General features: G+C 62.7%; 50 protein-coding genes and 1 other RNA gene (2 of these 51 cut by a window edge). 25 read left to right on the top strand and 26 right to left on the bottom strand.

Annotated features, from left to right (window positions below):
* From C8K61_RS19555 to elbB, 6 genes are all read right to left on the bottom strand, one after another.
* Positions 1-569 carry the 5' portion of a pilus assembly protein gene (locus tag C8K61_RS19555; protein WP_108097960.1) on the bottom strand. The gene continues 1,450 nt to the left of window position 1, outside the view, so the window shows 569 of its 2,019 coding nt (coding positions 1-569); the start codon lies at positions 567-569; its stop codon lies off the left edge, out of view.
* A complete protein-coding gene (locus C8K61_RS19550; RefSeq protein ID WP_108097959.1) occupies positions 566-1,108 on the bottom strand; it encodes a PilX N-terminal domain-containing pilus assembly protein in 543 nt (180 codons plus the stop codon). Before C8K61_RS19550 ends, C8K61_RS19555 begins: the two co-directional genes overlap by 4 nt.
* The gene (locus tag C8K61_RS19545) at positions 1,105-1,878 is read right to left on the bottom strand and encodes a prepilin-type N-terminal cleavage/methylation domain-containing protein (protein WP_108098038.1); all 774 of its coding nucleotides are present in this window, start codon (positions 1,876-1,878) and stop codon (positions 1,105-1,107) included. Before C8K61_RS19545 ends, C8K61_RS19550 begins: the two co-directional genes overlap by 4 nt.
* A 269-nt stretch (positions 1,879-2,147) precedes the next feature.
* The gene (locus C8K61_RS19540; protein ID WP_158272524.1) at positions 2,148-2,396 is read right to left on the bottom strand and encodes a prepilin-type N-terminal cleavage/methylation domain-containing protein; all 249 of its coding nucleotides are present in this window, start codon (positions 2,394-2,396) and stop codon (positions 2,148-2,150) included.
* Positions 2,397-2,528: 132 nt separating this feature from the next.
* Positions 2,529-3,041 (bottom strand): GspH/FimT family pseudopilin, encoded by a 513-nt coding sequence (locus tag C8K61_RS19535; RefSeq protein WP_108098037.1) that lies wholly within the window; start codon positions 3,039-3,041, stop codon positions 2,529-2,531.
* A 59-nt stretch (positions 3,042-3,100) separates the two neighbouring features.
* Positions 3,101-3,766 (bottom strand): isoprenoid biosynthesis glyoxalase ElbB, encoded by a 666-nt coding sequence (gene elbB / locus C8K61_RS19530; protein WP_108097957.1) that lies wholly within the window; start codon positions 3,764-3,766, stop codon positions 3,101-3,103.
* A 309-nt stretch (positions 3,767-4,075) separates the two neighbouring features.
* Here elbB and C8K61_RS19525 point away from each other — a divergent pair, with 309 nt between their 5' ends.
* The gene (locus C8K61_RS19525) at positions 4,076-5,314 is read left to right on the top strand and encodes a sterol desaturase family protein (RefSeq protein WP_108097956.1); all 1,239 of its coding nucleotides are present in this window, start codon (positions 4,076-4,078) and stop codon (positions 5,312-5,314) included.
* Here C8K61_RS19525 and C8K61_RS19520 read toward each other — a convergent pair whose 3' ends face one another.
* Positions 5,315-5,869: a DedA family protein gene (locus C8K61_RS19520; protein ID WP_108097955.1), complete on the bottom strand. Its 555-nt coding sequence runs from the start codon at positions 5,867-5,869 to the stop codon at positions 5,315-5,317.
* Between the two features lie 198 nt (positions 5,870-6,067).
* Here C8K61_RS19520 and hemB point away from each other — a divergent pair, with 198 nt between their 5' ends.
* Positions 6,068-7,081: a porphobilinogen synthase gene (hemB, locus tag C8K61_RS19515; RefSeq protein WP_108097954.1), complete on the top strand. Its 1,014-nt coding sequence runs from the start codon at positions 6,068-6,070 to the stop codon at positions 7,079-7,081.
* Positions 7,082-7,100: 19 nt separating this feature from the next.
* Positions 7,101-9,359 (top strand): polyphosphate kinase 1, encoded by a 2,259-nt coding sequence (ppk1, locus tag C8K61_RS19510; RefSeq protein WP_108097953.1) that lies wholly within the window; start codon positions 7,101-7,103, stop codon positions 9,357-9,359.
* A 72-nt stretch (positions 9,360-9,431) separates the two neighbouring features.
* Here the strand turns inward: ppk1 and ppx are convergent, their stop codons facing one another.
* On the bottom strand, positions 9,432-10,934 hold the full coding sequence (gene ppx, locus C8K61_RS19505) for an exopolyphosphatase (protein WP_108097952.1): 1,503 nt from the start codon (positions 10,932-10,934) through the stop codon (positions 9,432-9,434).
* A 347-nt stretch (positions 10,935-11,281) separates the two neighbouring features.
* Between ppx and trxA the strand changes: the two genes are divergently transcribed.
* The 4 genes from trxA (at position 11,282) to C8K61_RS19485 (ending at position 15,705) form a co-directional block, all read left to right on the top strand.
* Positions 11,282-11,608 (top strand): thioredoxin TrxA, encoded by a 327-nt coding sequence (gene trxA / locus C8K61_RS19500; RefSeq protein ID WP_108097951.1) that lies wholly within the window; start codon positions 11,282-11,284, stop codon positions 11,606-11,608.
* Positions 11,609-11,869: 261 nt separating this feature from the next.
* Positions 11,870-13,129, top strand: coding sequence for a transcription termination factor Rho (gene rho / locus C8K61_RS19495; RefSeq protein WP_108097950.1), 1,260 nt, complete (start codon positions 11,870-11,872; stop codon positions 13,127-13,129).
* Between the two features lie 144 nt (positions 13,130-13,273).
* Positions 13,274-14,740 carry a 4-hydroxy-3-polyprenylbenzoate decarboxylase gene (gene ubiD, locus C8K61_RS19490; RefSeq protein WP_108097949.1) on the top strand — a complete coding sequence of 489 codons (1,467 nt, stop codon included), beginning with the start codon at positions 13,274-13,276 and terminating at the stop codon, positions 14,738-14,740.
* Entirely contained in the window at positions 14,740-15,705 is a 966-nt protein-coding gene (locus tag C8K61_RS19485) for a CDP-6-deoxy-delta-3,4-glucoseen reductase (protein ID WP_108097948.1), read from the top strand. The genes ubiD and C8K61_RS19485 overlap by 1 nt, the downstream gene beginning before the upstream one ends.
* Before the next feature lie 97 nt (positions 15,706-15,802).
* Here the strand turns inward: C8K61_RS19485 and C8K61_RS19480 are convergent, their stop codons facing one another.
* The gene (locus C8K61_RS19480) at positions 15,803-16,780 is read right to left on the bottom strand and encodes an NADPH:quinone oxidoreductase family protein (protein ID WP_108097947.1); all 978 of its coding nucleotides are present in this window, start codon (positions 16,778-16,780) and stop codon (positions 15,803-15,805) included.
* 133 nt (positions 16,781-16,913) lie between these two features.
* Here C8K61_RS19480 and C8K61_RS19475 point away from each other — a divergent pair, with 133 nt between their 5' ends.
* Complete coding sequence (locus C8K61_RS19475) at positions 16,914-17,339, top strand: flagellar basal body-associated protein FliL (protein WP_178086478.1); 426 nt, start codon at positions 16,914-16,916, stop codon at positions 17,337-17,339.
* An 11-nt stretch (positions 17,340-17,350) separates the two neighbouring features.
* Here C8K61_RS19475 and C8K61_RS19470 read toward each other — a convergent pair whose 3' ends face one another.
* From C8K61_RS19470 to C8K61_RS19440, 6 genes are all read right to left on the bottom strand, one after another.
* Positions 17,351-19,222 carry a diguanylate cyclase domain-containing protein gene (locus tag C8K61_RS19470; RefSeq protein WP_108097945.1) on the bottom strand — a complete coding sequence of 624 codons (1,872 nt, stop codon included), beginning with the start codon at positions 19,220-19,222 and terminating at the stop codon, positions 17,351-17,353.
* A 36-nt stretch (positions 19,223-19,258) separates the two neighbouring features.
* Positions 19,259-19,705 (bottom strand): EVE domain-containing protein, encoded by a 447-nt coding sequence (locus tag C8K61_RS19465; RefSeq protein WP_108097944.1) that lies wholly within the window; start codon positions 19,703-19,705, stop codon positions 19,259-19,261.
* A 334-nt stretch (positions 19,706-20,039) separates the two neighbouring features.
* The gene (locus C8K61_RS19455; protein WP_108097942.1) at positions 20,040-20,708 is read right to left on the bottom strand and encodes a 5-formyltetrahydrofolate cyclo-ligase; all 669 of its coding nucleotides are present in this window, start codon (positions 20,706-20,708) and stop codon (positions 20,040-20,042) included.
* 79 nt (positions 20,709-20,787) lie between these two features.
* Positions 20,788-20,966: non-coding RNA, 6S RNA (gene ssrS, locus C8K61_RS19450), on the bottom strand.
* 33 nt (positions 20,967-20,999) lie between these two features.
* The gene (locus C8K61_RS19445) at positions 21,000-21,311 is read right to left on the bottom strand and encodes a cell division protein ZapA (RefSeq protein ID WP_108097941.1); all 312 of its coding nucleotides are present in this window, start codon (positions 21,309-21,311) and stop codon (positions 21,000-21,002) included.
* Positions 21,311-21,517 (bottom strand): TIGR02449 family protein, encoded by a 207-nt coding sequence (locus tag C8K61_RS19440; protein ID WP_108097940.1) that lies wholly within the window; start codon positions 21,515-21,517, stop codon positions 21,311-21,313. Before C8K61_RS19440 ends, C8K61_RS19445 begins: the two co-directional genes overlap by 1 nt.
* Positions 21,518-21,687: 170 nt before the next feature.
* On the opposite strand from C8K61_RS19440, the gene C8K61_RS19435 reads away from it, so the two are divergent.
* From C8K61_RS19435 to gcvP, 9 genes are all read left to right on the top strand, one after another.
* Complete coding sequence (locus C8K61_RS19435) at positions 21,688-22,245, top strand: YecA family protein (RefSeq protein ID WP_108097939.1); 558 nt, start codon at positions 21,688-21,690, stop codon at positions 22,243-22,245.
* Positions 22,246-22,268: 23 nt separating this feature from the next.
* Positions 22,269-23,603 carry a Xaa-Pro aminopeptidase gene (gene pepP, locus C8K61_RS19430; RefSeq protein ID WP_108097938.1) on the top strand — a complete coding sequence of 445 codons (1,335 nt, stop codon included), beginning with the start codon at positions 22,269-22,271 and terminating at the stop codon, positions 23,601-23,603.
* Between the two features lie 2 nt (positions 23,604-23,605).
* Positions 23,606-24,793, top strand: a complete 1,188-nt coding sequence (gene ubiH / locus C8K61_RS19425; RefSeq protein WP_108097937.1) for a 2-octaprenyl-6-methoxyphenyl hydroxylase — start codon at positions 23,606-23,608, stop codon at positions 24,791-24,793.
* Positions 24,794-24,846: 53 nt separating this feature from the next.
* Positions 24,847-26,067, top strand: coding sequence for a 2-octaprenyl-3-methyl-6-methoxy-1,4-benzoquinol hydroxylase (locus tag C8K61_RS19420; protein ID WP_178086481.1), 1,221 nt, complete (start codon positions 24,847-24,849; stop codon positions 26,065-26,067).
* Positions 26,068-26,285: 218 nt separating this feature from the next.
* Positions 26,286-27,245 carry an extracellular solute-binding protein gene (locus tag C8K61_RS19415; RefSeq protein WP_178086480.1) on the top strand — a complete coding sequence of 320 codons (960 nt, stop codon included), beginning with the start codon at positions 26,286-26,288 and terminating at the stop codon, positions 27,243-27,245.
* Between the two features lie 120 nt (positions 27,246-27,365).
* On the top strand, positions 27,366-28,979 hold the full coding sequence (locus tag C8K61_RS19410; protein ID WP_108097934.1) for an iron ABC transporter permease: 1,614 nt from the start codon (positions 27,366-27,368) through the stop codon (positions 28,977-28,979).
* A 180-nt stretch (positions 28,980-29,159) separates the two neighbouring features.
* Complete coding sequence (gene gcvT / locus C8K61_RS19405; protein WP_108097933.1) at positions 29,160-30,242, top strand: glycine cleavage system aminomethyltransferase GcvT; 1,083 nt, start codon at positions 29,160-29,162, stop codon at positions 30,240-30,242.
* A gap of 97 nt (positions 30,243-30,339) precedes the next feature.
* Entirely contained in the window at positions 30,340-30,729 is a 390-nt protein-coding gene (gcvH, locus tag C8K61_RS19400) for a glycine cleavage system protein GcvH (protein WP_108097932.1), read from the top strand.
* Positions 30,730-30,849: 120 nt separating this feature from the next.
* On the top strand, positions 30,850-33,723 hold the full coding sequence (gcvP, locus tag C8K61_RS19395; protein ID WP_108097931.1) for an aminomethyl-transferring glycine dehydrogenase: 2,874 nt from the start codon (positions 30,850-30,852) through the stop codon (positions 33,721-33,723).
* A 98-nt stretch (positions 33,724-33,821) separates the two neighbouring features.
* Here gcvP and C8K61_RS19390 read toward each other — a convergent pair whose 3' ends face one another.
* From C8K61_RS19390 to C8K61_RS19365, 6 genes are all read right to left on the bottom strand, one after another.
* A complete protein-coding gene (locus C8K61_RS19390; protein WP_108097930.1) occupies positions 33,822-34,046 on the bottom strand; it encodes a hypothetical protein in 225 nt (74 codons plus the stop codon).
* A 93-nt stretch (positions 34,047-34,139) separates the two neighbouring features.
* Positions 34,140-34,457 (bottom strand): DUF2388 domain-containing protein, encoded by a 318-nt coding sequence (locus C8K61_RS19385; RefSeq protein WP_108097929.1) that lies wholly within the window; start codon positions 34,455-34,457, stop codon positions 34,140-34,142.
* A gap of 87 nt (positions 34,458-34,544) precedes the next feature.
* Positions 34,545-34,994 carry an NfeD family protein gene (locus C8K61_RS19380; RefSeq protein ID WP_108097928.1) on the bottom strand — a complete coding sequence of 150 codons (450 nt, stop codon included), beginning with the start codon at positions 34,992-34,994 and terminating at the stop codon, positions 34,545-34,547.
* Between the two features lie 13 nt (positions 34,995-35,007).
* Positions 35,008-35,931 (bottom strand): SPFH domain-containing protein, encoded by a 924-nt coding sequence (locus tag C8K61_RS19375; protein ID WP_108097927.1) that lies wholly within the window; start codon positions 35,929-35,931, stop codon positions 35,008-35,010.
* Positions 35,932-36,065: 134 nt separating this feature from the next.
* Positions 36,066-37,850: a GspE/PulE family protein gene (locus C8K61_RS19370; protein ID WP_108097926.1), complete on the bottom strand. Its 1,785-nt coding sequence runs from the start codon at positions 37,848-37,850 to the stop codon at positions 36,066-36,068.
* A gap of 244 nt (positions 37,851-38,094) precedes the next feature.
* Entirely contained in the window at positions 38,095-39,465 is a 1,371-nt protein-coding gene (locus C8K61_RS19365) for an inorganic triphosphatase (protein WP_108097925.1), read from the bottom strand.
* Between the two features lie 252 nt (positions 39,466-39,717).
* On the opposite strand from C8K61_RS19365, the gene argE reads away from it, so the two are divergent.
* A complete protein-coding gene (argE, locus tag C8K61_RS19360; RefSeq protein WP_108097924.1) occupies positions 39,718-40,875 on the top strand; it encodes an acetylornithine deacetylase in 1,158 nt (385 codons plus the stop codon).
* A gap of 110 nt (positions 40,876-40,985) precedes the next feature.
* Positions 40,986-42,284, top strand: a complete 1,299-nt coding sequence (argA, locus tag C8K61_RS19355) for an amino-acid N-acetyltransferase (protein WP_108097923.1) — start codon at positions 40,986-40,988, stop codon at positions 42,282-42,284.
* 99 nt (positions 42,285-42,383) lie between these two features.
* On the opposite strand, the gene rmf is transcribed toward argA, so the two are convergent.
* The 4 genes from rmf to C8K61_RS19335 all read right to left on the bottom strand — a co-directional run bounded on the left by rmf (position 42,384) and on the right by C8K61_RS19335 (position 47,173).
* A complete protein-coding gene (gene rmf / locus C8K61_RS19350; protein WP_108097922.1) occupies positions 42,384-42,596 on the bottom strand; it encodes a ribosome modulation factor in 213 nt (70 codons plus the stop codon).
* Positions 42,597-42,705: 109 nt separating this feature from the next.
* Complete coding sequence (gshA, locus tag C8K61_RS19345; RefSeq protein ID WP_108097921.1) at positions 42,706-44,289, bottom strand: glutamate--cysteine ligase; 1,584 nt, start codon at positions 44,287-44,289, stop codon at positions 42,706-42,708.
* A 169-nt stretch (positions 44,290-44,458) separates the two neighbouring features.
* Positions 44,459-44,845 (bottom strand): PaaI family thioesterase, encoded by a 387-nt coding sequence (locus C8K61_RS19340; RefSeq protein WP_108097920.1) that lies wholly within the window; start codon positions 44,843-44,845, stop codon positions 44,459-44,461.
* Between the two features lie 3 nt (positions 44,846-44,848).
* Entirely contained in the window at positions 44,849-47,173 is a 2,325-nt protein-coding gene (locus tag C8K61_RS19335) for a Tex family protein (protein ID WP_108097919.1), read from the bottom strand.
* Between the two features lie 163 nt (positions 47,174-47,336).
* On the opposite strand from C8K61_RS19335, the gene ompR reads away from it, so the two are divergent.
* From ompR to C8K61_RS19315, 4 genes are all read left to right on the top strand, one after another.
* Positions 47,337-48,068, top strand: a complete 732-nt coding sequence (gene ompR, locus C8K61_RS19330) for a two-component system response regulator OmpR (RefSeq protein ID WP_108097918.1) — start codon at positions 47,337-47,339, stop codon at positions 48,066-48,068.
* 132 nt (positions 48,069-48,200) lie between these two features.
* Complete coding sequence (locus tag C8K61_RS19325; protein ID WP_108097917.1) at positions 48,201-49,514, top strand: ATP-binding protein; 1,314 nt, start codon at positions 48,201-48,203, stop codon at positions 49,512-49,514.
* 185 nt (positions 49,515-49,699) lie between these two features.
* Positions 49,700-53,458 (top strand): EAL domain-containing protein, encoded by a 3,759-nt coding sequence (locus tag C8K61_RS19320; protein ID WP_108097916.1) that lies wholly within the window; start codon positions 49,700-49,702, stop codon positions 53,456-53,458.
* Positions 53,459-53,731: 273 nt separating this feature from the next.
* Positions 53,732-54,472 carry a SapC family protein gene (locus C8K61_RS19315; RefSeq protein ID WP_108097915.1) on the top strand — a complete coding sequence of 247 codons (741 nt, stop codon included), beginning with the start codon at positions 53,732-53,734 and terminating at the stop codon, positions 54,470-54,472.
* Between the two features lie 150 nt (positions 54,473-54,622).
* Here the strand turns inward: C8K61_RS19315 and gpmI are convergent, their stop codons facing one another.
* Positions 54,623-56,158 carry a 2,3-bisphosphoglycerate-independent phosphoglycerate mutase gene (gene gpmI / locus C8K61_RS19310; RefSeq protein WP_108097914.1) on the bottom strand — a complete coding sequence of 512 codons (1,536 nt, stop codon included), beginning with the start codon at positions 56,156-56,158 and terminating at the stop codon, positions 54,623-54,625.
* A gap of 287 nt (positions 56,159-56,445) precedes the next feature.
* Between gpmI and C8K61_RS19305 the strand changes: the two genes are divergently transcribed.
* Together C8K61_RS19305 and grxC are read left to right on the top strand one after the other, a co-directional pair.
* The gene (locus tag C8K61_RS19305; protein ID WP_108097913.1) at positions 56,446-56,859 is read left to right on the top strand and encodes a rhodanese-like domain-containing protein; all 414 of its coding nucleotides are present in this window, start codon (positions 56,446-56,448) and stop codon (positions 56,857-56,859) included.
* Between the two features lies 1 nt (position 56,860).
* Positions 56,861-56,906 carry the 5' portion of a glutaredoxin 3 gene (gene grxC / locus C8K61_RS19300; RefSeq protein WP_108097912.1) on the top strand. 209 nt of this gene lie beyond the right edge of the window, so the window shows 46 of its 255 coding nt (coding positions 1-46); it begins with the start codon at positions 56,861-56,863; its stop codon lies beyond the right edge, outside the window.

Raw genomic sequence — 56,906 nt, 5'->3', positions numbered from 1 at the left:
GAGTAGGCGCCTGGCGGACCGTCGTACCGTTCCATAAGCGCGGCCCGGCGGTTGGGCGCGCTGACAACGAGCGGCAGGCTGTTGACGATATCGCCGAGCGGCGGCAGCGATGGGCGTAGCGTCGCGCAACCATCCAATTGGCTGCAGCCGTCGCCCCGTAGCAGGCTCACCCGCGCCGGTCCGTAGCCATCTTCGGCGCCGGCGGCGTTGCGGTTGAGCGCGGCCTGTTGCTGTGGGTTCAGGTTAGCCCAAGTGAATGGCTTGAGGCTGCCGTCGGTGCCGGGGAGCAGAGTCTGGCGCTGGGTAGCCAATTGCCCGCGGGTAGTCCACAACACCCGCGTTTTGCCCTCGCTCGACCAGCGCTCTTTGCTCAGCTCGCCCGTCCAGCCATCGGCGGAAAAACGCGTACGGTAGCGGGTGTCGGGATGCTCACCGGCGACGGTTGGCGCGGGGGAGTTTTCGCTACTGGGAGTGCATAAAGTGGCCGGGAAGGAAGCGTTGTCCGCAGCGGCCAGTTCAGGCATAGCCAGGCTCAGCGCGATCAGGAACATCCACGGGCAGACGTTCATGGCTGCCGATCCAGAAAAGTGCGCGCTACCACCGAGCGCAAGCACACCACAGCAGCGGAACAGTTGCCGTTAAGGTTGGAGGGCGCCAGCGTGGCGATAAAGGCCTGGCTGCTGACCTCGTAGTAATAGGTGCCAGCGAGCTTGGCGGCGTCGCCGTAGCGAGGGTTGGCAGCTTGTGCCGGTGCGGTCGGCACCAGGCGGATGTACCAGCGCACGCTGGGTAGCAGGGCGCTGCCCTCGCGCAGGTCCGGGTAGGGCGTGGCCTTGGAAAAATCCAGGACAGTGTTGCTGGCCACACCTTGCACGCAGGGCGGCGAACCGCAACTGGGCAGGGGGTCGAGGGCCAGGGCGATGCGCCGCTCCGCATCGCGCAGGCCCGCTTCGGCGGCGTTGAACAGGCGCTGCTGTTGCAGGTCCCTGGCCATCACCTGGGTTTCCAGTGCGCTATCGCGCACGCTGGAAACCGCCAGGCTGGTAATCACCAGCAGCAGGATCAGGGTGACGAGCAGTACGCTGCCGCGTTGGCTGTGGCGGCTCATGGCATGAGGTTTCGCAGGGTGACGGTGCTTCTGATCATCTGATACAGCCGGTCGGGCGCCGGGCGTCGCGCATCATCATGCCAGCGGCTCCAGGCGCGCGAGCTTGCAGCCACCGCGCGTGGTGGTAGTGGCGTACTCAGTAGCGCGGCATAACGCACGCTGCGGATGTAATCGCCACTGGCTGGAGCATCGGTGTAGGCGATCACCTGGGGTGATCCGGCCAGGCCCACGCCGAAGTCAAAGCGCAGCTCGGCAACCCCCTCGACGAGCGTGGCGGCACCGTCTTTGCTGGTGCATAACAGTTGCTGGTTGGTCGTCAGCGAGAGCTTCTCGACGAAGGCTTCCGGTGGCTCGCTATAGGGGCGTGCGAGGGCTGCGGTGTTCGCGGGCCGGCGATTGCCGAGGCAGTCCACATCCAGGCGGTCGCTAGGTTGGTAGCGCAGGCACAGAGCTTTGCCTTGCAGGGATTTGATTACCTGGCCGGCGGCAAAGGCGCAGCCGTTCACGCCGCTTTGCGCTTCGCTGAGTGCTGGGAACGCGGCCTCCAGGGTTTGATCCGGACGGCGTTTGAAACCGGTTTTGAGCAGTTGCTGGTCTAGCCAGGTGAGGGTGAAACGGGCATTGCTCTGGTTGTCGGCCTGGGCCCGCTGGAACAGATAGCTCAGCTGGTTATCGAGGACGATCCGGATCACCACCAGAATCAGAAAGGCGCCAATGACCAAGGCCACCATCAGTTCAACCAACGACACCCCACGTTGTGGTTTTTGCATGGCGAGCGCTCCCTAGATTTCGCTGCGAACGCGCACGTGGCAAGGCGCGTTACCGCGCGAGCATTCGCCCTGCCGAGCGTGCCAGGCCACGTGAATTTCGATGCCACTGCCGTTACTGGCGCACACGCCTGGGCTGGGAGAGCGGCATACATAGCTCGCACCACTGGGCAGCGCCTGGCTGCCAGGCAGCAGCAGGGCGAGCTCGGCATACCAGCAAGCGAGTTGGGCGGCAGGTTGGCTGGGCGGACGTGGACAGGGAGAAGCGGTTGCTACCGGCGGAGGAGCGGCCTGCAGGTAGGTGGACCATTCGGCGGGGGTGGCGCGAGCAGGTCATTGACAAGCATGGCCGCCGTACTGCGCTGCAGGTGGTCGTCGCCGTTGGCGATGGCACGGCTCTGTAATGCAGCCATACCGAGCATGCCGACACCAATCAGCCAGGTGGTGACCAGCACCTCTATCAGGCTGAAACCAGCGCTTGGAAATTCGAGGGTAGTCGATGGGTTCCTTGGGGTGTTCATCATGGCGCTCCCTGCCATAGTCAAACATGGAAATCAGACGCCTTGATTGTTTGCCCGGGGAGCACACGGGTGAAGCAGGCGCTGGCACTTTCGCCGTAGGAGTACTCACACGACCGCTTCAGTCATGGTGAATCAGCGACACAGTTCGGCGGCGCTTTGCCCGTTTTCCAGGCCCTGCTGATGGCGTACGCGCCCCTGCCGGTTGATCACCAATTGCCAAGCCACTTGGCCACCGGCATCGCAGAGGATGAAGCGCCCGTTGCTGGCGACAGTGCTGCCATTGGCTTGGTAGATCACGCTCTGGCTGGCGGCGCCGGCGCCTGCCCAGCGCAGGCGTTCGAGGCCGCGCTGGCGGGAATAGCGCAAGATGCGCTGGCTAACCGGAACGCGCAGCAGCCAACCCTGCGCCCAGGCCTGGTCACACTGCTGACCGGAACTGGAACCACAGAGTTCGACCCGCTGCATCAGCGCGATGGCTTCACCACGTGCGGCTTTGAGATGGCTTTGCAGGCTGTGGCGCAGGTCTTCCTGGCGCTGGTTGTGTAGGTAGTGGTTGAGGTTGGGCAAGGCGACGCTGGCGGCTACCCCCAGCAAGCACAGGGTCACCAGCAGTTCAGTAAGGGTAAAAGCGGAGCTTGAGCGCATGGCAAAACATCCTTGTCAGTAGCGGCCTTCCTGGCCTGTAGCGAGTGATGCGGTGGTGCTTAACTCGGGTGGCTGCTCAATTCGAGCACGCGGTCCACCAGCTTGTTGATGCCGGAGGCGGCCTGGCTGATGGATTGCGCCAGCATGTAGGCGGGGGTGGTAATCAGTTTGTGCTGCGGGTCTTCGACGATGTCGTCGACCGTGCACTCTTGGTGCTCAGCGCCCATGGCTGTGAGGGCGGCGGCGGTGTCGGCATCGTTGCCAATGGTGCAGATCACGCCGGGGCCGAATATTTTCGCCGCCATCGCCGGGGCGATGCAGATCAGCCCCACCGGTTTTTTCGCTGCGGCAAAGGCCTGGGCCAGGGCCAGCACGTCAGGTTGCACCGTAAGTTGCGCACCGTTAACGGCGAAGTCGCTAAGGTTCTTCGCCGCGCCGAAACCGCCGGGCACGATCAGCGCATCGAAGTCCTCGGCATTGGCTTCTCGTACATCCTTGATTGCGCCGCGGGCGATGCGTGCAGCTTCCACCAGCACGTTGCGACTTTCCGGCATTTCCTCGCCGGTGAGGTGGTTGATTACGTGGTGTTGGGTGACGTTGGGTGCGAAGCACTGCACCTCGACCCCGCGTTGGTCCAGGCGCAGCAGGGTGATCACGCTTTCGTAGATTTCCGCGCCGTCATAGACGCCACAACCAGAGAGAATTACAGCGACTTTCTTGTGCATGGCGATTCCCCGTTACTCGATGGGTTGGCCGAGCGTTCGGCCATCTGACTAAACCCGACGCTGAGTCAGCCGCCAAGTACCCTCGACCAACCCGTGCTGCCTGGCTGGTACAAGTTTGGACCGCAGTTTGGGGCAAAGCGCGTTATGAAAATGTCATTTAGTGTTTTTTCCGCCGTCGTCCCGGAGGTGTCTGTCGCTAAATGCCGCTCAGGTTGTCACCCCATGTCGCGGAGTCCGACGTGGCTCGGGGCTAGCATCGTTGCCTATAGTCCCAGCTTGTGGCCGGACAATAACAACGACGGGTGTGCCATGAATTACGTCCTTTACGCCGTACCTTTTTTCTTCCTGCTGATTGGGCTTGAACTGCTCGCCGACCGCTGGCGCAAGGTCAGTACCTATCGCCTGGCGGATGCCATCAACAGCCTCAGCGCCGGGGTGCTGTCAACCACCGTGGGGCTGCTGACCAAGGTGGTCGGCTTGCTCACTTATACCTTCGCCTGGCAGCACTGGGGCGTGTTCGAACTGTCAGCGCAGAACCTCTGGGTGTGGCTGTTTGCCTTTGTCTTTTATGATTTTTGCTACTACTGGAATCACCGCCTGGGCCACGAGCGCAACGTGCTGTGGGCAGCGCACTCGGTGCATCACCAGAGCGAGGAATACAACCTCTCCACCGCCCTGCGCCAGACCAGCACCGGGTGGATTTTCGGTTGGGTTTTTTACCTGCCGATGGCGCTGGTGGGGGTGCCGCCGCTGGTGTTCCTGACCGTCGCGGCGCTAAACCTGCTGTACCAGTTCTGGGTGCACACCCGCCACATTCCCAAGCTCGGTTGGTTCGAGTGGGTGTTTATCTCGCCGTCCAACCATCGCGTGCACCACGCGCAGAACGCGGTGTACATGGACCGCAACTACGGTGGCGTTTTCATTGTCTGGGACCGCCTGTTCGGCACCTTTCAGGAGGAACTGGACGAGGAACCCGTGGTGTTTGGCGTAACCACGCCGCTGGCCAGCTGGAACCCGTTGTGGGCCAACCTGCAGTTCTACGTGGTGCTCTGGCGTGACGCGGTGCTGGCCGAATCCTGGTGGGACAAGCTGCGCATCTGGTTCATGCGCACCGGCTGGCGCCCGGCAGATGTCGCGGCGAAATACCCGCAGAGCAAGGCTGATCTGAGCCAGTTCGTGAAATTCCACGTGCCGCTGCGCCCGGCGCAACAGCTGTATGCCGGCCTGCAGTTCGTGCTGTACGTGGCGGCAGGTAGTTTCCTGCTGGCCACCGGCGCGAACCAGAGCGTGGCGGTGCTGCTCGGCAGTTGTGCATGGATGGCGTTCGGGTTGTATGTGCTGGGGTTATGGCTGGAGAACCGCCCGCAAGCGCTGGGGCTGGAAGTCTTGCGTTTACTGCTGAATGCGCCGGCGCTGTGGCTGGCTGAGCAGGCGGGGTTGCTGCCGATCAGTACGTTGGGCTGGAGCCTGTTGGGCCTCTACAGCCTGGCCAGCGCGCTGGCGTTGGTGTTGGTAGCGCGCCGTGGCAGCGCCGCTTTGCCGGCCTGATCAGTCTTTCTGCGACTTCAGGTAACGGCGCAGCCACAGGGCGGCGCCGAGCAGAATCAGAGCGCCAAGCACCCACAGTTCATACTTCTTGATATTGCCCAGGATGCTTTCCATCACCGAGCCGAAGTGGAACGAGGCATAGCCCAGGGCGGCGGCCCAAACGATGGCGCCAATGCCATTGAGGATCAGGTAACGCAGCGGCGGGTAGCCCGACAGGCCGATGGCAACCGGCATCACCGTGCGCATGCCGTAGACGAAGCGAAAGCTCAGCACCCATAAATCGGGATGGCGTTGGATATAGACCAGCGCCTTGTCGCCCATCTTCTGCAATCGAGGTTTGCGTGCCAGCAGGCGGCGTCCGTGTTTGCGTCCCAGGTAGTACCAGAGTTGGTCGCCGGCATAGCTGCCGCAGAAGGCCACCAGCACCACCACGTTGATGTCCATGTAGCCACGGAACGCGAGGAAGCCGGCCAATACCAGAATGGTCTCGCCTTCGAAAAAGGTGCCAAGAAATAAGGCGAGGTAACCGAAGTCCTGCAGGAATTGTTGGAGCATCGTCAGCGTGCACGGCGAAATGAACGCGCAGCCTAACCCGCCAGCGCGTCAGGGGAAAGCACGATGGCGTATCTCAAAGGTAGAATGGCGGCCTGCTGCGGCGCGCCGTCGCATGGGCGGCAGGTTTGTCATTCTTTGGTCATAATGGCCGCCTATAACTGTCACACTCGCCCGTCTGTGCGGGCCCAGGAGTCTGCCGTGAGCTTTACCCCCGCCAATCGTCTGTTCCCCGCCACCCGCCTGCGTCGCAACCGCCGCGACGATTTCTCCCGCCGCCTGGTGCGCGAGAATGTGCTGACGGTAGACGATCTGATCCTGCCGGTATTTGTTCTCGACGGTGAAAACACCCGCGAAGAAGTAGCGTCCATGCCGGGCGTGGCACGCCTGTCGATTGACCTGCTGCTTAAAGAAGCCGAAGCCTGGGTCGCCTTGGGTATTCCGGCGCTGGCGCTGTTTCCGGTGACCCCGGCCGAGAAGAAGACCCTCGACGGTTGCGAAGCCTGGAACCCGGACGGTATTGCCCAGCGCGCCATTCGTGCGCTGCGCGCGAAGTTTCCTGAGTTGGGCGTGATCAGCGACGTGGCCCTGGACCCCTTCACCACCCACGGTCAGGACGGCATCCTTGACGAACACGGCTATGTGCAGAACGACATTACCGTCGACGCCCTGGTGCGCCAGGCCTTGTCTCACGCCGAAGCCGGTGCCCAGGTCGTGGCGCCGTCCGACATGATGGACGGCCGTATCCAGGCCATCCGTGAGGCATTGGAACTGGCCGACCACACCAACGCACGGATAATGGCCTACTCGGCCAAGTACGCCAGCGCCTACTATGGCCCGTTCCGCGATGCGGTCGGCTCGTCGCTGAACCTGGGCAAGGCCAATAAGGCCTCGTACCAGATGGACCCGGCCAACAGTGATGAAGCCCTGCACGAAGTGGCCGCAGACCTGGCTGAAGGCGCGGACATGGTGATGGTCAAGCCAGGTATGCCGTACTTGGATATTCTTTACCGGGTGAAAGAGGAATTCCGCGTGCCGACCTTTGTCTATCAGGTCAGCGGCGAGTACGCCATGCACATGGCGGCCATCCAGAATGGCTGGCTCAGCGAGGCAGTGATCGTCGAGTCGCTGACTGCATTCAAGCGCGCGGGTGCCGATGGCATCCTGACCTATTTCGCCGTGCGTGCGGCACAACTATTGAAGCAAGGGCAGTAAGCCCTCTTGGGAAACCCCGATGAATACCGAAGGACTCAGCAAGGCGGACGTGGTTAAGGCGTCAGCCGTAGCGGAACAGGCAGTGGAAGAGCTGGCAGCACCGGAGCCGGTGGTCGCGGAAACCGTCAGCGAGGCGGTGGTCGAAGAGCCAGTGGTCGCTGCCGTGGAGCAAGTACCCGCGCCTGCGCCGTTGCCGGTTCCAGGCCTGGACGACAGCAGCCTGTATATCCACCGCGAGCTGTCCCAGCTGCAGTTCAATATCCGCGTGCTGGAGCAGGCGCTGGATGAGTCCTATCCCTTGCTGGAGCGGCTGAAGTTTCTGCTGATCTTCTCCAGCAACCTGGATGAGTTCTTCGAGATTCGTGTTGCCGGGCTGAAGAAGCAGATTACCTTCGCCCGTGAACAGGCCGGCGCCGATGGCCTGCAGCCGCACCAGGTGCTAGCGCGCATCAGCGAGCTGGCCCACGAGCAGGTCGGCCGCCAGTACGCCATCCTCAACGACGTGCTGTTTCCCGAGCTGGCCAAACACAACATCACCTTTATTCGCCGGCGCTTCTGGACCACCAAGATCAAGGCCTGGGTGCGTCGTTATTTCCGCGCCGAAATCGCCCCGATCATCACCCCCATCGGCCTCGACCCGACGCACCCGTTTCCGTTGCTGGTGAACAAGAGCCTGAACTTCATCGTCGAACTCGAAGGTATCGACGCCTTTGGTCGCGACTCCGGTCTGGCGATCATTCCGGCGCCGCGTCTGTTGCCGCGGGTAATCAAGGTGCCGGAAGACGTCGGTGGTCCAGGCGACAACCATGTGTTCCTGTCGTCGATGATCCACGCCCATGCCGATGACCTGTTCCAAGGCATGAAAGTGAAGGGCTGCTACCAGTTCCGTCTGACCCGTAACGCGGACCTGTCGCTGGACTCCGAAGACGTGGAAGACCTGGCGCGCGCCCTGCGCGGCGAGCTGTTCTCCCGTCGTTACGGCGATGCCGTGCGCCTGGAGGTGGCCGACACCTGCCCAGCCCACCTGGCCGACTACCTGCTCAAGCAGTTCAACCTCAGTGAGAGCGAGTTGTACCGCGTAAATGGCCCGGTCAACCTGACCCGTCTGTTCAGCATCACCGGCCTGGATAGCCACCCGGAGCTGCAATACACGCCGTTCACCCCGGTTATCCCCAAGCTGCTGCAGAACAGCGACAACCTGTTCAACGTGGTGAGCAAGCAGGACATCCTGCTGCTGCACCCCTTCGAATCGTTCACCCCGGTGGTCGACCTGCTGCGCCAGGCAGCGAAAGACCCGCACGTGCTGGCGATCAAGCAGACCCTGTACCGCAGCGGCGCCAACTCCGAGATCGTCGACGCGCTGGTGGACGCCGCGCGTAACGGCAAGGAAGTCACCGCAGTAATCGAATTGCGCGCGCGCTTTGACGAAGAGTCCAACCTGCAACTGGCCAGCCGTCTGCAGGCGGCCGGTGCGGTGGTGATCTATGGCGTGGTCGGCTTCAAGACCCACGCCAAGATGATGCTGATCCTGCGCCGCGAGGCCGGGGAGATCGTGCGTTACGCCCACCTCGGGACCGGTAACTACCACGCCGGCAACGCGCGGCTGTACACCGACTACAGCCTGATCACCTCCGACGATGCGTTGTGTGAAGACGTGTCCAAGCTGTTCAGTCAGTTGATCGGCATGGGTAAGACCCTGCGGATGAAAAAGCTCCTGCACGCGCCGTTCACCCTGAAGAAAACCCTGCTCGACATGATCGCCCGCGAAACCGCCCTGGCGGCCGAAGGCAAGCCGGCGCACATCATCGCCAAGTTCAACTCGCTGACTGACCCGAAGATCATCCGCGCGCTGTACAAAGCCAGCCAGACTGGTGTGCGCATCGACCTGGTGGTGCGTGGCATGTGCTGCCTGCGCCCAGGCATCGCTGGCGTGTCGCACAACATCCACGTGCGCTCGATCATCGGTCGCTTCCTTGAGCACACGCGGGTGTTCTACTTCCTCAACGACTTCGACGAGAAGATCTACCTGTCGAGTGCCGACTGGATGGAGCGCAACCTGGATAAGCGGGTGGAAACCTGCTTCCCGGTGGAAGGCAAGAAGCTGATCATGCGGGTGAAGAAAGAGCTGGAGTCTTACCTCAGCGACAACACCCAGGCGTGGGTGCTGCAATCGGATGGCCGCTACGTGCGTTCCAGCCCGACCGGTAATCAGAATGCCCGCAGTGCACAGGCCGGGTTGCTGGAGAAATTGACCAACCCGCCGCTCAGCGTGCGGTAGTGGGCGCTCCTACGGGGTGTACGCCACCCAACAAAAAGCCGCTCCCAGGAGCGGCTTTTTGTTGGCCTCGATTTAGCCAACGCTGAGGGTCAAGCCGATCCGCTTCAGCCATTCTGCTTCGGCTTCGAAGTCGGCCTGGGTCAGCGGGTTGGCTGCCAGCCAGCCATCGGGGAAGGCCAAGTCCAGGCTGTCGTCGCTGGCGCGCAGTTTCACCTTTGGCATCTCTTGGGTGCCGCGAATGTGGTGGAACAGAATCGCGAAACGCAGCAGCACGCACAGGCGCATCAGCTTGATGCCTTCATCGCCGAACTCGGCGAATTTGTCCTTGGGAATATTACGCCGGTGGCCGCGCACCAAGAGTGCAAGCATCTGTTGGTCCTGGCGCGAGAAACCGCCGAGGTCCGAGTGCTCCACCAGGTAAGCGCCGTGCTTGTGGTAGGAGTAGTGGGCGATGTCCAGGCCCACCTCATGCACCTTGCTGGCCCAGCTCAATAGCTCGCGGTGCCATTCATCATCCAGGCCCCAGGACTGCGCCACATCGTCGAGGGCTTCTAGGGCTTTGGCCTCGACGCGTTGGGCCTGTTCCAGGTCGACGTGGTAGCGCTCCATCAGCGCGCTCAGGGTGCGCTCACGGACGTCTTCGTGGTGGTGGCGGCCAAGCAGGTCATACAGCACGCCTTCGCGCAGCGCGCCTTCGGAGTGGGCCATGCTGTGCAAGTCCATGGCGTCGAAGATCGCTTCGAGAATCGCCAGGCCGGCTGGGAAAATTGCACGGCGGTCGGGCTTGATGCCGTCCATGTCGAGCTTATCGACTTCGCCCAGTTTCAGCACCCGGCGCTTCAGCCAGGCCAGGCCTTCGGCGGTGACTTCACCGTTGCCGTGGCCGCCGGCTTTGATTGCCAGGCCCACCGCGCGAATGGTGCCCGAGGCGCCGACCGCTTCGTCCCAGCCGAGGCGGCGCAGCGCGTGCTCGATGCCCATCAGCTCCAGACGCGCAGCGGTGTACGCCTGGGCGTAGCGGGCGGGGGTGATCTTGCCGTCGCGGAAGTAACGTTGGGTGAAGCTCACACAGCCCATCTGCAGGCTTTCGCGCAGCAGCGGTTCAAAACGTTGGCCAATGATGAACTCGGTACTGCCGCCGCCGATGTCGGCGACCAGGCGTTTGCCGGGGGTGTCGGCCAGAGTGTGCGACACGCCGAGGTAGATCAGACGCGCTTCCTCGCGTCCGGAAATCACTTCCACCGGGTGACCGAGAATTTCCTCAGCGCGGCGGATGAACACCGAGCGGTTGCGCGCTTCACGCAAGGCGTTGGTGCCGACCACGCGCACGGCGCCCGGTGGCAGGCTGTTGGTCAGTTGGGCAAAGCGGCGCAGGCAGTCGAGGCCGCGCTGCATGGCTTCTTCATTGAGTTCGCGCTGCTCATCGATACCGGCGGCCAGCTGCACCTTTTCGCCCATGCGCTCCAGGATGCGGATCTCGCCGTGGTCAGCTTTGGCCAGAACGATATGGAAGCTGTTCGAGCCGAGGTCGATGGCGGCGATCATGGAGAAATGCTTGGCGGGGCTTTGCGGCATGGTGTGATGGTCTCAGAGCTGTAGCGCGACATCCTGCCATGATCAGGCGCTTGCGCCAACGCGGGTGGCGTGGCGGGATGTCGCTGCTGGAGTTGTTCTTTATAGCCGCAGGTGAGGCGGTGACAAGGTTCGGCCGCGCAGTATGCCGGTGCTGTACGTCGTAATTATGACCAGCGTCAGGCGCAGGGCTCAGAGAAACGGAGCGTTCACGGCAGTTTTAAGTTCAACGCCTGATCAGTATTTGCGCAGGCCACCATAGTGAACCTCAATCGGCTGGCGCTTTCGATGTTGTTAAAGCCGGGCTATGATGGCGCCACTTTACATCCTTGCGACCCTGGAGAGTTTCCATGAGCGAATTCATCACCCACGTCAGCGACGCCAGCTTTGATCAGGATGTGCTCCAGGCTGATGGCCCGGTGCTGGTCGATTACTGGGCTGAATGGTGCGGTCCGTGCAAAATGATCGCCCCGGTTCTGGACGAAATCGCCCAGACCTACCAAGGCAAACTGAAAGTTTGCAAACTGAACATCGATGAAAACCAGGACACCCCGCCCAAGTACAACGTGCGTGGTATCCCGACCCTGATGCTGTTCAAGAATGGCGCGGTCGAGGCCACCAAGGTGGGCGCACTGTCCAAGTCGCAACTGGCTGCATTCCTCGACAGCAACATCTAAGTCGTAAGGAATTTCTCCTTTGTGCCTGAAAGCCCCGTCCTGTGCGGGGCTTTTTCATTAGTCGAACACTAGACGCTCCGCAAAGCCGATGGTACATTCGGCCTCGCAATGGTTCCTCCATTGCTCTTCGTAAGCCGTCGCCGACGCATTCCTACTCGATACCCATCGATAAACAAGCAGGCGATCATGCTGCCTCTGCGCAGTTCAGGCCTCATAAGCTAAACGCTTATTTCCCCTCCTTATCGACTACGTCATTCCTATATGAATCTGACTGAACTCAAGCAAAAGCCGATTACCGAACTGCTCGAAATGGCCGAACAGATGGGCATAGAAAATATGGCCCGTTCGCGCAAGCAGGACGTGATTTTCTCCCTGTTGAAAAAGCACGCGAAAAGCGGCGAGGAAATCTCCGGTGATGGCGTGCTGGAGATCCTCCAGGACGGCTTCGGCTTCCTTCGTTCCGCCGATGCCTCGTACCTGGCCGGCCCGGACGACATCTACGTTTCGCCTAGCCAGATCCGCCGCTTCAACTTGCGCACTGGCGACACCATCGTTGGCAAGATCCGCCCGCCGAAAGAAGGCGAGCGTTACTTCGCGTTGCTCAAGGTCGACACCATCAACTTCGACCGCCCAGAGAACGCCAAGAACAAGATTCTGTTCGAAAACCTCACGCCCTTGTTCCCCAACAAGCGCCTGGTGATGGAGGCCGGCAACGGCTCCACCGAAGACTTGACCGGCCGCGTCATCGACCTCTGCGCGCCAATCGGCAAGGGTCAACGTGGTCTGATCGTGGCACCGCCGAAAGCCGGTAAAACGATCATGCTGCAGAACATCGCGGCCAACATTACCCGCAACAACCCCGAGTGCCACCTGATCGTTCTGCTGATCGATGAGCGCCCGGAAGAAGTGACCGAAATGCAGCGCACCGTGCGCGGCGAAGTGGTTGCTTCGACCTTCGACGAACCACCAACCCGCCACGTGCAGGTTGCCGAAATGGTGATCGAAAAGGCCAAGCGCCTGGTCGAGCACAAGAAGGATGTGGTCATTCTGCTCGACTCCATCACCCGTCTGGCGCGTGCCTACAACACCGTGATCCCGAGCTCCGGCAAGGTCCTCACCGGTGGTGTTGACGCCCATGCCCTGGAGAAGCCGAAACGCTTCTTCGGCGCTGCGCGCAACATCGAAGAAGGCGGCTCGCTGACCATCATCGCTACCGCGCTGGTGGAAACCGGCTCGAAGATGGATGAAGTGATCTACGAAGAGTTCAAGGGTACCGGCAACATGGAGCTGCCCCTGGACCGTCGCATCGCTGAAAAGCGCGTGTTCCCGGCGATCAACATCAACCGTTCCGGCACCCGCCGCGAAGAGTTGCTGACCGCTGAAGACGAGCTGCAGCGCATGTGGATTCTGCGTAAATTGCTGCACCCGATGGACGAGATCGCCGCTATCGAGTTCTTGCTCGATCGCCTCAAAGCGACCAAGACCAACGACGAGTTCTTCCAGTCGATGAAGCGCAAGTAACATCGGCAAGACAGGCAAAAGCCGGGGAAACCCGGCTTTTTGCTAACTGCGTATTGGCATCCAGCGCCCTGTGCGCTGTCCTGGCAGGCTAAACTTCGCACCTGGTTTTGCCCTTCTATCGAGCGCCCTACACGAGGCTCAAGCATGCAGTATCGCGATCTGCGCGACTTTATCCGTGGCCTGGAACAGCGCGGAGAGCTGAAACGCATCAGCCACCCGGTGTCGCCGGTGCTGGAAATGACCGAAATCTGCGACCGCACCTTGCGCCGCAAAGGTCCGGCCCTGCTGTTCGAAAACCCCACCGGGTTCGATATGCCGGTACTCGGCAACCTGTTCGGCACCCCCGAGCGCGTGGCCTTGGGTATGGGCGCCGAGGCGGTCAGCGAGCTGCGTGAAATCGGCAAGCTGCTGGCTTTTCTCAAAGAGCCGGAGCCGCCGAAGGGCCTGAAAGACGCCTGGTCGAAGCTGCCGATTTTCAAGAAGATCATTTCCATGGCGCCCAAGGTGGTCAAAGACGCGCCGTGCCAGGAAGTGATCGAGGAGGGCGACGACGTCGACCTCGGCAAGCTGCCGGTGCAAACCTGTTGGCCGGGCGACGTCGCGCCGCTGATCACTTGGGGCCTGACCGTTACCAAGGGGCCGAATAAAGACCGGCAAAACCTCGGTATCTACCGCCAGCAAGTGATCGGACGTAACAAGGTGATCATGCGCTGGCTGAGCCACCGCGGCGGCGCGCTGGACTTCAAAGAGTGGTGTGACAAACACCCTGGCCAACCCTTCCCGGTGGCCGTGGCCCTGGGCGCGGACCCGGCGACCATTCTCGGCGCCGTGACGCCCGTGCCGGACAGCCTTTCCGAATACGCCTTCGCCGGCCTGCTGCGCGGCAACCGTACCGAGCTGATCAAGTGCCGCGGGAGTGAATTGCAGGTGCCCGCCAGCGCCGAGATCGTGCTGGAAGGGGTGATCCATCCGGGCGAGATGGCCGACGAAGGGCCTTATGGCGATCACACCGGCTACTACAACGAGGTGGACTCTTTCCCGGTCTTCACCGTCGAACGTATTACCCGTCGGCAAAAACCGATTTACCACAGCACCTACACCGGCCGCCCGCCAGATGAGCCAGCTATTCTCGGCGTAGCGTTGAACGAAGTGTTCGTGCCGATTCTGCAGAAGCAGTTCCCGGAGATCACTGACTTCTACCTGCCGCCCGAAGGTTGCTCGTACCGCATGGCGGTGGTGACCATGAAGAAGCAGTACCCGGGGCATGCCAAGCGCGTAATGCTCGGGGTGTGGTCGTTTTTGCGCCAGTTCATGTACACCAAGTTCGTTATTGTCACCGACGACGATATCAACGCACGGGACTGGAACGACGTGATCTGGGCCATTACCACGCGCATGGACCCCAAGCGCGACACGGTGCTGATCGACAACACGCCGATCGACTACCTCGACTTCGCCTCGCCGGTCTCGGGCCTTGGTTCGAAGATGGGCCTGGACGCCACCCACAAGTGGCCGGGTGAAACCAGCCGCGAATGGGGCCGCGTAATCGTCAAGGATGAAGCGGTCACCCAGCGGGTCGACGCGATGTGGAAGGACCTTGGAATAGAGTGATGAAAGTAACCCTGCAACCCTCCGGCGCAGTGCTGGACGTGCACGCCGGCGAGCGAATTCTGGACGCAGCGCGCCGCCTCGGCTACCAGTGCCCGCAAGCCTGCCGTAACGGCAACTGCCATATCTGCGCGGCCTTGCTGGTGGAGGGTTCCGTGCAGCAGAACGGCGAGGCGCGCGACCACGGTGAACTGTTCACCTGCCTGGCCGAGCCGCTGGAGGATTGCGTGTTGCATTGGGATGGCGTGCTCGCCCCTGGCGAATTACCGCTGCGCACCCTGCGTTGCCAAGTGGTGGCGTGTACGGCGGTGGGCGGTGATGTCTGGCGTGTCAACCTGCGCGCGCCGGCCGGCAAACCGCCGCGTTATCACGCCGGGCAATACGTGTTGGTGCGCCGTGACGATGGCGAGCAGTCAGCGTTTTCCCTGGCCTCGGCGCCGTCTCAGGGGCGTGAGCTGGAGCTGCATATCCTCGGTCGTGAAGACAGCGCGCTGAATCTGCTGGCGCAATTGCAACGCGAGCCGCTGGTGGAAGTGCAGATGCCGTTTGGCGATGCGCACCTGGCCGAGTTGCCGGACGGGCCGCTAATTCTGATCGCCGCCGGCACCGGCATGGCGCAGATGCACAGCCTGATCGAGCATTGCCGTGCAACCGGCTTCAAGCACCCGGTGCATCTGTACTGGGGCGCGCGGCGACCGGAGGACTTCTACCAATTGCCGCACTGGGCCGACTGGCAGCAGATGGCCAATCTGCACCTGCATCAGGTGGTCAGTGATGTCTGTGGCTGGCAGGGGCGTTGTGGTTTGTTGCACGAGGCGGTGCGCGAAGACTTCCCTGACCTCAAGCCGCTGCATGTGTATGCCAGTGGCTCGCCGATGATGGTCTACGCGACGCTCGATGCGTTGGTGGATGCGGGGATGGATGCGCATCAGATGCGCGCCGACGTCTTCGCCTACGCACCCCGCTAAAAGCATCGAGGCTTCAGCCTCGATTCCTGCAAAGGATGTTCTCCAAAACAAAAAAAACCGCCCGAAGGCGGTTTTTTTATCGGCAGTTAGCAAGCGCTTAACGCACCTGTACCACCACTTTACCCACGGCCTTGCGCTGTCCCAGGGCGTTGATCGCGCCTGCTGCATCGGTGAGCGGGAAGGTTTGCGACACCAGCGGCTTGACCTTGCCTTCTGCAAACCACTTGAACAGTTGCTCGAAGTTGGCGGCGTTGTCGGCCGGTTGGCGTTGGGCGAATGCACCCCAGAACACGCCGACCAGAGACGCGCCCTTGAGCAGGGTGAGGTTGGCCGGCAGGGACGGGATGGTACCGCTGGCAAAACCCACCACCAGGAAACGACCGTTCCAGGCGATGGAGCGGAAGGCTTCTTCAAACAGGTCGCCGCCGACCGGGTCGTAGATCACGTCCACGCCTTGGCCGCCGGTGAGTTCCTTGAGCTTTTCCTTCAGGCTGCCTTCGCTGTAGTTGATCAGCTCGTCGGCGCCAGCGGCCTTGGCCACTTCGAGTTTTTCTGCGCTGCTGGCGGCCGCGATGACGCGGGCACCCATGGCTTTGCCGATTTCTACGGCTGCCAGGCCGACGCCGCCGGAGGCGCCGAGCACCAGCAGGGTTTCCCCCGGTTGCAGGTTGGCGCGTTGTTTCAGTGCGTGAATGGAGGTGCCGTAGGTCATGCCGAAGGCGGCGGCGCTGGCGAAGTCCATGCCGGCCGGAATTGGCATCACGCTGTAGCCAGGCACGGCAACTTGTTCGGCAAAGCTGCCCCAACCGGTCAGGGCCATGACGCGGTCACCGGGTTTCACGTGGGTGACTTTTTCGCCGACGGCCGCGACCACACCGGCTGCTTCGCCACCCGGCGAGAACGGGAACGGCGGCTTGAACTGGTACTTGCCTTCAATGATCAGGGTGTCCGGGAAGTTCACGCCGGCGGCGTGGACATCGAGCAGCACTTCGTTCTTTTTCGGTTCCGGGCTGGCGACTTCTTCCAGGACCAGGGTTTCGGCAGGGCCGAAGGCTTTGCACAACACGGCTTTCATTGGAGTGTTCCTCGCAGAGTTATGGCTTGGCAGTGTAGGTGCGTGGCCTGGCGGGTCAACGAGCATGGCCTGCCCTGATAAAGGTGTATAAGCGCCGGGCTATCGCTATGCTAGGGCACATACCCAGTCGAGGATGCGCACTGTGAAAGCTTGGTTTGTACTATTGATGGCCTTTTCCCTGCCGTTTGCCGCTCTGGCCAATGAAGAGAAAGAGGGCGGCGAAGGCGAAAGCAAAACACCGGCCGTGGCGTATATCAGCCTGGTACCGGCGCTGGTGGGAAACTACGGCACGGGGCCGAAGCTGAAGGTGTTCAAGGCTGATATCGCTCTGCAGGTTACCGGCAGCGAGGCCGAGGCCAAGGTCGAGCACCATGAGCCGCTGATTCGTAACCAGTTGGTGATGCTGTTTTCCCAGCAGACCGATGAGGCGATGGGCAACGTCGAGTCCAAGGAAAAGCTGCGTCAGGAAGCGTTGAAACAGGTGCAGGACGTGCTGACCCAGGAAGAGGGCAAGCCGCTGGTGGAAAACCTGCTCTTCAATAACCTGATCGTGCAGTAACCGCCACGCCTTCAGGTAGTGGTCCACACGCAGGTGCAATTGCGTCCCTGATGCTTGGCTTGGTACAGGGCCTGATCGCTATGGGCGACCAGGCTGTCGGGGTGGCTGTCACGGTTGGGCGTCACCGTGCTCAAACCGATACTCGCGCTCAGGCGTGACAGCGGGCTGCCCGGGTGGGGCAACTGCAACTCGGCCAGCGCCTGGTGAATGCGCGCAGCGATCATCTCGGCACCTTGCTCGTCAGTGTTGGCCAGAATCACCGCAAACTCCTCGCCGCCATAGCGGCACACCGCGTCGCCATCGCGCAGCAGGCAGCCTTGCAGTGCGGCCGCGACCTTGCGCAAGGCATCGTCGCCGGCCAGGTGGCCGAGCTGGTCGTTGTAGCGCTTGAAGTGATCGACATCCAGCATCAGCAAACTCATCGGCGCACCCATGCGTTGCAGGCGGCGCCATTCGCTGTGCAGTTGGTGGTCGAAGAAGCGCCGGTTGTACAGGCCGGTCAGGCCGTCGCGTTGTGACAGGTGCTGGAGCTGCGCTTCCAGTTGCAGGCGTTCGTTGTTATCGCGCGAGACGCCGATCAGGTACTCGTGGCCATTGACCTGCACCAGCTGCGCACTGATTTCTGCAGGCTGGATGCTGCCGTTACGGCGGCGCATTTCACGCTGGAAAATTTTCCCCTGGTTGTCGCCCTGGGCCTGACGCACCAGTTCCACCCAGGCATGGAACCCCAGCAGCAGGCTTTCCGGCTGCTCCTGCAGGCGCTGACGAAATTCCTCTTCGCTGTAGCCCAGGCTGCTGTAGGTGGCCTTGTTCATATGCAGAATATTGCGGTTGTGCGGGTCGATGATAAACAGCCCGTCGCGGCTGGAGTCGGTGAGGTCGACCACCAACTGCAAGCGTTCGCGGCTTTCGCGCAGCACCTGTTCGATCAATTCACGGCTGCTCACCTCCTGATTCAACCGGCTGTTGCTGGCGAGCAAGGCGCTGGCGCGGCGAGCGTTTTCCATCGCCAGAGCGAGGGCGGCCACCAGCAGCAGGGTGGTGGTCAGACCGGCGCCCAGCACCACCCACGGCAATGGGCTGGACAGCTCTTGCGCCAACTTGCGGGTGGGGTTGAGTTGCAGGGTGAAGTTGCGGTTGTTGAGCAGGTGCAGCGGCAACTCTTGCTGCAGACCGGCGCTGAAGTCGGCTTGTTCGCGGCTGTACAGCGGACGGCCAAACTCCAGCAGGCGCACGTTGAAGCCGGCGCTGTCGACGGTGTCGAGCAACTCGTCCATCAGGGTTTGCACGCGGAAGATGCCTTGCACGAAGCCATCGAACACCCGCTGGCCCTGGTCGTTCATTACGTACAGCGGGGTGTAGAGGGCGAAGCCGCGGCCGCCCTGGACCAGGTCGAAGCTGTTGGAAAATACCGCCTTGCCCTGGGTTTTGGCCTGCATGGCCAGCAGGTAGTTGGGATGCGCCGGGGTGAGCTGGAAATTCAGCGCCGCTTCGTTGCCCTCGATTGGCAGAATCCAGCGCAGACGCAGGTCTGCATCGGCCCATTGGATGGCCTGGTAGCCGCGAAAATGCTGCAACGAAAAGCGCGCTTCCAACGCCCATTCGTCCTGGTTCAAGCGGCCGTGGTGATTCCACAGCTCGGCTAGGCGATAGAGGTCTTGCGCCTGAGTGGTGAGGCTGCCTTCCAGCTGCCGGGTAAGCAGGCGAGCCTGCGCCGCCACCCGTTCATTGGCGTGGGTGCGCTCGATGGTGACCAGCTTCTGCCACAGCAGCAAACTGGCGGCGAGCAGCAACAAGGCCACCACCGCCAAGGCCAGGCGAGCGCGCCAGGCCGGGCGGGCAGCGGGTAACACTGAGGTGTCATGCAAGCTGTCTGGTTCCATGCACAGTGTCCGTGTTGCTTAATGCAGGACAACGATTCAAACAGCCTGAATCGTCGCCCATTCGCTAGCACTGACTGGCATCACCGAAAGCCGGCTGCCTTTTTTTACCAAGGGTAGTTCGCTCAAGCCAGGTAGATCACGTAATTGCCCCAAAGCAATGACACGCGGGAACGCCTCGACGAATTCAACGTCCAAGGCGCTCCACGGGTTTTTATCGGCGCTTGCCTTGGCATCGTAATAGTGGCTTTGCGGGTCGAGCGCCGTTGGGTCGGGATAGGCCGAAGCAATAATCCGGCCGACTCCGGCGATGCCGGGCTCGGGGCAACTGGAGTGATAAAAGAAGAACAGATCGCCCACCGCCATGCTGCGCACGAAGTTGCGCGCCTGGTAATTGCGCACGCCATCCCAGCGGGCATGGCCAAGACGCTGCAGGTCGTGGATGGAAAGTTCTTCGGGTTCGGACTTCATTAACCAGTGAGGCATGAACTTTGCTCTTCGCTCGTGGGGTTAAGTCTTGGTGGGCGGTTTTACCCATTTAGACGACAGCCGGTTGGCGTCAGAATTGCACATGCAGGCACCTTGCAGGAGAATGCCGCGCTGCTGAATCTAATGCCGCCGGACGGTCCAAAAACAAAAAATACGTCGTGGTTGTAGTGCGAAAGTTGCCTGGAAGGGGGAGGCAATCGATGAAGAAACGTAAACCAGATTTGTTGTGGGTATTGGTAATCCTGTTCGGTCTCGGTGTGGTAACCACCGGTTACACCCAGAGCCTTTGGGACCGTCAGAACGACGCTCCAGTCACATTGTCGCAGCAGCCTTAAGGCTGCCAGCCGACGCCCGTGATGGCCGCACCTGGTGCGGCATCGCTTTCCGTTGCAAGGGTATCGCCCAGGTACCACGCCTTGTCCGTCACCGTCGCATGCAAGCGCACATCCCAGCTGGCCAGTGCCAGGCGGTCGACTTTCTGACATTCATGGGCAAGGCCCAATAATGTCGGTTTGTGCCAATTATGGCGACGTTGCAAGTACGCCAGGCTGCGGTCATAAAAACCGCCGCCCATGCCCAGGCGCCCACCCTCCGGGTCGAAGCCAACCAATGGCAACAGAATCAGATCCAGTGCCCAGACCTTGCGTTGGCGTTGGCGTTTGGCCGTGGGTTCGGCAATGCGGAAACGGTTGGGGTGTAAACGTTCGTTCGGGCGCACGCGCTGAAAGACCATTTTGGTCGCCGGCCATGCACTGAGAACGGGCAAATAAGTGGCCTTGCCGCGCCGCTGTGCAGCACGCATCAGCGGGCGTGGGTCGATCTCGCCATCGTTGGGCAGGTACAGGGCAATGTGCCGAGCGCGACGAAACAAGGGTTGCTGGGCGAGTTGTCGATAGAGCTGTTCGCCGGCCTTGCGTTGAGCGCTGGCGCTGAGGGAGCGGCGGGCTTTGCGCAGCAGGCGACGAAGTTGTGGGCGGGTTAGCTCGGCGGCGGTCAGCATGCTGTGACGGCCAGGGCTCGCAGGCGCGAACCGTTGAAAGCCTCATCGCCAAACAGGGCGGGCAATGAGTGAAGAAGTAAGACCCCCCGACGTGCCGCTGTCGGCTTAGCCCTTGAACCCGAAAGTTCAAGGTGGAGGTTGCAGGGAGCGTTAAGGCTTTCCGTCAGGCGGACATGCACACCGGCTCCAACTTGCAACCCCCGGGTTTGTGCGTATCGGCTCAGGGACATCACCAACTGGCGCACACTCCAGGGAGCGGCGGCCAGTATACCCGAATAAACCGCTCTGCAATCAGCTATGGCTGCTGTCCTGATCGGTGGCCAGGGCACCATCCACTCGTTCCAGCAGGTCGCGCACATGGGCACGGGTGGAGCTGACGTCCTGATCCAGGCGCTGCTGTTTGTGCAGCAGGTCGTGGGTAATGTTGAGGGCGGCCATCACCGCCACGCGGTCGGCGCCGATCACTTTGCCGCCGCTGCGAATCTCGCGCATCTTGCCGTCGAGGTAGCGCGCGGCGCTTTCCAGGTTGGCGCGTTCGTCCGCCGGGCAGGCGATGCAATAGTCTTTATCAAGGATGTGAACGGTAACGGTGTTCGAGGTCATTAGTCCTGCTCCAGGGCTTTGAGGCGCGAAATCATCGATTCGACCTTATGCCGGGCCATTTCGTTCTTTTCGATCAGATGGGCGCGCTCTTCGCGCCAAGACTGCTCGCTCGCACGTAAGGCGCGGTTGTCCGCTTTTAGCTGCTCGACGCGTTGGATAAGCAGTTCCAGCTTGAGGGTGAGCGCGTGCAGATCGGCGTCTTCCATGGGCTCTCGCTAGGGCGTGGGTTTGTGGCAATGAAGTGGCGAAACTATATAGGAAGGCACAGGCCAAGGGGCAAACCCATTGACGTCGGCCAATGGTCTTGGCGCGCTTGCCGGTGCTAGGATACAAGGCCTCCATTCTAGTCATTGCGCCCTCTGGCGCCTAGTTGCCAATGCCCACACAAAATTCCCCGTACAGCGCTTTCGCCACCCTGCTCGCCAGCAGCGGTCAACCCGTCTCGCCAGCCGAGCTGCATGGCCTGTTGCTCGGCCGCAGCTGCGCCGGTGCCGGCTTCGATGTCGACTCCTGGCTGGTGGACGCCGCCGACCTGTTCACCAGCGAGCCGGCCGACAATATCCGCGCCGCCCTCATCGGTCTGCAAGAAATGGTCAAAGCTGAACTGACTGGCGATGACATCGCCGTGGTCCTGCTGCTGCCGTCCGATGACGCGCCGCTGGCCGACCGCGCCGCCGCCATGGGCCAATGGTGCCAGGGCTTTCTCGCCGGTTTTGGCCTGACCGCGCGCGACGCCGCCCTCAGCAGCGAAGCCATGGAAGTGCTGCAAGACCTCGCCGCGATTGCCCAGGTGCAAGAAGCCCTGGAGGAATCCGAAGACGGTGAAAACGACTATATGGAAGTGATGGAATACCTGCGTGTGGCACCGCTGCTGCTGTTCACTGAATGCGTGAAACCGGCTGCCCCGGCGGCGCCGAAACCATCGCTGCACTGACTTTTACCAGAACGAGTTCGCCCATGATCAGCATCCCCAAGTCGGAATACGCCCGTCGGCGCAAGGCGCTGATGGCGCAGATGGAACCCAACAGCATCGCCATTCTGCCGGCGGCGCCGGTGTACATCCGCAACCGCGATGTCGAGCACATCTACCGTCAGGACAGCGACTTCCAGTACCTCAGCGGCTTCCCCGAGCCCGAGGCGGTGATCGCTCTGATCCCCGGTCGCGAGCACGGCGAGTACGTGCTGTTCTGCCGCGAGCGTGACCCCGAACGCGAACTCTGGGACGGCCTGCGCGCCGGGCAAGACGGCGCTGTGACCACCTTCGGCGCTGACGATGCATTCCCGATTGGTGACATCGACGAAATTCTGCCCGGCCTGATCGAAGGCCGTGACCGCGTGTACTACGCCATGGGCACCAACCAGGAATTCGATCGCCACCTGATGGAGTGGATCAACGTCATCCGCTCCAAGGCCCGCCAAGGTGCGCAGCCGCCAAATGAGTTCGTCGCCCTCACGCACCTGCTGCACGACATGCGTCTGTACAAGTCGGCCAACGAAGTGAAGGTGATGCGTGAAGCCGCGCAGATTTCCTCGCGCGCCCACATCCGTGCGATGCAGGCCAGCCGTGCCGGCTTGAGCGAGTACCACTTGGAAGCCGAGCTGGACTACGAGTTCCGCAAAGGCGGGGCGAAGATGCCGGCCTATGGCTCGATCGTGGCCGCAGGCCGCAACGCCTGCATCCTGCACTACCGCGAAAACGATGCGCCGCTGAAAGACGGCGACCTGGTGCTGATCGACGCCGGCTGCGAAATCGACTGCTACGCCAGCGACATCACCCGTACCTTCCCGGTCAGCGGCAAATTCTCCCCTGAGCAAAAAGCCATCTACGAGTTGGTGCTGAAATCCCAGGAAGCCGCGTTCGCCGCCATCGGCCCGGACAAGCACTGGAACGAAGCCCACGAAGCCACTGTGCAGGTGATCACCGCCGGCCTGGTGGAACTCGGCCTGCTCGAAGGCAACGTCGACGAGCTGATCGCCAGCGAAGCCTACAAACCGTTCTATATGCACCGCGCCGGTCACTGGCTGGGCATGGATGTGCACGATGTCGGCGACTACAAAGTCGGCGGCGAGTGGCGCGTGCTGGAAGTCGGCATGGCGCTGACCGTCGAGCCCGGCATCTATATCGCCGTGGACAATCAAAACGTCGCGAAGAAATGGCGCGGCATTGGCGTGCGCATCGAAGACGACGTGGTGGTGACCAAAACCGGCTGCGAAATCATCACCAAGGACGCGCCAAAAACCGTCGCTGAAATCGAAGCCCTGATGGCCGCTGCCCGCGTGCAGGCGGCATAGGGGTGAGTGAAGCAAAACTCGCCATTATTGGCGGCGGCCTGGTGGGTGCCAGCCTGGCCCTGGCGCTTCAAGCCGGGGCCAAGGCGCGCGGCTGGTCGATTGTGCTGATCGAGCCGTTCGCCCCCGGCGACAGCTACCAGCCCAGCTATGACGCCCGCTCCACCGCGCTGTCCTACGGCACCCAGCAGATCTACCAGCGCCTGGGTATCTGGCCGAAGGTCGCCGAGCGCGCCGAAGCCATTCTGCATATCCATGTTTCCGACCGTGGGCGTTTTGCCGCCGCGCGGTTGAGCGCGGAAGAAGAGGGCGTGCCGGCGCTGGGTTATGTCGCCGAAAACGCCTGGCTCGGGCATTGCCTGTGGCAGGCGTTGGACCCTGAGGTGGTGAGCTGGCGTTGCCCCGCCGAAGTGGTGGCGATGCAGGCCATCGGCACTGGCTACCGCCTGACCCTGAATGAAGAAACCCTGCTCGATTGCGACCTGGCGGTATTGGCCGATGGCGGCCGCTCCAGCCTGCGGGAACAGCTGGGCATCACGGTGAAAAACACCGCGTATGAACAGAGCGCTTTGATCGCCAACATCAGCATCGGCCAGCCCCATGGCGGCCTGGCGTTCGAGCGCTTTACCGACGAAGGCCCGATGGCGCTGTTGCCGCTGTCGGATAACCGCAGTGCGTTGATCTGGACTCGGCCGGGCGACGATGCCCAGCGTCTGCAGGCCCTCGACGACCGGGCGTTCCTCGCTGAATTGCAGAACACCTTCGGCTACCGCCTCGGCGCTTTGCGCCAGGTTGGCGCGCGGCACGTCTACCCCCTGTCGCTGATCGAAGCGCAGGAGCAGGTGCGGCCCAACCTGGTGGTGCTCGGTAACGCGGCCCACAGCCTGCACCCCATCGCCGGCCAGGGTTACAACCTTGCCCTGCGCGACGTGCAGGCCCTGGCCGAAGCGTTGCTGACCAGCCCTGACAGGCCCGGCGACTTCGCCACCCTGCAGGGCTACCTGGCGCGCCAACAGCTGGACCAGAGCCTGACCGTCGGGTTTTCCGACCGCGTCACCCGCCTGTTCAGCAACGCCGAGCCGCTGCTGGCCACCGGTCGCAACCTGGGCCTGCTCGGCCTGGACATGTTGCCGCCGGCCAAGCGCTGGTTTGCCCGGCAGGCGATGGGCATCGGTACCCGTAGCGACGGTTGATCACTTTTCTGGCGGCCCTCCGGGCGGCCCGTGGATAGGCTGAAAGCATGGAAATGCGAGCGGATTTGGTAATAGTCGGGGCCGGTATGGTCGGCAGTGCGCTGGCCTTGGCCCTGCAACACAGCGGCTTGGATATTCTGTTGGTCGACGGCAGCCCGTTGAGCGTCAAACCCTTCGACCAGAGCGCCGCGTTCGAACCGCGGGTCAGCGCCTTGTCGATGGCCAGCCAACGCATTCTCGAACGCGTCGGCGCCTGGCCCGGCATCGAAGCGCGGCGCACCAGCCCCTATGGCGAGATGCAGGTGTGGGATGGCTCCGGCACCGGCCAGATTCACTTCTCCGCCGCCAGCGTGCATGCCGAGGTGCTCGGCCATATCGTCGAAAACCGGGTGATTCAGGACGCGCTGCTGGAACAGTTGCACGACACCGACCTGGGCCTGCTGGCCAATGCCCGCCTGGAGCAACTGCGCCACTCCGGCGATGACTGGCTGCTGACCCTGGCCGACGGCCGCACCGTGCGCACCCCGCTGGTGATCGCTGCCGACGGTGCCAACTCGGCCGTGCGCCGCCTGGCCGGTTGCGCCACCCGCGAATGGGATTACCTGCACCACGCCATCGTCACCAGCGTGCGTTGCAGCCAGCCGCACCAACTCACCGCCTGGCAGCGTTTTACCGATGACGGCCCGTTGGCCTTTCTGCCCCTGGCGCGCGAAGACGGCAGCCAGGGCTGGTGCTCGATTGTCTGGTCGACCACGCCGACACAGGCTGAACGGTTGATGGCGCTGGATAACGATGAATTCTGCCGTGAACTGGGCAAGGCCTTCGAGTGGCGCCTGGGCCAGGTGTTGGAAGCCGATCCGCGCCTGTGCATTCCGCTGCGCCAACGCCATGCGAAACGTTACGTCGAACCGGGTCTGGCCTTGATCGGCGACGCTGCGCACACCATTCACCCGCTGGCCGGGCAGGGCGTGAACCTCGGTTTTCTCGACGCCGCCGTGCTCGCTGAAGTGCTGCTGCACGCGGTAGAGCGGGGTGAGAACATCGCCGATGAGCGCGTGCTCAGCCGCTTCGAGCGCCGTCGCATGCCGCATAACCTGGCGATGATGGCGGCGATGGAAGGCTTCCAGCGCCTGTTCCAGGCCGATCCGTTGCCGATTCGCTGGTTGCGCAACAGCGGCCTGAACCTGGTGGATGGCCTGGCCGAAGGCAAAGCTCTGTTTGTGCGCCAGGCGCTGGGGCTTTCAGGCGATCTACCGGCGCTCGCCAAAGCCTGACGCGACCCTGTAGGAGCGGCTTCAGCCGCGATGCTTTTGAAGATCACAAGCATCGCGGCTGAAGCCGCTCCTACGAGGGATGTGGGTGTATCGCAACATCCCGACACACCTCGAGCCTCGGTGGCCAAGTGAGGTTCTTTATCATTTGCGGCCCTTCCGCTTTTTACGAGGACCTGCCTGTGCAGATTCGCCGCACGCTTCTTTCTCTCTTTGTGCTGATGGGCGCAACCACTGTGCAGGCCGCCGATGAGGTGGTGGTGTATTCCTCGCGCATCGACGAGCTGATCAAGCCGGTGTTCGACGCCTACACTGCCAAGACCGGGGTGAAGGTCAAGTTCATCACCGACAAGGAAGCGCCGCTGATGCAGCGAATCAAGGCCGAAGGCAGCAATGCCACCGCCGACCTGCTGCTCACAGTCGATGCCGGCAACCTCTGGCAAGCCGAGAACATGGGCATTCTGCAGCCCTTCGATTCAGCGGTGATCGACGCCAATATTCCTAGCCAATACCGCTCTTCCACCGACAGCTGGACTGGCCTGTCGCTGCGCGCGCGCACCATCGCCTACTCCACCGACCGGGTAAAACCGGCAGAGCTGTCCACCTACGAAGCGTTGGCCGGCAAGGAGTGGGAAGGGCGCCTGTGCCTGCGCACGGCGAAGAAGGTCTACAACCAGTCGCTGACCGCCACCCTGATCGAAACCCATGGCAGCGAAAAGACCGAAGAAATCCTCAAGGGCTGGGTCAATAACCTGTCCACCGACGTGTTCTCCGACGACATCGCCGTGCTCCAGGCAATCAACGCCGGGCAGTGCGACGTCGGCATCGTCAACACCTACTACTACGGCCGCCTGCACAAGCAGGACCCTAGCCTGGCGGTAAAACTGTTCTGGCCGAATCAGGCTGACCGCGGCGTGCATGTAAACCTGTCCGGCATCGGCCTGACCCAGCATGCGCCGCATCCAGAGGCGGCCAAGGCGCTGGTCGAGTGGATGACCGGGCCGGAGGCACAGGCGATTTTTGCCGGGGTGAACCAGGAGTACCCAGCAAATCCGAGTGTGAAACCGTCCGAAGAAGTGGCGAGTTGGGGCACGTTCAAGGCCGACACAATTCCGGTTGAGATCGCCGGTAAACGCCAGGCAGAGGCCATCAAACTGATGGACCGCGCTGGCTGGTACTAAAGAGCATCGCGGCTGAAGCCCCTCCCACAGGGAATCGCGGTCCTTTGTGGGAGGGGCTTCAGCCGCGAATCCTGCAAACGTATAGTTTGGCCCTTACCCCTACTCCAACCAGGCTCACCCGTGGTTCACCAACGTCGCTGGTACCTCATCTCTTTTGCCATCGGCGCGTTGGTGCTGCTGCCCCTTACGGTGTTGCTGCTCTCCTGGCAAACCATCGACCACGACATCTGGGCCCACCTATGGGATACCCAGATGCCGCGCCTGCTGGGCAATACCCTGATTCTGGTTCTCGGCGTCGGCCTTGGCGTCACCCTGCTCGGCGTCAGCCTGGCCTGGCTCACCAGCCTCTGCGAGTTTCCCGGCCGGCGTTGGCTGGATTGGGCACTGATGCTGCCGTTCGCCATTCCCGCCTATGTATTGGCGTTTGTCTTCGTAGGTCTGCTGGATTTCGCCGGGCCGCTGCAAAGTCTGCTGCGCGAATGGTTCGGCAGCGGCCTGCGGCTGCCGCGGGTGCGCTCCACGGGCGGGGTGATTGTGGTGTTGGTGCTGGTGTTCTATCCCTATGTCTACCTGCTCGCCCGCAGCGCGTTTCAGGCCCAGGGCAAAGGCCTGATGGAGGCGGCGCGGATTCTCGGTCAGTCGCCCTGGCAGGCGTTCTGGCGGGTGGCAATGCCCATGGCGCGACCGGCGATTGGCGCCGGTGTGGCGTTGGCGTTGATGGAAACCCTGGCCGATTTCGGCGCGGTGTCGGTGTTCAATTTCGACACCTTCACCACCGCCATCTACAAGACTTGGTACGGCTTCTACAGCCTGTCCAGCGCCACCCAACTGGCCAGTCTGTTGCTGCTCGCAGTGATGCTGGTGCTCTACGGCGAGCGCCGCGCCCGTGGCGCCAGTCGCCCGGCCAATGAACGACCACGGGGCCACGCGCTTTATCACCTGCACGGTTGGAAGGCGCTGGCGGCCAGCAGCTGGTGTGGCCTGGTTTTCGCCTGCGCCTTCCTGGTGCCGGTGCTGCAGTTGGTGGTGTGGTGTTGGCAGCGGGGGCGTTTCGACCTTGATGAGCGCTACGTCGGCCTGATCCTGCACACCCTGTATCTGGGCGCCATCGCTGCCGCCGTCACGGTGGCAGCGGCCTTGCTGCTGGTATTCGCCCGGCGCCTGGTGCCCACCCGGCCGATCCGCAGCGCGGTGAGCCTGGCCAACCTCGGCTACGCGCTGCCCGGCTCGGTGCTGGCGGTGGCGATCATGCTGGTGTTCAGCTACCTCGACCGTGAGCTGGTGGTGCCGCTGTCGCAGTGGTTGGGCGGCGCTGGCAAACCGCTGCTGCTCGGCAGTCTGGCGGCGCTGGTGCTGGCTTACCTGATCCGCTTTATCACCGTCGCCTATGGGCCGCTGGAAGGCGCTCTGGCGCGTATCCGGCCGTCGCTGCCGGAAGCCTCACGCAGTCTCGGGGTGTCTGGCTACGGCTTGTTTTTCCGCGTGTACCTGCCGCTGCTGGTGCCGGGTGCCCTCAGCGCCGCGTTGCTGGTGTTCGTCGATGTGCTCAAGGAAATGCCGGCCACCCTGCTGATGCGCCCCTTCGGTTGGGACACCCTGGCCGTGCGCATTTTCGAGATGACCAGCGAGGGCGAGTGGGCGCGTGCCGCGCTGCCGGCGCTGAGCCTGGTGCTGGTCGGCCTGCTGCCGGTGATCGGGCTGATTCGGCGCTCCGCGCGCCGCTACGGGCACTGACTCGGCGCTCGCTTGTATGCGTGTGTGCATGGGGCAGTCTTGCGGCTACAATGCGCGCCATTCGGTGTAGGACGTCATTCAGACCGGCCCGTTGAAATCTCGTGCAAGTGCCCTGTTTCGAAGGCTCAGCCACGTTTCTCGGTCCGCCCACACCTTCGCCAAGCCCGGAAGGAGAAACCCATGGGACAGCGCACGCCCCTCTACGAACAGCACCTTGCATTGGGTGCCAAGATGGTCGATTTCGGCGGTTGGGACATGCCACTGCACTACGGCTCGCAGGTTGAGGAGCACCACCAGGTGCGTCGCGATTGCGGGGTGTTCGACGTCTCGCACATGACCGTCGTCGACGTCAGCGGGGCCCAGGCCAAGGCCTACCTGCAGCACCTGTTGGCCAACGACATCGAGCGCCTGCAGGACCTCGGCAAAGCGCTGTACAGCGGCATGCTGAATGCCGATGGCGGGGTGATCGACGACCTGATCGTCTACCTCACCGACGGCGGTTACCGCGTAGTGGTCAACGCTGCCACTCGCGACAAGGACCTGGCCTGGATGCAGGCGCAAACCGCCGGTTTCGACGTGCAGCTCAATGAGCGCAGCGAGCTGGCGATGCTGGCCATTCAAGGGCCACATGCGCGGGCCAAAGTCGCCGAGCTGGTGTCTGCCAGCCGCGCCACCCTGATCCACGAATTGAAACCCTTCCAGGGCTTTGCCGATGGCGACTGGTTTATCGCCCGCACCGGTTACACCGGTGAAGACGGCTTGGAAATCGTCCTGCCCACCGATGAAGCGTCACACTTTTTCAATGAGCTGGTGGGCGCCGGTATCGCCCCCATCGGCCTGGGCGCCCGCGACACCCTGCGTCTGGAAGCCGGCATGAACCTGTACGGCCAGGACATGGATGAAAGCGTGTCGCCGCTGGCCGCCAACATGGCCTGGACCGTGGCGTGGGAGCCGGCCTCGCGCGCCTTCGTCGGCCGCCAGGCCCTGGAAGCCCAGCGTGCCGCCGGGGCTCAGCCGAAACTGGTGGGCCTGGTGCTGGAAGAGCGCGGTGTGTTGCGCGCCCATCAGGTGGTGCGTATTGAAGGCGTTGGCGAAGGCGAAATCACCAGCGGCAGCTTTTCGCCTACCCTGGGTAAATCCATCGCCTTGGCGCGTGTTCCTGCCGCAACGGGAGAACGGGCCGAGGTGGAAATCCGCGGCAAGTGGTATCCGGTGCGCGTAGTGCGGCCTAACTTTGTCCGTCACGGTAAGGCATTGATCTGATCGACGGCGCGGCGTCACGGAAAAACCGGGCGCCGCGCCACAACCTGCTAAATTTTCCTGGCGGACGTTCCGCCATCCAGTATCCGAGGACCAAGTCATGAGCAATATCCCCAGCGAACTGCGTTACGCCGCCAGCCACGAATGGGCCCGTCTGGAAGCCGATGGTAGCGTCACCGTGGGCATTTCCGACCACGCGCAGGAAGCGCTGGGCGATGTGGTATTCGTCGAGCTGCCGGAAGTCGGCAAGCAACTCGCCGCAGGGCAAGAAGCCGGTGTGGTGGAATCGGTGAAAGCCGCTTCCGACATTTACTCGCCGGTCAGCGGCGTGGTTACTGCGGTCAACGACGCCCTGGCCGATGCGCCGGAAAGCGTCAACGGCGACCCTTATGGCAGCTGGTTCTACAAGCTGCAACCGAGCGATGTCAGCGAGCTGGAAAAATTGCTGGATGCCGGCGCGTATCAAGCGGTCGCTGACGCCGATGCCTGATGACCGAGCGGCGGATATCCGCGTGGCGGATAGTCGCCCTACGTAGCCCTCGGCAGAGCCTGGACTATCCTTAAAAGCCCCAACCCCGGTTGGGGCTTTTTTATTCAGGAAGCCAGTGCCATGCCTCAGCACATAAGCCTTGCCGAGCTGAACCAGAACGCCGCCTTTGCCCGTCGCCACCTGGGCCCGGACGCTGCCGAACAGCAGGCGATGCTTGCCACGCTAGGCCTCGACACGCGCCAAGCGTTGATCGAGCAGACGGTGCCGCCGGCCATCCGCCTGAACCGCGCCCTCGACCTGCCGCCGGCCCTGGATGAGCAAGCAGCGCTGGCCAAATTACGCGGCTATGCCGAGCAGAATCAGGTGTGGACCAGCCTGATCGGCATGGGCTACCACGGCACCCTGACGCCCACGGTGATCTTGCGTAACGTGCTGGAAAACCCCGGCTGGTATACCGCCTACACCCCCTACCAACCGGAAATCGCCCAGGGCCGTCTGGAGGCGTTGCTGAATTTCCAGCAACTGACCATCGACCTCACCGGCCTCGACCTGGCCAGCGCCTCTCTGCTCGACGAAGCCACTGCGGCGGCAGAGGCCATGGCCCTGGCCAAACGTGTGGCGAAGACCAAGAGCAACCTGTTTTTCATCGACCAGAACTGCCACCCGCAAACCATCTCGGTGGTCCAGACCCGCGCCGAAGCCTTTGGTTTTGACCTGGAGATCGGACCGTTGGAAACCGTCGGCGCCCATCCGGTGTTCGGTGCGTTGCTGCAGTACCCCGACACCCACGGAGAGATTCACGACCTGCGCCCGCTGATCGAACAACTGCACGCGCAGCAGGCGTTGGTCTGCGTGGCGGCCGACTTACTCAGCCTGGTGCTGCTGACCCCGCCGGGCGAATTGGGCGCCGACGTGGTGTTCGGCTCGGCGCAGCGCTTTGGTGTGCCCATGGGCTATGGCGGCCCACACGCGGCGTACTTCGCCACCCGTGAAGAATTCAAGCGGGCGATTCCCGGGCGCATCATCGGCGTGTCCAAAGACGCTCGCGGCAACACCGCGCTGCGCATGGCCCTGCAAACCCGCGAGCAACATATCCGCCGCGAGAAGGCCAATTCCAACATCTGCACCGCGCAGGTGCTGCTGGCCAATATCGCCAGCTTCTACGCCGTGTACCACGGCCCGCAGGGGCTCAAGGCCATCGCTCAGCGGGTGCAGCGGTTGACCGCGATTCTTGCCGCCGGGCTGGAGCAGAAGGGCATCAAACGCCTCAACGCCCATTTCTTCGACACCCTGACCCTGGAGGTCGGTGGCGCCCAGACGGCGATCATCGACAGCGCCGCAGCGGCGCACATCAACCTGCGTATTCTCGGCCGTGGCCACCTCGGCGTAAGCCTCGATGAAACCTGTAGCGAACACACGGTGCGCCAGCTGTGGGACATCTTTCTCGGCGCTGACCATGGCCTGAGTGTCGAGCAACTGGATGGCGGCAACGTCGCCTCCGGCATCCCGGCGAACCTGCAACGGCGCACGCCGTTTCTCACCCACCCGGTGTTCAACACGCACCACAGCGAAACCGAGATGCTGCGTTACCTCAAGCAGTTGGAGAACAAGGACCTGGCGCTGAACCAGTCGATGATCCCGCTGGGCTCCTGCACCATGAAGCTCAACGCCACCAGCGAGATGATCCCCATCACCTGGCCGCAGTTCGCCCACCTGCATCCTTTTGCGCCGCTGGAACAGGCCGCTGGCTACCGGTTGATGATTGATGAACTGGAAGCCTGGCTGTGCGCGATCACCGGCTTCGACGCCATCTGCATGCAGCCCAACTCCGGCGCTCAGGGTGAATACGCCGGCCTGCTGGCGATCCGCAAGTACCACGAGAGCCGCAACCACGGGCACCGCAATATCTGCCTGATCCCGGCCTCCGCCCACGGCACCAACCCGGCCTCTGCCCAGATGGCGAGCATGCGGGTGGTGATTGTCGAGTGCGATGCGGCCGGCAACGTCGACCTCGAAGACCTCAAGCTAAAAGCCGAAGAGGCGGGCGAGCAGTTGTCGTGCCTGATGGCCACTTACCCCTCAACGCACGGGGTATACGAAGAAGGCATCCGCGAGATCTGCGACGTTATCCACAGCCGTGGCGGCCAGGTGTACATGGACGGCGCCAACCTCAATGCGCAGGTGGGCCTGACGCGGCCGGCAGACATCGGTGCCGATGTCTCGCACATGAACCTGCACAAGACCTTCTGCATTCCCCATGGCGGCGGTGGTCCGGGCATGGGCCCGATTGGTGTGCGCGCGCACCTGGCCCCCTTTGTTGCCAACCACCCGGTAGTGCCTTTGGACGGGCCGAACCCGCAGAACGGCGCGGTCAGCGCCGCACCTTGGGGCAGCGCCAGCATTCTGCCGATCAGCTGGATGTACATCGCCATGATGGGGCCGCAATTGGCCGATGCCACCGAGGTGGCGATTCTCGGCGCCAACTACCTGGCCAAGCGCCTGGGCGACGCCTTCCCGGTGCTGTTCAGTGGCCGCAACGAGCGAGTGGCGCATGAATGCATCCTCGACCTGCGGCCGCTGAAGGCGCTTACCGGTATCAGCGAAGAGGACGTGGCCAAGCGGTTGATGGACTACGGCTTCCATGCGCCGACCATGTCTTTTCCGGTGCCGGGCACTTTGATGATCGAGCCCACCGAGAGCGAGTCCAAGCATGAGCTGGACCGGTTTATCGAAGCCATGCTGAGCATTCGCGCCGAGATCGCGCGGGTAGAAAGCGGCGAATGGCCGGCCGAAGACAACCCACTCAAAGGTGCGCCGCATACCTTGGCGGACGTGATCGGGGTGTGGGAGCGGCCCTACAGCATCGAACAGGCGATCACGCCGACGGCGCACACCAAGGCCAACAAGTATTGGCCGACAGTGAATCGGGTGGATAACGTCTACGGTGATCGCAATCTGTATTGCGCGTGTGTGCCGGTGGAGGATTACCGGTAGGCCACTGGCAGACCGATTTTGTGGGAGGGGCTTTAGCCGCGATGTTCTTGATCATGAAGGGCATCGCGGCTAAAGCCGATCCTACAAGGGCATCCGCGTTATTCGCCCTTGATCTGCAACTTGGGCAGCAAGCCCAACAGCAGCACGTAGAACATGATCAGCAAGCCGCTGCCGAAGGCGCTGACCAGCTGCCAGACGGTGCTCGGCAAAAAGCCCAGCAGGTCCAGGCCAAGCAGCGACAGCAGGCGGTCGGTGAACCAGATGGCGTTTACCGCGACCAGCAGAATCAGCACGGTTTTCAGGGTAGAGAGGGGATTGCTCATGGCAACAGTCCTTGTCGAGGTAAGAAGAGCGTCGATGCTCGCATATTAGCCGCGCCGGCAATCGGACGCGGTCAGCAATCCCGAAGCGCGGCGTTACTGGGCCGGGGCGGGCTCGGCGGTCAGAATCGCTTGTGCCAGCTGATCGTCCGAGGCCTTCAGGCCGGGATGTTCGGCGCGCACTTTCTGCAATGCAGCTTCCAGATAAGGGCCACGAATGGCGCCGTTACTGGCAATGAAACTGCCGGCATCTTCCTGGGCGTTGACGATCACTTTGTGGTCGTGACGCGATGTCAGGTAGAAGGAGCCGGTGGTGGCGCCGGATGACAGCACGTTGCGCCAAAAATCGTCGGCCGAGGCCGAGGCAACAGGGACAATAACCAACAAGGACGCAATGACGAGTTTACGGTGCATGGTGTTTCTCCTGCGTGACAAGCGCAAAGGGCCTGAAGGTGTGACTTCAAGCCCAGCGCGCGAGTTCACACTGCTTTGCAGAAGCGCCTAGGCACAGGCTTTGATTTTCAGCACCACACCATCCTGGCCAACCACCTCCACCGGCGTGCCGGCGGGCATGTCCGGGCCGCTGACCAGCCACAGGCTGTCGCCGGCTTTGATCTTGCCCCGGCCACCGACAATGGCCTCGTGCAGGGCGAAGGTGCGGCCGAAAAACTCCTGGCCGCGCTGGTTCAAACCAGGCTGCTCTGAGGTCTTGCCGGCTTTGCGCAGGCGCTGCCACCAGATCACCGCAGTGAGCACCGAAAACACGGCAAACAGCAAGAACTGCCAGGGCCAGGGCAGGGCCGGGAACAGGTAGCTGAGCACGCCCACAGCGGCAGCGGCCATGCCGGTCCACAGCAGGTAACCGCCGGCGCCGAACACTTCCAGAATCAGCAGCAGGGTGCCCAGTGCCAGCCAGTCCCAGAAGGACAGGTGTTGCAGAAAATCCATCATGGGTAACGCGTCCTTAGGCTTTCTTGTTGCTGTCGAATGTCGCTTTGACGATCTCGCCAATACCGCCCACCGCGCCAATCACCTGGCTGGCTTCGAGCGGCATCAGAATTACTTTGCTGTTGTTCGCCGAGGCCAGTTTGCCCAGCGCATCGATGTATTTTTGCGCGACGAAATAGTTGATCGCCTGCACGTTGCCAGTGGCGATGGCTTCGGACACCACCTGGGTGGCGCGGGCTTCGGCTTCGGCCTGACGTTCACGGGCTTCGGACTCCAGAAACGCTGCCTGACGCTCACCTTCGGCCTCGAGAATCTGCGCCTGTTTCTTGCCCTCGGCGGTGAGGATGGCGGCGGCACGCAGGCCTTCGGCTTCGAGGATTTGTGCACGCTTGACCCGCTCGGCTTTCATCTGCCCGGACATCGCGGCCATCAGGTCGGCGGGTGGGCTGATGTCTTTGATTTCGATACGGGTGATCTTGATACCCCAGGGCGCCGTGGCTTCATCGACGGTGCGCAGCAGGCGCTCGTTGATCACGTCGCGCTGGCCGAGCATGGCGTCCAGTTCCATGGAGCCGAGCACGGTACGGATGTTGGTTTGCAGCAGGTTGCGGATGGCGTGTTCGAGGTTGTTCACCTCGTAGGCGGCCTGGGCGGTGTTGACCACCTGGAAGAAGCACACGGCATCGATCTGCACCGTGGCGTTGTCCGAGGTGATGACTTCCTGGGGCGGAATATCCAGGACGTTTTCCATCACGTTGATGCGCCGACCGATGCGGTCCATCACCGGCACGATGATGTTCAGGCCCGGGCGCAGGGTGTTGGTGTAGCGCCCGAAGCGCTCCACCGTCCATTCGAAGCCTTGCGGCACGACCTTGAAACCCATGAACAGAATGGCGACCGCGAGGCCGACGAAGAGGAAAAGCACACTGCCGATTTGCATAACGGATCCTTGTTGGTGAGTAACGGGTTGAGCCTTACACTGCTCTGGCTTTTGGTGGGAGGGGCTTCAGCCGCGAGCTTTTTAAGATCAAAAACATCGCGGCTGAAGCCCCTCCCACAAGGGAGACCCAGAGCCTACTTCTGTTCACTCTGCGGGGTAACCCGCAACACTTCCTCAATGGTTGTGAGTCCCGCCGCAACCTTCTGTGCGCCGGAGAGCCGCAGGCTGCGCATGCCTTCTTTGAACGCCTGGCGGCGCAGCGCCAGCAGGTCGGTGTCGGCGCTGATATACGGCTTCAGGCTGTCGCTCAGTTGCATGATTTCATACACCCCGGCGCGGCCGCGGTAGCCGGTGTCGCGGCACTCCAGGCAACCCACGGCCTTGTGCGCACCGGTGGGCAGGGGCGCGTTCCAGGGGCGGGTCAGCGACTGCCAGTCTTCCTCGCTGATCTCCAGCGGCTCTTTGCAGTGCGGGCACAGGGTACGCACCAGGCGCTGGGCCATGACCCCGAGCAAGGTGGCCTTGAGCAGGTAATAAGGCACGCCCAGTTCAAGCAGACGGGTGATGGCGCTCGGCGCATCGTTGGTGTGCAGCGTGGACAGCACCAGGTGGCCGGTGAGCGCCGCCTGGATCGCCATTTCGGCGGTCTCCAGGTCGCGGATCTCGCCGACCATGATGATGTCCGGGTCTTGCCGCATCAGGGCGCGCACGCCGCTGGCGAAGTTCAGGTCAATGTTGTGCTGCACCTGCATCTGGTTGAAGGCCGGCTCGATCATCTCGATCGGGTCTTCGATGGTGCACAGGTTGACCTCGGGGGTCGCCAGTTTCTTCAGCGAGGTGTAGAGCGTGGTGGTCTTGCCCGAACCAGTGGGGCCGGTGACCAGAATGATGCCGTTGGGCTGGCTGGTCATTTCTAGCCAGCGGCGCAAGTCGTCCGGGGAGAAACCCAACTGGTCGAAGTTCTTCAGCAGCACTTCCGGGTCGAAGATCCGCATCACCATCTTTTCGCCAAAGGCGGTGGGCAGGGTCGACAGTCGCAGCTCCACTTCGCCGCCATCCGGGGTCTTGGTTTTCACCCGGCCGTCCTGCGGTTTGCGTTTCTCCGCGACGTTCATCCGCCCCAGGGTTTTCAGGCGGCTGACAATCGCCATGGTCACCTGCGGGGGGAATTGGTAGACGTTGTGCAACACGCCGTCGATGCGAAAACGCACGGTGCCCTGTTCGCGGCGCGGCTCGATGTGGATGTCACTGGCGCGCTGCTGGTAGGCGTACTGGAACAGCCAGTCGACGATATTGACGATGTGCGCATCGTTGGCGTCCGGCTCCTGGTCACTGGCGCCGAGGTTGAGCAGCTGCTCGAAGTTGCCGATGTTGGTGGTTTTGCTGTCCACCGCCGAGGCACCGCTGACCGACTTGGCCAGGCGGAAGAACTCCACGGTAAAACGCTGGATGTCGGTAGGGTTGGCCACCACCCGTTTGATCGGGCGCTTGAGCACGTGGGTGAGGTTGGCTTCCCAGCTGGCGACAAAAGGCTGCGCGCTGGCAACGGTTACTGCTTCGTTGTCCACCGCCACGGCGAGAATCTTGTGGCGCTGGGCGAAGGCGTAGGACATCAGCGGGGTGACGGCGGCGACGTTGATTTTCAACGGGTCGATGCGCATGTACGGCTGCCCGGCAAGGTTGGCCAGCCAGATGGTCAGGGTTTCCAGGTCGAGCTTTTTGCCCGGCCGGCTGAGGTCGTCGACCTGCTGCAGGGCGATGAATTCCAGGGGATGTTGCTGGGCATTGCTGGAGCTGCGGCGGATCGCCAGCAGCTGTTCGGCGGTGTCCTGTACCAGGCGGCCCTGGGCCACCAGCTCGCGCAGCAGGTCGTTGAGATCCAGCGTGCGATCTTGGGCCTGGGTAGCGAAAGCTGACATGCGAACTCCTGGTTAACGCGGTGCGGCGAAACGAAATGACCTTCCCAGTGTGAGACCGGGAGGGTCAAGAATAGTCGCAAGCATGCCCGATTGCGTCGTTCGGCGCGACGCTCGGTGGCCTATCGAATCGCCGGTCTGCGAACCGGTTTGCGCTCTGGAGAAATGTACGCTTTTGTACAAGACAGGCTCAGTGGCTCTGCACCCCTCGCCCGCTTGCGGGCGAGGGGAAATGCCAGCGACCGAGTTAGCCGCGCAGAAGAGTTTTCCACGCCTTGGTGGTCAACACCGTCTGTGCCTGCTGGCTGCGGGCATCCAGGCAGTCGTCTTCGATGGCGCGGTGAGCCAGGTCGCGGAGTTTGTTCAGCTCGCCGTACAGGCGGTCGACTTCCGGTACTTCGACCAATACCTGGCGGGCCAGACGCAGCCACACCTGAATACGCTCGATACGCGGCAGTTGCTCTGCGAGGTCCTCCGGCTGCTGCTGGTAGCGGCCCAGTTGCAGGCTGCGGGCTTCTTCGGCCAGCAGAGTCGGCAGCCAATTGCCCAGCGGCGCGGCGCCCTGGCGGTTGCCACGGTTGTTGCGCTCGGCAGTCCAGGCGCTGGTCAGCAGCCACAGTGAGGTATTCAGCGAGAACTGGCCCCAGCGGGTGCCTTGCAGCTCGGCCTGGAACAGCGCGGGTGCGGCCTGACGCGCGTCGTCATCGGTGAGGCCGGCAACCACGCGCGGGCGCCAGTCGCTCAGCAGCGCATCGAGGCGCTCGCGCAGGTCATGGCTGCTGGCGCGCGGCGCGGCCTGGCCCAGGCTGCTGAGCAAGGCGCGCAGGTCGACCAGTTGCTCCAGCCATTCCACCAGCAGGCGCCAGTGACCATTGAAGCGGTATTGCTCGGCCAGGCGCTGGCTGCTGCCGAGCAGGTTCCAGGCCAGGGCGCTAAAGGCGCTGTCCAGGGGCTGTTCAACCGTCAGCTCCGGGTGCGGCAGGCTCAGCGAGTAGCTGTTGGCATCGAACAAGCGGTAACCGCGCTCGGCCTTGCTGATATCGCAGGGCATCAGCGGCAGGTCGGCAGCCAGCTCGGCGGCCAGCTCCAGCAAGGCTTGTGGCTCGCCCTGGCGCAGTTCCAGTTCGAGTTCGCAGATTTCTTCTTCCTGGCCGCCGGCCACCACCTTGCCGAGGTCCAGGGCGGCTTCCACCACCACTTTGGCCTTGCCGCGACCCCAGGCGATTTCGGCGCGCTCGCGGACGAAGTCGGTGGTGAAGATCACTTGCAGGGTTTTCTTGTCCAACTCAGCCAGGGCGGCAGGCCAGCAGCTGTCGTCGAGTTTTTTCAGATCGAGCTTGGCCTTGGCCACGTCCCAGTCGTACTCATTTCGCTCGGACAGGCCGGCGACGCTTTGCCCGCGGGTTTTCAGGGTCTGAATGAACTGGTCGCCGTCGCGACGGATGCGCAAGGCGATACGCGCCTTGGCCAGGTCGCGCTCGGGGGTGTCGAAGTATTGGTTGAGCAATTCGCGCTGCTCCCAGCCCGCCTTGTTGCGCTTTTTCAGCAGCGGGTGGTCGCGCAGGGCAGTGAGGGTTTCGCGGCTGACGCGGAGTTTGATTTCGGTTTCTTTCTGCATGGCCGGGGAATCCAAACGCTGTTAACTAAGGCGGTGAAGTGTACAGGCCCGCTGCACTTGCGTCCTGCGCCAACGCCAACCCCCCCCGCTGTCATTCCAGCGCAGGCTGGAATCCAGAATGGCCCGTCAAGCGCGACCTCCTGAACCAGCCTGGGTCCCAGCCTGCGCTGGGACGACGGTGCAGGTGGCCGCTTACGGTTTATTCCTGCACAACGATGCATCTATGATGGGCCTCGCCCGTGGAGACCTGGCATGCCATTACCATCGCTAAAAGAACAATTCGCCGCGCTGATCGCTGCGCCGTCGGTGAGCTGTACGCAACCGAGCCTGGACCTGTCGAACAAGGTGGTGATCGACTTGCTCAGCACCTGGTTGGGCGATCTAGGCTTTAAATGCGATGTGCAACAAGTCTCTCCCGGCAAATTCAACTTGCTCGCCAGTTTCGGTTCCGGCCCCGGTGGTCTGGTGCTGGCCGGGCACAGCGACACCGTACCGTTCGACGAAGCACTGTGGAAAAGCGATCCGCTGAAGCTCACTGAGGTGGACGACACCTGGGTTGGGTTGGGCGTCTGCGACATGAAGAGCTTTTTCGCCCTGGTGATCGAAGCGGTGCTACCGCTTCTGGCTCATCCTTTCAAACAACCGCTGCTGGTATTGGCCACCTGCGATGAAGAAAGCTCGATGGCGGGCGCCCGTGCCTTGGCTGCTGCTGGCAAGCCGTTGGGCCGCGCCGCAGTGATTGGCGAGCCCACCGGCCTGCGGCCGATCCGCCTGCACAAAGGCGTGATGATGGAGCGCATCGACATCCTCGGCCAGAGCGGCCATTCCTCCGACCCGAGCCTGGGCCACAGCGCCCTGGAAGCCATGCACGCGAGCATGGCCGAGCTGATGGCGTTGCGGCAGAAATGGCAGCGCCAATACCGCAATGAGCAGTTCAGTGTGCCGCAGCCGACGATGAATTTCGGCTGCATCCATGGCGGTGACAACCCCAACCGTATCTGCGGCCAATGCTCGCTGGAGTTCGATCTGCGGCCGTTGCCGGGGATGGACGCCGAGCAGTTGCGCGCGGCAATTCACGAGAAGCTCAGGCCGATTGCCGAGCGCCACCAAGTGAAGATCGACTTCGCGCCGCTGTTCCCCCATGTGCCAGCGTTCGAGCAGGCTGCCGACGCCGAGTTAGTGCGAGTGGCCGAGCGTCTTACCGGCCATCGTGCCGAGGCAGTGGCATTCGGCACCGAAGCGCCTTATCTTCAGCAACTGGGTTGCGAGACCATCGTGCTCGGCCCGGGCGATATCAGCTGCGCGCACCAGCCCGGCGAGTTCCTGGAACTGTCACGTTTGATGCCCACAGTGAAGGTGCTGCGTGAGTTGATTCAGCACTATTGCCTCACCCCATCCGTTAGCCAATGACCCATGACAAGGAGCACCCGCGTGTTGCAGCCCCAATTCCGACGATAAAGCTGACTTACCCGCTGTATCTGCACAGGCTTTCTCATCACGAATAAAAGGCTCTTCGCGTTATGCCCGAATACGTCAATTGGCTTCGCCATGCTTCGCCCTATATCAACGCCCACCGGGACTGCACCTTCGTGGTCATGCTGCCCGGCGACGGCGTTGCGCACCCCAACTTCGGCAATATCGTCCACGACCTGGTGCTGCTGCACAGCCTCGGCGTGCGTCTGGTGCTGGTGCACGGTTCGCGCCCGCAGATTGAAGCGCGCCTGGCTGCCCGCGGCCTGACCCCGCACTACCACCGCGACATGCGCATCACCGATGGCCCGACCCTGGAATGCGTGATCGACGCCGTCGGCCAGCTGCGGATTGCCATCGAAGCGCGCTTGTCGATGGACATGGCCGCCTCGCCGATGCAGGGCTCGCGCCTGCGGGTGGCCGGCGGCAACTTCGTCACCGCGCGGCCGATTGGCGTGGTCGAGGGCGTGGATTACCACCACACCGGCGAAGTGCGCCGGGTCGACCGCAAGGGCATTGGCCGCTTGCTCGACGAGCGCTCTATCGTGCTGCTCTCGCCAATCGGCTACTCGCCCACCGGGGAGATTTTCAACCTGGCCTGTGAAGACGTGGCCATGCGCGCGGCTATCGACCTGGGCGCCGACAAACTGATTCTGTTCGGCAACGAACAAGGCCTGATGGACGAGGCCGGCAAGCTGGTGCGTGAACTGCGCCCGCAACAAGTGCCCAACCACCTGCAGCGCCTGGGCAACAGCTACCAGGCCGAGCTGCTGGACGCGGCGGCGCAGGCCTGCCGCGGCGGGGTGAAACGCGCCCATATCGTTAGCTACAGCGAAGACGGCTCGCTGCTCACCGAGCTGTTCACCCGCGACGGTGGCGGCACCCTGGTCGACCAGGAGCAGTTCGAGCAACTGCGTGAAGCCAGCATTGAGGATGTCGGCGGCCTGATCGACCTGATCAGCCCGCTGGAAGAACAGGGCATTCTGGTGCGCCGTTCACGGGAGGTGCTGGAGCGCGAGATCGAGCAGTTCACCATCGTCGAACGCGACGGTCTGATCATCGCCTGCGCGGCGCTGTACCAGATCGCCGACTCCGACAGCGGCGAGCTGGCGTGCCTGGCGGTGAACCCGGAATACCGCCATGGCGGTCGTGGTGATGAGCTGCTGGAGCGGATCGAAGAACGGGCGCGGGCTCAGGGGTTGAAGACCTTGTTTGTGCTTACCACCCGCACGGCGCACTGGTTCCGGGAGCGCGGTTTCGAGCCCAGTGGCGTGGAGCGCCTGCCAGCGGCAAGGGCGTCGCTGTACAACTACCAGCGCAACTCGCAGATCTTCGAGAAACAGCTGTAAAAAGCATCGCGGCTGAAGCCGCTCCTACAGGATTGTGCGATCTCGTAGGAGCGGCTTCAGCCGCGATAGCGATTTAAGGATTGATAGAGAAGACGGGTGTTATGCAGTCTTCTGCGCCAACAACTGATACTGCTCTTCACCATCATCCCAACCCGCTTCCCAGGCGGCTGCCAATACATCGGCGGCGTGCGGCTGGTTGCTGATCGGGTTGCCAGTCAAACCGGCCATGTAGCCCTGTTGGTAAGCCTTGTTGAGGCTTTCCAGGCTCCATTGCGGGTCGTCTTCCTTGGGGATGGCCTCGGGCGGCGCCATGGGGTGGCTCACGTGGGGAAACTGGGCTAATGCTAGCCCTACCCAGCCGGAAACGACTGACCGTCGGTCCCGGCTTTTACCCCGCTGGCTTTTTTTGTGACGCTATCGACTAAACCGCCAAGGCCAGAATACTGGCCTGGTAAGCGGCCACAAAGGTGTCGAAATCGCCGCTCTGCTCGGCCTCGGTGGCCTCTTGGTCGGCCAGCGATTGCTGCACCGACTCCTCGAATGCGGCGCGTTGCTCGGCACTCAGCGGGGTGCTGCGGAAGTACTCGGCATGCACCTGGCTTTGCTGCAGGGAGAACTCGGCGAAGGTCTGCTGGTTCTCCTGCATGGCCGCCAGCACTTGCGCCGATGGCGTCAGCGCGGTGTCGGCCACCTTGGCGCGCTGGGCGGCCAGGGCTTGCTGGTGCAGGTCGCTGCCGTGGCTCTGGTCGAGCAGTGCGCTGAGTTTGCCGATGCTGTCGAGCAGCTCGTTGGCCCAGTCCTGCAGGCCGATGGCGACGCCGTTACGCTGCAGTTGCAGCGCAGGCTTGCGGCCTTCTTTGACCACGGTGAGGAAGTTGTAGGTGCAGCTGTGGCATTCGTTGCTGCTCAGGTCCGGGCTGTCTTGCAGGGCGCAGAACAACACGAAGGCGTCGATAAAACGCGCGCTGATCAGGTCGATGCCCATCGGCAGGAACGGGTTGATATCCAGGCAACGCACTTCCACGTACTGCACGCCGCGCGACATCAGCGCCTGAATCGGCCGTTCGCCGCTGTAGGTCACGCGCTTGGGGCGGATGTTCGAGTAGTACTCGTTTTCGATCTGCAGGATGTTGGTGTTCAGTTGCTGCCACTCGCCATCCTTCTTGGTGCCGGCTTCGGCATAGGCCGGGTAGGGCGTCGACACCGCGCAGCGCAGGCTGTCGGTGTAGCTGGCGAGGTCGTCGTAGCACGGGGTCAGGCCGGCCTGGGCGCTGCTCTGGTAACCCAGGTCACTCATGCGCAGGCTGGTGGCGTAGGGCAGGTACAGGGTGTGTTCGTCGAGCTGCTGCAACTTGTGCGGGCGGCCGCGCAGGAACCCGGCATCCAGGGCCGGCGAGGCGCCGAACAGGTACATCAGCAGCCAGCTGTAGCGACGGAAGTTACGGATCAGGGCGATATAGCGCTCGGACTGATAGTCGCGGGGACTCTGGGTATCGTCCTCGGCCACCTGCAGCAGCGGCCATACCGCTTCGGGCAGAGAGAAGTTGTAGTGAATGCCGGCGATGCACTGCATGGTCTTGCCGTAACGCAGGGCCAGGCCCTTGCGGTATACGTACTTGAGACGGCCGATGTTCGAGTTGCCGTACTGGGCGATCGGAATCACCTCTTCTTCCGGCAACGGGCAGGGCATCGACGGGCTCCACAGGTACTCGTTATCGAGTTTGCTGTAGGCGAAACGATGGATTTGTTCGAGATCGTCCAGGGTTACCGCCGGGTCGGTTTCGGCCGGGGTGATGAACTCCAGCAGCGATTCGGAATAGTCGGTGGTGATCTGCGGGTGGGTCAGCGCTGAGCCGAGGGCAATCGGGTGCGGCGTCAGGGCGAGCTGGCCCTGGCTGTCGACACGCAGGCATTCGCGCTCGATCCCGTGCAGGCACTGGGTAAGCAAATTCAGGTGGGCGGGCTTGCTGAGCAGTGCCAAACGGCGGGAGAGGAGGTCGCTCAATTTTGTGTTCCTTCGCGTCAGTCGGCCCTATATGGGGGTGGTCCTGACCGTCTACAAGGGGGGCAGATACGGAACCGGCGTGGTCGCCTGGTCGGCTTGTGTTCGACAGATTAACCGCAGCGCAAGCGGAACTCACGCTGCCGTTACCGGCGGTTATTTCACCCGGCGGTTACAGACAGGCGAACGTCGCTTGCGCCTTCGCCACCAGTTTGTCGTCCTGGTGCACCTCGGCTTCGATCACCTGGGTGCGACGCCCGGCATGCACCACCCAGGCTCGGCAGAGGATATCGCCCTCATCCACCGGACGGATGTAGTTGATCTTGCTCTCCAGGGTCACCGTGCCCGGGCCGCCGACCACGCTGTGGCTGGCCTGGCCCATGGCCGTGTCGATCAGCGAGAACAACGCGCCGCCATGCAGTTTGCCGTGCAGGTTGCGCAGGCCGTCGTGCATGCTCAGGCGCACGATGGCCTCGCCGCCGTCGGCCTTGAGAATGTGCAGGCCCAGCAAGCGGGCGAACGCGCTTTTGCTACCGACTTCATCCGCTGGCTGGGTCATGGGTTATTTCCGCAGTTGTTTGGCGTTGGCGAACAGCGAGGCCATGGCGTTGTTGCTAGGCGCTGGCTGCGTGGTGGGCTGGGCTTGCGGGCGTGGCTTGCCGCCACCTTTGTTGCCGCCGCCGCGCGGGCCGTCGATTTTCTCGCCCGGGGTGTCGCCCATGCGCATGGACAGGGCGATGCGGTTACGTGGAATGTCCACTTCCATCACCTTGACCTTGACCACGTCACCCGCCTTCACCGCTTCACGCGGGTCTTTGACGAACTTCTCCGACAGCGCCGAGATATGCACCAGGCCGTCCTGGTGCACGCCGATGTCGACGAAGGCGCCGAAGTTGGTGACGTTGGTCACCACGCCTTCGAGGATCATGCCCAGCTGCAGGTCCTGCAGGGTTTCCACGCCATCCTGGAACTCGGCGGTCTTGAACTCCGGGCGCGGGTCGCGGCCAGGTTTTTCCAGCTCGGCGAGGATGTCGCTGACGGTCACCAGGCCGAAGGTTTCATCGGTGAATTTTTTTGGATCAAGGCGCTTGAGAAAGCCCGCATCGCCGATCAACGAGCGCAGATCGCGGCCGGTGTCAGCAGCAATGCGTTCCACCAGTGGGTAGGTTTCCGGGTGCACGGCGGAGGCGTCCAGCGGGTTGTCGCCATTCATCACGCGCAGGAAACCGGCGGCTTGTTCGAAGGTCTTGTCGCCCAGGCGCGGCACTTTTTTCAGCGCGTCGCGGGTCTTGAACGCACCGTGGGCATCGCGGTGGTTGACGATGTTCTGCGCCAGGGTGGTGTTGAGGCCTGAGATGCGCGCCAGCAGCGGCACCGAAGCGGTATTCACGTCCACGCCCACGGCGTTCACGCAGTCTTCCACCACGGCGTCCAGGCTGCGCGCCAGCTTCAGCTGCGAGACGTCATGCTGGTACTGGCCGACGCCGATGGATTTCGGGTCGATCTTCACCAGCTCGGCCAGCGGGTCTTGCAGGCGGCGGGCGATGGACACCGCGCCACGGATCGAGACGTCCAGATCGGGGAATTCTTTCGCCGCCAGTTCCGAAGCGGAATACACCGAGGCGCCGGCTTCGCTGACCATGATCTTGGTCATCTTCAACTCAGGCAGTTTTTTGATCAGCTCGGCGGCCAGCTTGTCGCTCTCGCGGCTGGCGGTGCCGTTGCCGATGGAGATCAGGTCAACGCGGTGCTTGATGCACAGCGCGCCGAGGATCGCCAAGGTCTGGTCCCACTGCTTCTGCGGTACGTGCGGGTAAACCGTGGCGTATTCCAGCAACTTGCCGGTGGCATCGACCACGGCGATTTTGCAGCCGGTGCGCAGGCCCGGATCGAGGCCCAGGGTGGCACGTGGGCCGGCCGGGGCAGCCAGCAGCAGGTCGTGCAGGTTGTGGGCAAAGACGTTGATCGCCTCGGTTTCGGCGCCGTCGCGCAACTCGCCGAGCAGGTCGGTTTCCAGGTGGGTGTAGAGCTTGACCTTCCAGGTCCAGCGCACCACTTCGCCAAGCCATTTGTCGGCCGGGCGGTTTTCGTTCTTCACCCCGAAGTGCTCACCGATCATGCCTTCGCACGGGTGCAGGCTGCCCGGCGTCTCGTCTCCGATCTTCAGCGAGGAGCTCAAAATGCCTTCGTTGCGGCCACGGAAAATTGCCAGGGCGCGGTGCGAGGGCATGCTTTTCAGCGGCTCGTCGTGTTCGAAGTAGTCGCGGAATTTAGCCCCTTCCTCTTCCTTGCCGGCAATTACGCGGGCGCCGAGGATGGCTTCGTGCTTGAGGAAGCTGCGCAGCTTATCCAGCAGCTTGGCGTCTTCGGCGAAGCGCTCCATGAGGATGTACTTGGCGCCTTCGAGCACGGCCTTGACGTCGGCAAAGCCTTTTTCCGCGTCAACGAACCGCGCCGCTTCGCTTTCCGGGGTCAGGTTGGGGTCATTGAACAGGCCGTCGGCCAACTCGCCGATGCCGGCTTCCAGGGCGATCTGCCCCTTGGTACGGCGCTTCTGCTTATAGGGCAGGTAGAGGTCTTCGAGGCGGGTCTTGGTGTCGGCGAGGTTGATCTCGCGCGTCAGCTCCGGGGTGAGCTTGCCTTGTTCTTCAATGCTGGCGAGGATGCTGGCGCGGCGTTCGTCCAGCTCGCGCAGGTAGCGCAGGCGCTCTTCCAGGTTGCGCAGCTGGGTGTCATCCAGGCTGCCGGTGACTTCTTTACGGTAGCGGGCAATAAACGGAACGGTGGAACCTTCATCCAGCAAGGCGACGGCAGCGGCGACTTGCTGCGGGCGAACACCCAGTTCTTCGGCAATACGGTTGTTGATGCTGGCGACGTTGTTACTCATAAATAAAAAACCCACTTAAATAAGACGTGCTGACACAAAAACTTGAAGGCCGGCATTATACGCAGGCCCTTTTGCTCAGGGCCGGGAAAAATCTGCTAACGAATGGTGCGCACGTGCTGCGCGGTGTCTGCGCCATAATGCGCGACGATTTAAAGGAGCACCTATGAGCAATACGGCCCCGCTGGAAGGCGAAAAAATCCTGATCGTCGATGACGATCCCGGTCTGCGACGCCTGTTGGAGCGTTTTCTGGAAGAGCAAGGCTACCGCGTTCGTGCGGTGGAAAACGTCGAGCAGATGGACCGTCTGCTGTCGCGTGAGCTGTTCCAATTGTTGGTACTGGACCTGATGCTGCCGGGCGAAGATGGCCTCTCGGCGTGCAAACGCCTGCGTGAAGCCAACAACCAGATGCCGATCATCATGCTCACCGCCAAGGGCGACGAGAGCAGCCGCATCCAGGGGCTGGAGCAGGGCGCTGACGATTACCTGGCCAAGCCGTTCAACCCGCGCGAACTGCTGGCGCGGATCAAAGCCGTGCTGCGTCGCCAGACGGTTTCAGTGCCAGGCGCACCGGGCAGCGAAGACGAAACCGTGAGCTTCGGTGACTACGAACTGTTCCTCGCCACCCGCGAGCTCAAGCGTGGCGATGAAGTGCACATGCTCACCACCGGCGAGTTCGCCGTGCTCAAGGCCCTGGTGCAACACGCCCGCGAGCCGCTGACCCGCGACAAACTGATGAACCTCGCCCGTGGCCGTGAATGGGACGCCCTGGAGCGTTCCATCGATGTACAGATTTCCCGCCTACGCCGGTTGATCGAACCGGACCCGTCGAAGCCTCGGTATATCCAGACCGTGTGGGGCGTGGGGTATGTGTTTGTGCCGGATGGCAATAAATAACACCTGATCAACGCTGTACCGGTAGGAGCGGCTTCAGCCGCGATGCTCTTAAATCAAAAGCATCGCGGCTGAAGCCGCTCCTACGAGTTTGTGATCGAACCTTCTGCTACTCCATGGAACCCGCAGTCCCCCATGAAAACCCCCGTCTGGTTCCCGCAAAGCTTCTTCGCTCGCACCCTCTGGTTGGTGCTGGTGGTAGTGCTGTTCTCCAAAGCGCTGACCCTGGTTTATCTGATGATGAACGAGGACGTGCTGGTCGATCGCCAGTACAGCCACGGCGCCGCGCTGACGTTGCGGGCCTACTGGGCGACGGAAGAAGACAAGCGCCCGGTCATCGAGAAAGCCGCCGGCCTGCGCTGGACCTCCGATGCCGAAGAACCCCCGGGCGAGCAGCACTGGCCCTACACCGGGATCTTCCAGCGGCAGATGCGCATGGAGCTGGGCCCGGACACCGAGGTGCGGCTGCGCATTCACCAGCCGTCGGCGTTGTGGGTGCGGGCGCCGGCCTTGGGTGATGGCTGGGTGGAGGTGCCGCTGTACCCGCATCCATTGCGCGGGCAGAAAATCTGGGGCGTGCTCGGCTGGTTCCTGGCTATCGGGGTGCTCTCTACCGCCGCTGCCTGGATTTTCGTGCGCCAGCTCAATCAACCGCTGAAGCGCCTGGTCTCGGCCACCCGCCAACTCGGCCAGGGCCGCAGCGTGCGCCTGCCGATCAGCGATACGCCGAGCGAAATGACCGAGGTGTACAGCGCCTTCAACCAGATGGCCGACGGCCTCGAGCAAGCGGCACGTGAACGCGAGCTGATGCTGGCCGGGGTTTCCCATGACCTGCGCACGCCGCTGACCCGGCTGCGCCTGGGCCTGGAATTGCTTAACAGCGATACCGAGCTGGTCGAGGACATGGTCCGCGACATCGAAGACATGGACGCCATCCTCGACCAGTTCCTGGCCTTTATCCGCGATGGCCGCGACGAGCGCCTCGAGGAGGTCGACCTGGCTGACCTGGTGGCCGACGCCGTGGCACCGTTCAACCATGACCGCGAAAACGTGCGCCTGTGCCTGGAGCCGGTTCCGCCATTCCCGCTGCGCCGGGTGTCGATGAAACGCCTGCTCAATAACCTCATCGAAAACGCCCTGCACCATGGCGGCAACGCCGTGGAAGTGGCGGCTTACGTGTCCGGCGACAGCAGCGCGCCCTACGTGGTGCTCAGCGTGCTGGACCGCGGCACCGGCATCAACCCGGCGGAGCTGGACGATATCTTCAACCCGTTCATCCGTGGCGACCGCGCCCGTGGCGGTAAAGGCACTGGCCTGGGCCTGGCCATCGTCAAACGCATCGCCGCGCAGCATGGTGGCAGCGTGGAGCTGCGCAATCGTTCGGGGGGTGGGTTGGAAGCGCGGGTGTGTCTGCCATTGGGGCTGCTGTTGCCTCGGGATGCGGTGTAACCCGGCGTTTCTTCTTTTGCAGGAATCGCGGCTAAAGCCCCTCCCACAGGAAGCACGTTACCTGTGGGAGGGGCTTTAGCCGCGAGCTTTTGATCTTCGGGGAGACAGTCGGATACTGGCAAAACAGCAGCACAGAGGCCTCAGGGCTGATCTATGCTATGCCAGCGTCTTGGCCCGAGGTCCGCATGCCCGCTGTTTTCAAACATCCCCCGACGTGGACGTGGTGGCTGCCGCTTCCCCTGTTGCACCTGGCAACCTGGTGTTCGTTGTCCACCCAGTACACGGCGGGCATGGCGCTGTGGTACCTGCCGTTTGCCCTCGGGTTGGTGTTTACCTACTGGTGGGGCCCGCGGGTGCTTCTGGCGATTTACCTGAATGCCGCCCTCAGCGCGCCGCTGTGGGGGCTGGATTGGCACTGGGGGCCCCTGTTCGGCCTGCCGGAAACCCTGGGTACCGCCGCCGGCTGGCTATTGCTGCGGCGTCGTCAGTTCGACTTCGCGCTGCCCGACCTCAGCTATCTGATCCGCTACCTGCTGCTCGGCGTGCTGGTGCCGGTGTCCTTGCTCGCATTGTTGGTGCAAAGCGCCCTGTTTATCGCCGGCCAACCGCCCAAGGGTGACTGGGCGCTGGACAGCCTGAACATGTGGCTGGCGGACAGTTTCAGCACCCTGGTCATCGCCACGCCGCTGCTCAGTTACCTCACCGTTTACCTGCGTCGCCGTGGTTGGGTGGCGCCGGTGGACGACAACGCCCAGGTGCTCGCCGAGCCATTGCGCCGCCTGCCGCCGTGGTGGCTACTGGGCGGGCTATTGTTGGGCTTGCCGCCCTTGCTGAATTTTCTGCCGATACCGCTGACCTTGCCGATCCTCGGCGTGGTGATGCTCAGCCTGGCGATGCTCTGGGGCTACCCCGGCGCCTTGTGTGGCGCGGTGCTAAGCAGTCTGGTGATTCTTGCGCTGCCGCTGGTCCAGGGCAGCCAGAGTGCTGGCGTCCTGGTCGGCGCGCCGCTCAGTGAACTGCACCTCAGCGTATTGCTGCTGATGGTCGCCACCCTGCTGATTGGCCGCAGCCTCAGCGACTTACGTCTGGCCCTCAGCCGCAGTGCGCAGATGCAGCAACAGTTGGCGTTGGCCAACCTGGCCCTGGAAGCCAGCCCGCTGGGCATCTCGATTGCCGATGCGCGTCAGGACGACCTGCCGCTGATCTACTGCAACCCGATGTTCGAACGCATCACCGGCTACGCGCGCAGCGAGGTGCTGGGCCGTAACTGCCGCTTCCTGCAGGGCGAGGAGCGTCAGCAAGGCGGCCTGCATCAATTACGCGCCGCCTTGGCGCGTGGTGATGCGGCCCAGGTGGTGGTGCGCAACTACCGCAAGAATGGCACGCCGTTCTGGAATGAAATCACCCTGTCGCCGCTGCGCGATGACCGGGGCATCAGCCACTACATCGCCCTGCAAAACGACGTTACCTCCCGCGAACGCCAGGCCGCCGAAATCGCCTCGCGTCGAGAAGAGCTGCTGCGCCAGGCGCACCTGTTGTCGCAAACCGAGGCGATTGCCGATATCGGCGGCTGGGTGCTGGAAGTGCCTGGCCTGGACATGTTCTGGAGCGAAGGCTGCTTCCGCCTGTACGAGCTCGACCCCACTGGCGCCACCCCCGACTTCAATCAGGCTGTCAGCTACCTCGACAAGGAAGGCCAGGCTACCGCCCGGCGCACCCTCACCGACACCATGAGCGATGGGCGTTCGTTCGACGTCGAAGTGCGCCTGATCACCGCCCGTGGCAACTCGCGGTTTTTGCGCGTGATGGGCTTGGCGGAAATGGATGATGGTCGGGTGATCCGCATCTACGGTGCGATCCAGGACATCTCCGCGCGCAAGCTGACCGAACAGCAACTGCGTGAGCGTGACGAGTGGTTGCGGCTGTTCTTCGAGGCGCCGCTGATCGGCATGGCCATGATCAGCCCGCAAGGCATGTGGCTGGAGGTCAACAGCAAGCTCTGCCAGATTCTCGGCCGTGGCCGCGACCAACTGCGTGCCGGCGGCTGGGCACAGCTCACCCATGCCGATGACCTGCAGATCGAGCAGCCGCTGTTCGAAAGCGTGGCCCTCGGCGAGCGCGACGATTACGAGCTGGACAAACGATTTCTGCGTGACGATGGCAGTGTCATCTACACCCGCCTGAGCCTGCGCGCGGTGCGCGATCCGAACGGCAATCTGGAAGCCTGCCTGGCCTTGATCGAAGACATCACCGCGCGTTTCGAGGCCGAGGCGCGCTATCGCACCCTGGTGGAACACGCCCCGGAAGCGATCCTGCTGTTTACCGAAGACGGCGGCCTGGTGGACGTCAACGAAAACGCCGAGCGCCTGTTCAAACTCAGCCGTGACGAGCTGATCGGCCGCCGCCCGGTTGACCTCAGCCCGTTGCGTCAGGCCGACGGTCGCCCCTCGGCCCAAGCCGGGATGGGCTACACCACCGCCGCCCTGGAAGGCGCCGCGCCGGTATTCGAGTGGCTGCACCGCGACAGCGCCGGCCGCCAGCTGCCCTGCGAAGTGCGCCTGGTACGCATGCCCGGCGAGCAGAAATTGATCCGCGCCAGCGTCACCGATATTTCCGAGCGCCAGCGCTACCAGCGCGAGATCGAACGCCTGGCCTACAGCGACGAACTCACCGGCCTGCCCAACCGCCGCCTGCTGCTCGACCGCTTGCAGCACGCGATGACCCGCGAGGTGCGCGACAGCTCGTTCGGCGCCTTGCTGTTCATCGACCTCGACCACTTCAAAACCGTTAACGACAGCCTCGGCCACCCGGTCGGCGATGCCTTGTTACGCGAAGTCACCACCCGCCTGGCCGGCTGCCTGCGCGCCGAAGACACCCTGGCGCGCCTCGGCGGCGACGAGTTCGTGGTGCTTCTTGAAAGCATCGGCGACAACCCGGAAGTGGCCGGCGAACACGCCGCCGATGTCGGCGAAAAACTGCTGCAGAGCCTGCTCGGCAGTTACCACATCGACGGTCACGAACTGTCCATCAGCGCCAGCATCGGCATCGCCCTGCACCCAGTGGGCGAGCAGGGTGCCGCCGATGTGCTCAAACAAGCCGACACCGCCATGTACCGGGCCAAGCGCGGCGGGCGCAACGCCTTGCACTTCTTCGCCCCAGCGATGCAGGCAGCCATTGACCAGCGTCTGCAACTGCAGGGCGAGCTGCGTCAGGCCCTGGTCCGTGACCAACTGCACCTGGCCTTCCAGCCCCAGTTGGACCTGCTCACCGGCCAAGTCGTGGGCGCCGAAGTGCTGCTGCGCTGGACCCACCCCGAACGCGGCGATATCCCGCCGGCGCAGTTCATTCCGCTGGCTGAAGAGACCGGCCTGATCCTCGACATCGGCGCCTGGGTGCTCGACGAAGCCTGCGCCGCCCTGGCCCGTTGGCATTGGCGCTGGCCCGAGCTGGTGCTGGCGGTCAACCTCAGCCCCCACGAACTGCGCCAGTTCGACGTGGTGCAGCGGGTTGCCGATTGCCTGCAGCGGCACAACCTGCCGGCGCGCGTGCTGGAGTTGGAAATCACCGAGGGTGTGCTGCTCGAAGACGTCGACCAATGCATCGCCGCCATGCAGGCCCTCAAGGCGCTCGGGGTGCGTTTTGCCATCGACGACTTCGGCACCGGCTACTCCTCGCTGACCTACCTCAAGCGCCTGCCGCTGGACCGCCTGAAAGTCGACCGCAGCTTTGTCGCCGACTTGCCCGAGGACGCCAGCGGCAAAATGCTGGTGGAAACCATCCTGATGATTGCCCACAACCTCGGCCTGGAATGCGTCGCCGAAGGCATCGAAAACCTCGCCCAATACGACACCTTGCGCGGCCTCGACTGCGCCCTGGGGCAGGGCTTCTACTTCAGCCCGCCGTTGAGCGAGAGCAACTTTCTTGATTGGTTGCAGCAGCGCTAGCGCAGATCGGCCGACCAAGGCTGTTTTGTCGTGCCGCTCACCGGCTCCTGCCGCCATCCGAGTAAGAGCTTTCGGATAGTGGCTAGCCTCGGTTGGCAGTGCGCCAGTGATACGAGACTCTGCGACCCGCTTTGCTATACCCCGTTGTGGGTATCAGCAATGCGTGTAGTGACGCCCCCATTCGATTTTTGATACGTGGCTGCAGATCAGCGCAGCGGCCAGGTCCTGACGCTGATCGTCATCGGTTAAGCCGAATTTTCAGGAGTTTTGTACATGACCACTTTGTTGCTTTACAAAGAAATCAAGGCGCTGAACCGCGACGAACACAAGTCGCTGAAACTCGCCGGACTCAACAACAGCGAATTCGCCGCCGCCACCCACCTGGTGCCGCTGGCCGGCCTGGAGTTCTTCCAGGCCTCGCGCCACTACCCGATCGTCTTCATCGGTGAAGGCGAAGCCGCCATGCCGATCGCCCTGCTGGGCCTGAAAGAGGGCGACAACGGCTACGTCGGCGCCGATCATCAGTGGGCCGAGAACACCTACATTCCGGCCTTCGTGCGTCGCTACCCGTTCGTCCTGGCGCAAGACGGCGCCGAGAATTTCACCGTCTGCTTCGACTCCGCCTACCCGGGCTGGAACGAAGAAGAGGGCCGTGAGCTGTTCACCGAAGAAGGCCAGAACAGCGAATTCCTCGAAGAGATGATTCAGTTCCTGCAGAACTTCACCGCCGAAATGGAGCGCACCCGCCGCTTCGTCGCCAAGCTCAACGAACTGGAACTGCTGGCCCCGCGCAGCCTGAAACTGAGCCACACCAGCGGCGAATCCTTCGTGCTGAGCGACTTCCTCGCCGTCGACGAAGAGAAGTTCCTGGCCCTGGCCGACGAGCACGTGCTGGACCTGCACCGCTCCGGCTTCCTCGGCTGGATCTACGCCCACCTGACCTCCCTGGGTAATGCCAACCAACTGTTCGTGCACTACCTGGCCAAAAAGGCCGGCGAAGAGACCAAGCATTGATCGGTGCTTGAGCCATAAAAAAACCGGGCCATAAGCCCGGTTTTTTTATCGGTGAAGATCAAGCGCATCGCGGCTGAAGCCGCTCCTACAAGGGATTGCACATCTCCTGTGGGAGGGGCTTTAGCCGCGATGCTTTTGCATCTGAAAGCATCAGTCCAGAAGGACGATGCTGGTGCCCGTCATCTCGGCAGGCTTGGGCAACCCCATCAACGCCAGCATGGTCGGCGCGACGTCGGCGAGGACGCCGCCGTCGCGGATCTTCAGGGCGCGTTTGCCGACGTAGATGAACGGTACCGGCTCGCAGGTATGCGCGGTGTGCGCCTGGCCGGTGCTTTCGTCTTGCATTTGCTCGACGTTGCCGTGGTCGGCGGTGATCAGCGCTTCGCCGCCGACCTTGTCCAGCGCAGCGACGATGCGGCCGACGCATTCGTCCAGGCATTCAACCGCCTTCACGGCCGCCGAGAACACGCCGGTGTGGCCGACCATGTCGCCGTTGGCGTAGTTGACCACGATCACGTCGTAGCGCTGCTGCTCGATGGCTTCAACGATGCGGTCGGTGACGATCGGTGCGTTCATTTCCGGCTGCAGGTCGTAGGTGGCGACTTTCGGCGAAGGGATCAGGATGCGTTCTTCGCCTTCGAACGGGTCTTCCCGACCGCCGGAGAAGAAGAAGGTGACGTGGGCGTATTTCTCGGTTTCGGCAATGCGCAGTTGGGTCTTGCCGTTTTTCGCCAGGTATTCGCCGAGCACGTTGTCCAGGCTGCTGGCGGCAAAGGCGATGGGCGCTTTGATGCTGGCGGCGTACTGGGTGAGCATCACAAACCCGGCCAGTTGCGGCGCGCGCGGGCGGGCGAAGTCGGCGAAGTCGGGTTCGACGAAGGCGCGGGTCAGCTCCCGGGCACGGTCGGCGCGGAAGTTCATGAAGATCACGGCATCGCCGTCTTCGACCTTGGCGGGGGCACCAATACGGGTGGCTTTGACGAATTCGTCGCTCTCGCCGCGGGCGTAGGCGGCTTCGAGAGCGGCCTGGGCGGTATCGGCGGTGAATTCGGCGCTGCTGTCGACGATCAGGTTGTAGGCCTGCTCGACGCGGTCCCAGCGGTTGTCGCGGTCCATGGCGAAGTAGCGGCCAATGATGGTCGCCGTGCGGCCTTTGCCGAGTTTGGCGAAGGTGTCGTCCAGCAGTTGCAAGGATGGCTGGGCGCTTTTCGGCGGGGTGTCGCGGCCGTCGAGGAAGGCGTGCAGGTAGATGTTTTCGGCGCCGCGCTGGGCAGCCAGTTCGGCCATGGCCACCAGGTGGTCCTGGTGGCTGTGTACGCCGCCGTCGGAGAGCAGGCCGAGGATGTGCACGGCTTTGCCGGCGCTGACCGCTTTGTCGACAGCGGTCACGATGGCCGGATTGCTGAAGAACTCGCCGTCGCGAATTGCTTTGGTCACCCGGGTGAAGTCCTGATACACCACGCGGCCGGCGCCGAGGTTCATGTGGCCGACTTCCGAGTTGCCCATCTGGCCGTCCGGCAGGCCGACGTCCATGCCGCTGCCGGAAATCAGGCCGTTGGGCTGAGTGGCTCGCAGGTGGTCGTAGACGGGGGTGTTGGCGGCATAGATGGCATTGGATTCGGGGCTGTCACTGTGACCGAAGCCATCGAGGATGATTAGCACCAGTGGTTTGGGCGTGGCAGTCATTATCCGGCTCGCTTTTGGAGGAAATATTTTTGGGTTAACTGGCTCGAAAACGTAGCGAGCGAAGGTCAGGCAAGGCAAAAACGGGGGACGAAGCGGAGTTGACTGTAGTCAATGAGCATTCGTTCACCGTTTTTAACGCAGCATGGCCGAGCGCAGTAGTTTTCGTGCCAGTTGGAACGGTGCGGCATTTTAAAGCGAAGTTAGGGCTGCGTCACCGCTGGACGGGGTTTGGCCGCCCTTGGGGGCTGTGTATACTGGCCGACATTTTGTCGTTCTGGAACTTATTGATGCTCGCTCACCTGATTGAATTTGCTACTAACCACTATGTGCTCAGCGGTATTTTCGCAGTGCTGCTGGCAGCGCTGATCTTCACCGAGCTGAGCAAAGGCGGCGCCAGCATCAGCACCCGCGAGCTGGTCGCACTGGTTAACCGCGACGAGGGCATTGTTCTCGACGTACGCAACAACAAAGACTTTGCCACCGGCCGCATTGTCGGTGCGCTGAATATTCCCTACGACAAAGTCGCCGGTCGGGTTGCCGAACTGGAAAAACATAAAAGCAAAACCATCATCGTGGTCGACGCCCTGGGCCAACAGGCTGGCGCCGTCGCCCGTGACCTGAAAAAACTCGGTTTCAACGCGGCCAAGCTCTCGGGTGGCATGTCCACCTGGCGCAGTGAAAGCCTGCCAGTGGTGAAGTGATATGCCTGCCGTTGTCGTCTATTCCAGCGATTGGTGCCCGTACTGCA

The sequence above is a fragment of the Pseudomonas sp. GV071 genome, assembly GCF_003050835.1.
Classification (GTDB): Bacteria; Pseudomonadota; Gammaproteobacteria; order Pseudomonadales; family Pseudomonadaceae; genus Aquipseudomonas.
This window is presented reverse-complemented; position numbering and strand designations above follow the sequence as displayed.

Coding starts and splice junctions, on each gene's coding strand:
- C8K61_RS19550 (WP_108097959.1), bottom strand. CDS start 1,108: ATGAGCCGCCACAGCCAACGCGGCAGCGTACTGCTCGTCACCCTGATC.
- C8K61_RS19545 (WP_108098038.1), bottom strand. CDS start 1,878: ATGCAAAAACCACAACGTGGGGTGTCGTTGGTTGAACTGATGGTGGCC.
- C8K61_RS19540 (WP_158272524.1), bottom strand. CDS start 2,396: ATGAACACCCCAAGGAACCCATCGACTACCCTCGAATTTCCAAGCGCT.
- C8K61_RS19535 (WP_108098037.1), bottom strand. CDS start 3,041: ATGCGCTCAAGCTCCGCTTTTACCCTTACTGAACTGCTGGTGACCCTG.
- elbB (WP_108097957.1), bottom strand. CDS start 3,766: ATGCACAAGAAAGTCGCTGTAATTCTCTCTGGTTGTGGCGTCTATGAC.
- C8K61_RS19525 (WP_108097956.1), top strand. CDS start 4,076: ATGAATTACGTCCTTTACGCCGTACCTTTTTTCTTCCTGCTGATTGGG.
- C8K61_RS19520 (WP_108097955.1), bottom strand. CDS start 5,869: ATGCTCCAACAATTCCTGCAGGACTTCGGTTACCTCGCCTTATTTCTT.
- ppk1 (WP_108097953.1), top strand. CDS start 7,101: ATGAATACCGAAGGACTCAGCAAGGCGGACGTGGTTAAGGCGTCAGCC.
- ppx (WP_108097952.1), bottom strand. CDS start 10,934: ATGCCGCAAAGCCCCGCCAAGCATTTCTCCATGATCGCCGCCATCGAC.
- trxA (WP_108097951.1), top strand. CDS start 11,282: ATGAGCGAATTCATCACCCACGTCAGCGACGCCAGCTTTGATCAGGAT.
- rho (WP_108097950.1), top strand. CDS start 11,870: ATGAATCTGACTGAACTCAAGCAAAAGCCGATTACCGAACTGCTCGAA.
- ubiD (WP_108097949.1), top strand. CDS start 13,274: ATGCAGTATCGCGATCTGCGCGACTTTATCCGTGGCCTGGAACAGCGC.
- C8K61_RS19485 (WP_108097948.1), top strand. CDS start 14,740: ATGAAAGTAACCCTGCAACCCTCCGGCGCAGTGCTGGACGTGCACGCC.
- C8K61_RS19480 (WP_108097947.1), bottom strand. CDS start 16,780: ATGAAAGCCGTGTTGTGCAAAGCCTTCGGCCCTGCCGAAACCCTGGTC.
- C8K61_RS19475 (WP_178086478.1), top strand. CDS start 16,914: ATGCGCACTGTGAAAGCTTGGTTTGTACTATTGATGGCCTTTTCCCTG.
- C8K61_RS19470 (WP_108097945.1), bottom strand. CDS start 19,222: ATGGAACCAGACAGCTTGCATGACACCTCAGTGTTACCCGCTGCCCGC.
- C8K61_RS19465 (WP_108097944.1), bottom strand. CDS start 19,705: ATGCCTCACTGGTTAATGAAGTCCGAACCCGAAGAACTTTCCATCCAC.
- C8K61_RS19455 (WP_108097942.1), bottom strand. CDS start 20,708: ATGCTGACCGCCGCCGAGCTAACCCGCCCACAACTTCGTCGCCTGCTG.
- C8K61_RS19445 (WP_108097941.1), bottom strand. CDS start 21,311: ATGACCTCGAACACCGTTACCGTTCACATCCTTGATAAAGACTATTGC.
- C8K61_RS19440 (WP_108097940.1), bottom strand. CDS start 21,517: ATGGAAGACGCCGATCTGCACGCGCTCACCCTCAAGCTGGAACTGCTT.
- C8K61_RS19435 (WP_108097939.1), top strand. CDS start 21,688: ATGCCCACACAAAATTCCCCGTACAGCGCTTTCGCCACCCTGCTCGCC.
- pepP (WP_108097938.1), top strand. CDS start 22,269: ATGATCAGCATCCCCAAGTCGGAATACGCCCGTCGGCGCAAGGCGCTG.
- C8K61_RS19420 (WP_178086481.1), top strand. CDS start 24,847: ATGCGAGCGGATTTGGTAATAGTCGGGGCCGGTATGGTCGGCAGTGCG.
- C8K61_RS19415 (WP_178086480.1), top strand. CDS start 26,286: ATGGGCGCAACCACTGTGCAGGCCGCCGATGAGGTGGTGGTGTATTCC.
- gcvT (WP_108097933.1), top strand. CDS start 29,160: ATGGGACAGCGCACGCCCCTCTACGAACAGCACCTTGCATTGGGTGCC.
- gcvH (WP_108097932.1), top strand. CDS start 30,340: ATGAGCAATATCCCCAGCGAACTGCGTTACGCCGCCAGCCACGAATGG.
- gcvP (WP_108097931.1), top strand. CDS start 30,850: ATGCCTCAGCACATAAGCCTTGCCGAGCTGAACCAGAACGCCGCCTTT.
- C8K61_RS19390 (WP_108097930.1), bottom strand. CDS start 34,046: ATGAGCAATCCCCTCTCTACCCTGAAAACCGTGCTGATTCTGCTGGTC.
- C8K61_RS19385 (WP_108097929.1), bottom strand. CDS start 34,457: ATGCACCGTAAACTCGTCATTGCGTCCTTGTTGGTTATTGTCCCTGTT.
- C8K61_RS19380 (WP_108097928.1), bottom strand. CDS start 34,994: ATGATGGATTTTCTGCAACACCTGTCCTTCTGGGACTGGCTGGCACTG.
- C8K61_RS19375 (WP_108097927.1), bottom strand. CDS start 35,931: ATGCAAATCGGCAGTGTGCTTTTCCTCTTCGTCGGCCTCGCGGTCGCC.
- C8K61_RS19370 (WP_108097926.1), bottom strand. CDS start 37,850: ATGTCAGCTTTCGCTACCCAGGCCCAAGATCGCACGCTGGATCTCAAC.
- C8K61_RS19365 (WP_108097925.1), bottom strand. CDS start 39,465: ATGCAGAAAGAAACCGAAATCAAACTCCGCGTCAGCCGCGAAACCCTC.
- argE (WP_108097924.1), top strand. CDS start 39,718: ATGCCATTACCATCGCTAAAAGAACAATTCGCCGCGCTGATCGCTGCG.
- argA (WP_108097923.1), top strand. CDS start 40,986: ATGCCCGAATACGTCAATTGGCTTCGCCATGCTTCGCCCTATATCAAC.
- rmf (WP_108097922.1), bottom strand. CDS start 42,596: ATGGCGCCGCCCGAGGCCATCCCCAAGGAAGACGACCCGCAATGGAGC.
- C8K61_RS19340 (WP_108097920.1), bottom strand. CDS start 44,845: ATGACCCAGCCAGCGGATGAAGTCGGTAGCAAAAGCGCGTTCGCCCGC.
- C8K61_RS19335 (WP_108097919.1), bottom strand. CDS start 47,173: ATGAGTAACAACGTCGCCAGCATCAACAACCGTATTGCCGAAGAACTG.
- ompR (WP_108097918.1), top strand. CDS start 47,337: ATGAGCAATACGGCCCCGCTGGAAGGCGAAAAAATCCTGATCGTCGAT.
- C8K61_RS19325 (WP_108097917.1), top strand. CDS start 48,201: ATGAAAACCCCCGTCTGGTTCCCGCAAAGCTTCTTCGCTCGCACCCTC.
- C8K61_RS19320 (WP_108097916.1), top strand. CDS start 49,700: ATGCCCGCTGTTTTCAAACATCCCCCGACGTGGACGTGGTGGCTGCCG.
- C8K61_RS19315 (WP_108097915.1), top strand. CDS start 53,732: ATGACCACTTTGTTGCTTTACAAAGAAATCAAGGCGCTGAACCGCGAC.
- gpmI (WP_108097914.1), bottom strand. CDS start 56,158: ATGACTGCCACGCCCAAACCACTGGTGCTAATCATCCTCGATGGCTTC.
- C8K61_RS19305 (WP_108097913.1), top strand. CDS start 56,446: ATGCTCGCTCACCTGATTGAATTTGCTACTAACCACTATGTGCTCAGC.